This is a genomic window from Rhizobium sp. 05N49, assembly GCF_056396805.1.
In genome coordinates this window covers 229694-287364 of record NZ_JBFTME010000005.1, presented here as the reverse complement: position 1 = coordinate 287364, position 57671 = coordinate 229694, and the positions used below count along the sequence as shown (strand labels likewise).

51 protein-coding genes and 1 pseudogene (2 of these 52 running past the window's edge) are annotated in these 57671 nt (G+C 61.0%); 24 read left to right on the top strand and 28 right to left on the bottom strand.

Features of this window, described 5'->3' with window-relative positions; genetic code table 11:
• Positions 1 to 293 carry the 3' portion of a YbaK/EbsC family protein gene (locus tag AC1DF8_RS13220; protein WP_113017036.1) on the top strand. It extends 166 nt beyond the left edge of the window, so the window shows 293 of its 459 coding nt (coding positions 167–459); the start codon falls outside the window, past its left edge; its stop codon occupies positions 291 to 293.
• A gap of 80 nt (positions 294 to 373) precedes the next feature.
• A complete protein-coding gene (locus AC1DF8_RS13215; RefSeq protein WP_478153850.1) occupies positions 374 to 1384 on the top strand; it encodes a Tim44 domain-containing protein in 1011 nt (336 codons plus the stop codon).
• Here AC1DF8_RS13215 and AC1DF8_RS13210 read toward each other — a convergent pair.
• Positions 1381 to 2412 (bottom strand): hydroxyacid dehydrogenase, encoded by a 1032-nt coding sequence (locus AC1DF8_RS13210; protein ID WP_113206653.1) that lies wholly within the window; start codon positions 2410 to 2412, stop codon positions 1381 to 1383. The two genes, AC1DF8_RS13215 and AC1DF8_RS13210, sit on opposite strands and share 4 nt — an antisense overlap.
• Before the next feature lie 244 nt (positions 2413 to 2656).
• Between AC1DF8_RS13210 and AC1DF8_RS13205 the strand changes: the two genes are divergently transcribed.
• The 7 genes from AC1DF8_RS13205 to cydX all read left to right on the top strand — a co-directional run bounded on the left by AC1DF8_RS13205 (position 2657) and on the right by cydX (position 10410).
• Positions 2657 to 3256, top strand: a complete 600-nt coding sequence (locus AC1DF8_RS13205) for a HupE/UreJ family protein (RefSeq protein WP_113017039.1) — start codon at positions 2657 to 2659, stop codon at positions 3254 to 3256.
• Positions 3257 to 3511: 255 nt separating this feature from the next.
• Positions 3512 to 4087: a GbsR/MarR family transcriptional regulator gene (locus AC1DF8_RS13200; RefSeq protein ID WP_113017040.1), complete on the top strand. Its 576-nt coding sequence runs from the start codon at positions 3512 to 3514 to the stop codon at positions 4085 to 4087.
• A gap of 4 nt (positions 4088 to 4091) precedes the next feature.
• Positions 4092 to 5768: a thiol reductant ABC exporter subunit CydD gene (gene cydD, locus AC1DF8_RS13195; protein WP_478153849.1), complete on the top strand. Its 1677-nt coding sequence runs from the start codon at positions 4092 to 4094 to the stop codon at positions 5766 to 5768.
• Complete coding sequence (locus tag AC1DF8_RS13190) at positions 5765 to 7456, top strand: amino acid ABC transporter ATP-binding/permease protein (RefSeq protein ID WP_478153848.1); 1692 nt, start codon at positions 5765 to 5767, stop codon at positions 7454 to 7456. Before cydD ends, AC1DF8_RS13190 begins: the two co-directional genes overlap by 4 nt.
• Before the next feature lie 77 nt (positions 7457 to 7533).
• Complete coding sequence (locus AC1DF8_RS13185) at positions 7534 to 9114, top strand: cytochrome ubiquinol oxidase subunit I (RefSeq protein WP_113203770.1); 1581 nt, start codon at positions 7534 to 7536, stop codon at positions 9112 to 9114.
• A 6-nt stretch (positions 9115 to 9120) separates the two neighbouring features.
• Positions 9121 to 10275, top strand: coding sequence for a cytochrome d ubiquinol oxidase subunit II (cydB, locus tag AC1DF8_RS13180; RefSeq protein WP_478153847.1), 1155 nt, complete (start codon positions 9121 to 9123; stop codon positions 10273 to 10275).
• A 12-nt stretch (positions 10276 to 10287) separates the two neighbouring features.
• Entirely contained in the window at positions 10288 to 10410 is a 123-nt protein-coding gene (cydX, locus tag AC1DF8_RS13175) for a cytochrome bd-I oxidase subunit CydX (protein WP_112542487.1), read from the top strand.
• A 59-nt stretch (positions 10411 to 10469) separates the two neighbouring features.
• On the opposite strand, the gene AC1DF8_RS13170 is transcribed toward cydX, so the two are convergent.
• The 3 genes from AC1DF8_RS13170 to AC1DF8_RS13160 are packed head-to-tail and all read right to left on the bottom strand — an operon-like array spanning position 10470 to position 13009.
• Complete coding sequence (locus tag AC1DF8_RS13170) at positions 10470 to 10880, bottom strand: VOC family protein (RefSeq protein WP_112972389.1); 411 nt, start codon at positions 10878 to 10880, stop codon at positions 10470 to 10472.
• A 10-nt stretch (positions 10881 to 10890) separates the two neighbouring features.
• Positions 10891 to 11988, bottom strand: a complete 1098-nt coding sequence (locus AC1DF8_RS13165) for a Gfo/Idh/MocA family protein (RefSeq protein ID WP_478153846.1) — start codon at positions 11986 to 11988, stop codon at positions 10891 to 10893.
• A gap of 10 nt (positions 11989 to 11998) precedes the next feature.
• Positions 11999 to 13009: a Gfo/Idh/MocA family protein gene (locus tag AC1DF8_RS13160; RefSeq protein ID WP_113212291.1), complete on the bottom strand. Its 1011-nt coding sequence runs from the start codon at positions 13007 to 13009 to the stop codon at positions 11999 to 12001.
• 356 nt (positions 13010 to 13365) lie between these two features.
• Between AC1DF8_RS13160 and AC1DF8_RS13155 the strand changes: the two genes are divergently transcribed.
• Complete coding sequence (locus AC1DF8_RS13155) at positions 13366 to 14526, top strand: fumarylacetoacetate hydrolase family protein (RefSeq protein ID WP_478153845.1); 1161 nt, start codon at positions 13366 to 13368, stop codon at positions 14524 to 14526.
• Between the two features lies 1 nt (position 14527).
• Here AC1DF8_RS13155 and scpA read toward each other — a convergent pair whose 3' ends face one another.
• The 4 genes from scpA to tauA form a co-directional block, all read right to left on the bottom strand.
• On the bottom strand, positions 14528 to 16663 hold the full coding sequence (scpA, locus tag AC1DF8_RS13150; RefSeq protein ID WP_478153844.1) for a methylmalonyl-CoA mutase: 2136 nt from the start codon (positions 16661 to 16663) through the stop codon (positions 14528 to 14530).
• A 100-nt stretch (positions 16664 to 16763) separates the two neighbouring features.
• Positions 16764 to 17594, bottom strand: coding sequence for an ABC transporter permease subunit (locus tag AC1DF8_RS13145; protein ID WP_478153843.1), 831 nt, complete (start codon positions 17592 to 17594; stop codon positions 16764 to 16766).
• Positions 17591 to 18385, bottom strand: coding sequence for a taurine ABC transporter ATP-binding protein (locus AC1DF8_RS13140; RefSeq protein WP_478153842.1), 795 nt, complete (start codon positions 18383 to 18385; stop codon positions 17591 to 17593). Before AC1DF8_RS13140 ends, AC1DF8_RS13145 begins: the two co-directional genes overlap by 4 nt.
• 61 nt (positions 18386 to 18446) lie before the next feature.
• On the bottom strand, positions 18447 to 19451 hold the full coding sequence (gene tauA, locus AC1DF8_RS13135) for a taurine ABC transporter substrate-binding protein (RefSeq protein WP_478153841.1): 1005 nt from the start codon (positions 19449 to 19451) through the stop codon (positions 18447 to 18449).
• 206 nt (positions 19452 to 19657) lie between these two features.
• On the opposite strand from tauA, the gene AC1DF8_RS13130 reads away from it, so the two are divergent.
• Entirely contained in the window at positions 19658 to 21013 is a 1356-nt protein-coding gene (locus tag AC1DF8_RS13130; protein WP_478153840.1) for an LLM class flavin-dependent oxidoreductase, read from the top strand.
• A 77-nt stretch (positions 21014 to 21090) separates the two neighbouring features.
• Here AC1DF8_RS13130 and AC1DF8_RS13125 read toward each other — a convergent pair whose 3' ends face one another.
• From AC1DF8_RS13125 to AC1DF8_RS13060, 14 genes and pseudogenes are all read right to left on the bottom strand, one after another.
• Positions 21091 to 21744: a methionine ABC transporter permease gene (locus AC1DF8_RS13125; protein ID WP_112542496.1), complete on the bottom strand. Its 654-nt coding sequence runs from the start codon at positions 21742 to 21744 to the stop codon at positions 21091 to 21093.
• Entirely contained in the window at positions 21725 to 22807 is a 1083-nt protein-coding gene (locus AC1DF8_RS13120; protein WP_478153839.1) for a methionine ABC transporter ATP-binding protein, read from the bottom strand. Before AC1DF8_RS13120 ends, AC1DF8_RS13125 begins: the two co-directional genes overlap by 20 nt.
• An 84-nt stretch (positions 22808 to 22891) precedes the next feature.
• Positions 22892 to 23728: a MetQ/NlpA family lipoprotein gene (locus tag AC1DF8_RS13115; protein ID WP_112542497.1), complete on the bottom strand. Its 837-nt coding sequence runs from the start codon at positions 23726 to 23728 to the stop codon at positions 22892 to 22894.
• A gap of 241 nt (positions 23729 to 23969) precedes the next feature.
• Positions 23970 to 24530 (bottom strand): FMN reductase, encoded by a 561-nt coding sequence (gene msuE / locus AC1DF8_RS13110; protein WP_112542498.1) that lies wholly within the window; start codon positions 24528 to 24530, stop codon positions 23970 to 23972.
• A 206-nt stretch (positions 24531 to 24736) separates the two neighbouring features.
• Positions 24737 to 25939, bottom strand: a complete 1203-nt coding sequence (locus AC1DF8_RS13105; protein WP_112542499.1) for an MFS transporter — start codon at positions 25937 to 25939, stop codon at positions 24737 to 24739.
• Between the two features lie 289 nt (positions 25940 to 26228).
• A complete protein-coding gene (gene panB / locus AC1DF8_RS13100) occupies positions 26229 to 27050 on the bottom strand; it encodes a 3-methyl-2-oxobutanoate hydroxymethyltransferase (protein WP_478153838.1) in 822 nt (273 codons plus the stop codon).
• Complete coding sequence (panC, locus tag AC1DF8_RS13095) at positions 27047 to 27922, bottom strand: pantoate--beta-alanine ligase (RefSeq protein WP_478153837.1); 876 nt, start codon at positions 27920 to 27922, stop codon at positions 27047 to 27049. Before panC ends, panB begins: the two co-directional genes overlap by 4 nt.
• Before the next feature lie 249 nt (positions 27923 to 28171).
• Complete coding sequence (locus AC1DF8_RS13090; RefSeq protein ID WP_112542502.1) at positions 28172 to 28759, bottom strand: transglutaminase-like cysteine peptidase; 588 nt, start codon at positions 28757 to 28759, stop codon at positions 28172 to 28174.
• Between the two features lie 698 nt (positions 28760 to 29457).
• Positions 29458 to 29790 carry a hypothetical protein gene (locus tag AC1DF8_RS13085; RefSeq protein WP_112972402.1) on the bottom strand — a complete coding sequence of 111 codons (333 nt, stop codon included), beginning with the start codon at positions 29788 to 29790 and terminating at the stop codon, positions 29458 to 29460.
• A gap of 457 nt (positions 29791 to 30247) precedes the next feature.
• Positions 30248 to 31249 carry a GlxA family transcriptional regulator gene (locus AC1DF8_RS13080; RefSeq protein ID WP_478153836.1) on the bottom strand — a complete coding sequence of 334 codons (1002 nt, stop codon included), beginning with the start codon at positions 31247 to 31249 and terminating at the stop codon, positions 30248 to 30250.
• Entirely contained in the window at positions 31249 to 31812 is a 564-nt protein-coding gene (locus AC1DF8_RS13075) for an isochorismatase family protein (protein WP_478153835.1), read from the bottom strand. Before AC1DF8_RS13075 ends, AC1DF8_RS13080 begins: the two co-directional genes overlap by 1 nt.
• 122 nt (positions 31813 to 31934) lie before the next feature.
• Positions 31935 to 32140, bottom strand: a pseudogene (locus tag AC1DF8_RS13070) (amino acid permease); the annotation flags it as partial.
• 45 nt (positions 32141 to 32185) lie between these two features.
• Complete coding sequence (locus tag AC1DF8_RS13065; RefSeq protein ID WP_478153834.1) at positions 32186 to 34228, bottom strand: oxidoreductase; 2043 nt, start codon at positions 34226 to 34228, stop codon at positions 32186 to 32188.
• An 89-nt stretch (positions 34229 to 34317) separates the two neighbouring features.
• Positions 34318 to 35223, bottom strand: coding sequence for a DMT family transporter (locus AC1DF8_RS13060; RefSeq protein WP_478153833.1), 906 nt, complete (start codon positions 35221 to 35223; stop codon positions 34318 to 34320).
• Positions 35224 to 35337: 114 nt separating this feature from the next.
• On the opposite strand from AC1DF8_RS13060, the gene AC1DF8_RS13055 reads away from it, so the two are divergent.
• Positions 35338 to 36213 (top strand): LysR family transcriptional regulator, encoded by an 876-nt coding sequence (locus tag AC1DF8_RS13055; protein ID WP_007822164.1) that lies wholly within the window; start codon positions 35338 to 35340, stop codon positions 36211 to 36213.
• Here the strand turns inward: AC1DF8_RS13055 and AC1DF8_RS13050 are convergent.
• Positions 36188 to 37237 (bottom strand): GlxA family transcriptional regulator, encoded by a 1050-nt coding sequence (locus AC1DF8_RS13050; RefSeq protein ID WP_478153912.1) that lies wholly within the window; start codon positions 37235 to 37237, stop codon positions 36188 to 36190. The genes AC1DF8_RS13055 and AC1DF8_RS13050 overlap by 26 nt on opposite strands.
• 41 nt (positions 37238 to 37278) lie before the next feature.
• Here AC1DF8_RS13050 and bcoG point away from each other — a divergent pair, with 41 nt between their 5' ends.
• The 10 genes from bcoG (at position 37279) to AC1DF8_RS13000 (ending at position 51011) form a co-directional block, all read left to right on the top strand.
• Complete coding sequence (gene bcoG / locus AC1DF8_RS13045; protein WP_112972408.1) at positions 37279 to 38181, top strand: 3-dehydrocarnitine:acetyl-CoA trimethylamine transferase BcoG; 903 nt, start codon at positions 37279 to 37281, stop codon at positions 38179 to 38181.
• A 7-nt stretch (positions 38182 to 38188) separates the two neighbouring features.
• Positions 38189 to 39679, top strand: a complete 1491-nt coding sequence (locus AC1DF8_RS13040) for a carnitine 3-dehydrogenase (RefSeq protein ID WP_478153832.1) — start codon at positions 38189 to 38191, stop codon at positions 39677 to 39679.
• 10 nt (positions 39680 to 39689) lie between these two features.
• The gene (locus AC1DF8_RS13035; RefSeq protein WP_478153831.1) at positions 39690 to 40850 is read left to right on the top strand and encodes an acyl-CoA dehydrogenase family protein; all 1161 of its coding nucleotides are present in this window, start codon (positions 39690 to 39692) and stop codon (positions 40848 to 40850) included.
• A gap of 3 nt (positions 40851 to 40853) precedes the next feature.
• A complete protein-coding gene (locus tag AC1DF8_RS13030) occupies positions 40854 to 42908 on the top strand; it encodes an acetate--CoA ligase family protein (protein WP_478153830.1) in 2055 nt (684 codons plus the stop codon).
• A 6-nt stretch (positions 42909 to 42914) separates the two neighbouring features.
• Complete coding sequence (locus AC1DF8_RS13025; RefSeq protein ID WP_113116474.1) at positions 42915 to 43697, top strand: carnitinyl-CoA dehydratase; 783 nt, start codon at positions 42915 to 42917, stop codon at positions 43695 to 43697.
• Between the two features lie 120 nt (positions 43698 to 43817).
• On the top strand, positions 43818 to 45407 hold the full coding sequence (locus AC1DF8_RS13020; RefSeq protein WP_478153829.1) for an ABC transporter substrate-binding protein: 1590 nt from the start codon (positions 43818 to 43820) through the stop codon (positions 45405 to 45407).
• Between the two features lie 88 nt (positions 45408 to 45495).
• Positions 45496 to 46503 (top strand): ABC transporter permease, encoded by a 1008-nt coding sequence (locus AC1DF8_RS13015; RefSeq protein ID WP_112972413.1) that lies wholly within the window; start codon positions 45496 to 45498, stop codon positions 46501 to 46503.
• Positions 46500 to 47327, top strand: coding sequence for an ABC transporter permease (locus tag AC1DF8_RS13010; RefSeq protein ID WP_113147789.1), 828 nt, complete (start codon positions 46500 to 46502; stop codon positions 47325 to 47327). The genes AC1DF8_RS13015 and AC1DF8_RS13010 overlap by 4 nt, the downstream gene beginning before the upstream one ends.
• Positions 47320 to 48951, top strand: coding sequence for an ABC transporter ATP-binding protein (locus tag AC1DF8_RS13005; RefSeq protein WP_478153828.1), 1632 nt, complete (start codon positions 47320 to 47322; stop codon positions 48949 to 48951). Before AC1DF8_RS13010 ends, AC1DF8_RS13005 begins: the two co-directional genes overlap by 8 nt.
• Positions 48952 to 49007: 56 nt before the next feature.
• The gene (locus AC1DF8_RS13000) at positions 49008 to 51011 is read left to right on the top strand and encodes a CocE/NonD family hydrolase (protein ID WP_478153827.1); all 2004 of its coding nucleotides are present in this window, start codon (positions 49008 to 49010) and stop codon (positions 51009 to 51011) included.
• A 3-nt stretch (positions 51012 to 51014) separates the two neighbouring features.
• Here the strand turns inward: AC1DF8_RS13000 and AC1DF8_RS12995 are convergent, their stop codons facing one another.
• Positions 51015 to 51929 (bottom strand): alpha/beta hydrolase, encoded by a 915-nt coding sequence (locus AC1DF8_RS12995; RefSeq protein WP_478153826.1) that lies wholly within the window; start codon positions 51927 to 51929, stop codon positions 51015 to 51017.
• 416 nt (positions 51930 to 52345) lie between these two features.
• Between AC1DF8_RS12995 and betC the strand changes: the two genes are divergently transcribed.
• The gene (betC, locus tag AC1DF8_RS12990; RefSeq protein WP_478153825.1) at positions 52346 to 53860 is read left to right on the top strand and encodes a choline-sulfatase; all 1515 of its coding nucleotides are present in this window, start codon (positions 52346 to 52348) and stop codon (positions 53858 to 53860) included.
• Between the two features lie 114 nt (positions 53861 to 53974).
• On the opposite strand, the gene AC1DF8_RS12985 is transcribed toward betC, so the two are convergent.
• From AC1DF8_RS12985 to AC1DF8_RS12975, 3 genes are read right to left on the bottom strand one after another with little or no spacing between them, the layout of a single operon-like run.
• On the bottom strand, positions 53975 to 55225 hold the full coding sequence (locus AC1DF8_RS12985) for a Zn-dependent hydrolase (RefSeq protein ID WP_478153824.1): 1251 nt from the start codon (positions 55223 to 55225) through the stop codon (positions 53975 to 53977).
• Positions 55226 to 55236: 11 nt separating this feature from the next.
• Positions 55237 to 55878, bottom strand: a complete 642-nt coding sequence (locus tag AC1DF8_RS12980) for a TenA family protein (protein ID WP_478153823.1) — start codon at positions 55876 to 55878, stop codon at positions 55237 to 55239.
• A 5-nt stretch (positions 55879 to 55883) separates the two neighbouring features.
• Positions 55884 to 56726: a BtpA/SgcQ family protein gene (locus AC1DF8_RS12975; RefSeq protein WP_478153822.1), complete on the bottom strand. Its 843-nt coding sequence runs from the start codon at positions 56724 to 56726 to the stop codon at positions 55884 to 55886.
• 26 nt (positions 56727 to 56752) lie between these two features.
• On the opposite strand from AC1DF8_RS12975, the gene AC1DF8_RS12970 reads away from it, so the two are divergent.
• Positions 56753 to 57655 (top strand): PfkB family carbohydrate kinase, encoded by a 903-nt coding sequence (locus AC1DF8_RS12970; protein ID WP_478153821.1) that lies wholly within the window; start codon positions 56753 to 56755, stop codon positions 57653 to 57655.
• 2 nt (positions 57656 to 57657) lie between these two features.
• On the opposite strand, the gene AC1DF8_RS12965 is transcribed toward AC1DF8_RS12970, so the two are convergent.
• Positions 57658 to 57671, bottom strand: the 3' end of a protein-coding gene (locus tag AC1DF8_RS12965) for a glutamine amidotransferase (protein WP_113206619.1). 757 nt of this gene lie beyond the right edge of the window; the window shows 14 of its 771 coding nt (coding positions 758–771); the start codon falls outside the window, past its right edge — the gene reads right to left on this strand; the stop codon is at positions 57658 to 57660.

Sequence of the window (57671 nt, the reverse complement as noted above, 5' to 3'; positions counted from 1 at the left end):
TGCTGATCGTGGCAAGCGGTACCGCGCGTCTCGACAACAGGAAGTTCAAGGACACGTTCGGTGGAAAAGGGCGCATGCTCGATGCCGAAGAGGTGCTGGCAGTGACGAGCCACCCGGTCGGCGGTGTCTGCCCCTTTGGCCTGCCTGCACCGCTGCCGATCTATTGCGACGTATCGCTGAAGCAGTTCGGCGAGGTCGTTCCGGCCGCCGGTTCGACCAATTCCGCCGTGCATATTCCGACCGAACGATTGGTGGAAATCACCCGCGCGGAATGGGTCGACGTCTGCCAGTAGCATCCCACAACTTCACAGGGCAGAAAGAATACCTATATTATCTCCGAACATGCCATTCAGCGCATGATAGGAGATGAAGAATGCCCAGTGCCGTTTCGCGTTTTGCCAGGATTGCGGCTATCGCTGTACTTGCGAGCGCCACCGTCTTTGCTTCGATCGGAGACGCCGATGCGCGCCGCGCCGGCGGCTTTGGCGGATTCGGAAGCCGTGGCACGCGCACCTTCAACGCGCCTCCGATCACACAGACTGCCCCGGCCCCGGCCGCGCCCATCGAACGCTCGATGACGCCGCGCCCGCAGACGACTGCGCCTTACGGCACCCAGCAGCCCGGTTTTGCTCAGCAGCGCCCCGGCCTCTTCAACGGCTTCGGTCGTTCGATGATCGGTGGCCTGATTGCCGGCGGCCTTCTCGGCATGCTGCTCGGCCATGGTTTCGGTGGCGGCTTCGGTTTCCTTGGCATGCTCTTGCAGATCGCGCTGATCTTCGGAGCGACTACACTCGCCATGCGTTTCTTCGCCAATCGCCGCCAACCCTCGTATGGAACAGGCGGCCAGAGCTATGGTGGACCGCAGGCCCATAACATGACGCCGGCCAATGCCGGTTCGTCCTTCCATATTCCGGCGATCGGCTCGGGTTCCGGCAGCCAGCAGCGCAATGCCCGCCCGAGCGATGAGATCGGCCTTGCCCAGGCGGACCTCGACCAGTTCGAGGAATTGCTGACAAAGGTTCAGACCGCTTATGGCGCAGAAGACTACGCCGCGCTGCGCCGCCTGACGACACCGGAAGCCATGTCCTACCTTGCCGAAGAGCTTGGCGAGAACGCCACCAATGGCGTGCGCAACCAGGTCTCCGACGTGAAGCTTCTGCAGGGCGATATTGCCGAAGCCTGGCGTGAGAACGGTCAGGAATATGCAACACTCGCGATGCGTTATTCCTCGATCGACGCCATGGTCGAGCGCGCGAGCGGCCGTGTCGTTTCGGGTGACGATCGCCGCCCGAGCGAAAGCACAGAGGTCTGGACCTTCGTGCGCAAGCCCGGCGCCGATTGGAAGCTTGCCGCTATCCAGGGCACCGGCCAGCGCGCAGCCTAATTGACCGACACGGGTTTGGAGCGCATTCGGGACACCGTTTCGCGCTCCGCCCGCTTGCAGCGCATCGGCGGCAGGCCGCGATCCATCAGATCCATGTCTTCGAGCACCATGTCGCCCATCCTCTTGAAGGCGATATCGAGCGCACCTGCCCGATGGGCCGAGCGGAGGAAGCCTTTGAGGCTGCGGACGGGATGGTCGAGCGGCAGCGGTTCCTGAGGATAGACATCGCTTGCCGCCACGATATGGCCTGACGCGACGGCCGCCATCAGCGCTTCGAAATCCACGACATCGGCACGGCTGAGCAAGATGAAGGCCGCACCCTTGCGCATGCTGGCGAAAGCATCCGCGCCGAGGAAGCCCCTGTTTTCGCTGGTGACGGAGGCAACGACGAAGACGAAATCGCTCTGTGTCAGCACGTCGTTCAGGCTCGCTGGCTCGACGCCATTTTCTTCCAGGATCGAACGAGGCATCCAGGGATCGAAAACCCTGATTCTGGCGCGAAAGCCTGAAAGGACGCGGCGCAACGCCTTGCCGAGATCGCCGAAACCGACAATCCCAATCTCCGAACCCGCGATCAGCCGCGCGCTCGTATTGCCCTCGCCGCCCCAGAGTTCCTTGCCCTCCCGGAACGCAACATCGGCGTCGACGATGCCACGGGCAAGGCTCAACGCAAAGCCGAGGCCGATCTCCGCCACGGGCTCTGCAAAGACCTGTCCGGTCGTCACCACGTGGATGCCGCGCTGGAAGAGGATCTCATAGGGCATGTTATTGAGGAGGTTGCTCTCGACGTTGAGGATCGAGCGAAGCTGCGGCATGCGGCCGAGTGTTTCCGCCGAAAGCGGCGGTTGGCCGATGATGTAGCGCGCCTTGCCCAGAATATCCTCTCCGAGGCCGGCGATGTTTTCGGCATCGGCCTCGACAATCTCATATTTGGCATTGAGTTCGACACGCGCCTTGTCGCTGAAGATCAGGTCGAGCGTGCGCGGTTCCGGCGCACTGATTGCCAGCGGCTTTTCGGTATTCGTCATGGAATCCTCCTCAAGATGCGACGGCTCTCACCGCCGCAACGTGATTGATAGTACCGTTGGCGGGCGCTTGTGAAGACGCCTTTCAAAACGGCAATTGCCTACGATATAAGCACTTGAAATTCCTACCTATTCTTTTGCTTTCCGTTGACGATGAAATTTCGCTGGATTAGCTTGTGGAAGCGACTTGCAACCGGGACTGAGCGATCGGCGGCCGCAGGATCTATAAAACAGAGGGAATTCCATCATGAAATCAGTCTTCAAGAGCGGCGTCCTTGCGCTTGCTGCCGCAGCGCTTCCGGCAGCTGCCTATGCCCATACCGGCGTCGGCGAGACGGCAGGCCTTGTCCATGGTTTCAGCCATCCGGTGTCCGGCCTCGATCACATCCTGGCCATGGTCATGGTCGGCGCGCTCGCCTTCCAGCTTGGCGGCCGCGCCGTCTGGGCCGTGCCAGCGACCTTCGTGCTTGTCATGGCCTTCGGCGGCGCGCTCGGCATGGCCGGTATCAACGTGCCTTTCGTTGAAACCGGCATCGCGCTTTCCGTCATCGTGCTCGGTGCTGTCGTCGCTCTGAACATGCGCGCCTCCACGGCGGCCGCAATGGCTGTTGTCGGCCTGTTTGCAGTCTTCCACGGCCATGCGCATGGGGTCGAAATGCCTGAAAATGCGGGTGGTGCCGCCTATGCCGCAGGCTTCATGTTCGCAACGGCCCTGCTGCATGCAGTCGGGCTCGGCGTTGGTTTCCTTATCGCTCGCTTCGGCGAACGGCGGGGTGTCTTTGTCATGCGTACGACAGGCGGCCTTGCAGCTATTGCCGGCGTCGGCCTCCTGACTGGCCTCATCTGAGGCTTACGCCTCACCGGCAAGTTCAAATTCAAACAGCATCTGGCGCCCGGCAGACACCAGTCTGCCGGGCGTTTTATGTTTGCAGGATTTGATTCAAGTCAATTCCGGGCGCTCAGCGCCGGTCTATGAAGAAGCAGATCACCGAAGAATGCTTCCAAATTGACGCAGGTCAAGCTCACCAATTGCGGCACAAACGCGAAAGTCTGTATAGTGATTTCAGAAATTTCTGAAATAACAGACGCAACGGAAATGACAATGAACCTTCCGCCTCTCGTTCAGTCCTTCGTCCTGCACTTCGGTGAAATGGGTTCCCGCTGGGGAATCAACCGTACGGTCGGCCAGATCTATGCTCTGCTCTACGTCTCGCCAGCGCCGCTCTGCGCAGAGGAAATCGTCGATGCCCTCGGTATATCGCGCTCGAATGTTTCCATGAGCCTTCGCGAGCTGCAGGCCTGGAACCTGGTGCTGCTACGCCACAAGCCGGATGACCGGCGCGACTTTTTCACGACGCCCGACGACGTCTGGGTCATCCTCAGAACACTTGCCGAAGAGCGAAAGAAGCGTGAGGTCGATCCGACGCTTTCCGTGCTGCGCGAGATTCTCATGCAGCGCCCGGCAAGCGAGGCCGAACGCCATGCGCAGGAGCGCATGAGCGAGATGCACACGCTGATCGAGCAGCTGACGCATTGGTACGAAGACGTAAAGCAACTTGAAACAGAGAGACTTGCAACGTTGCTCTCCTTAGGCGCGAAAGTGACCAAATTGCTGGAGGCCAAGGACAGGGTCGTTTCGCTTGGCCGCCGCCGTCCCAATCCTGCGAACAAGAGTTAGCGCCATGACCCGTGCTTTCTTCGACGCGAGAAACCGGCGAGAGGCGGGAACACGCAAGCCCGCCGCAAACAGACGCCGTTTGCGCAGCGCCGCTATGCTCCAGGCCTTCGCGGCCGCGCTCTGGATTCCGCAGGCGGGCCTGCTTGCCTGGTCTGTCGGCAGGCTTGCCGATGGCGGCGGATTTAATGATGTCCTATGGCCGGCTGTCTCTGTCCTGCTGCTCGGCATCGTCAAAAGCGGTCTTGATGCAGTCGGCACCCGCCTCGCCTTTCGCGCGGCCCGCGCTGAACTCAGCGAAAAGCGGGCGACAGCCGTCCGCCTGCTCGCACGGCTCTCGCCCGTCGATATCGGCCGTCCAGCTTCCGGCGAAGCAGCGAGCATTCTCGGCGAACAGGCTGAGCTGATCGTACCCTTTCTCTCCCGGTTCCAGCCGACGCGGATGAAGGCAAGCCTTGTGCCGTTCATCATTCTCGCCTGCATTTTCCCCATCTCCTGGATTGCAGCACTCGTGCTGCTGTTCGCTGCGCCGCTCATTCCGATCTTCATGGCGCTGATTGGCTGGCGCGCGCAGGCTGCAAGCGAAAAACAGCTTATCGCAACGGGTGGCCTCAACGCTTTCCTGCTCGACCGTCTGCGCGGTCTTGCAACGATCCGCTCTCTCGGCGCCGTCGATGCCACTGCGCACCGGCTCCGCGCGGAAGCAGAATCGCTCCGCACGCGCACTATGGCAGTGCTGAAGATCGCTTTTCTGTCTTCGGCTGTGCTCGAACTCTTTTCGGCACTCGGCGTGGCGATGACCGCCGTCTATATCGGATTCAGCCTGCTCGGTGAAATCCGCTTCGGCGCATGGTCGGCCGGCCTCAGCCTCTCTGAGGGCCTGTTCATCCTGCTGCTGGCACCGGCCTTCTTCGAGCCACTGCGTGAACTCTCCGCTGTCTGGCATGACCGTGCCTCGGGCGAAGCCGCGCTGAAGGCACTGGATGGATTAGCTGCCGGAGGCATGACGCTTCCCGAACGGGAGAATGTCGCCGCCGCCAGGGCCTGCGACATCCGTCTGGTAAACGTCGGCTTTCGCTACCGGCCCGATCTGGAGCCGGTGCTTGACGGCTTCAAACTCGATATCGCCGCTGGCGAACATCTGGCGCTGCTCGGCGCGAGCGGCAGCGGCAAATCGACCATACTATCGCTGATCGCCGGCCTGGCACCTTGCGGAGAAGGTCAGGTTCTGATCGGAGGCGTGCCGGCAAGACGCGGCGGGATGGCCTGGATCGGCCAGAAGCCGCACATCTTTGCCGGTACGATATCGGGCAATATCGCGCTCGGCAGGCCCGGAATGACAAGAGACAAGGTCGCCGATGCACTCGAACTGGCAAGGCTTGCCGGCGTCGCGCAAGCCTACGGCCATCGCCCGCTCGGCGAAGGCGGCATCGGCCTTTCCGGTGGCGAGGCGCTGCGGCTGGCGATCGCACGGGCGGCCTGCGATCCCGATGTCCGCATCATCCTTGCCGACGAGCCGACCGCCCATCTCGATGCCGAGACTGCCGCTGAGATCACCGCCAGCCTACTCGCCCTCGCCGAGGATCGCACGCTGATCGTGGCCACGCATGACCCGCTGCTGGCCGCGCGCATGCAACGCACCATCCGCCTTGACAGCGAAACCCTTCGGGAGGCAGCCGAATGACCTTTTCCCTCAAGGATATCAAACCGGTCCTGCATCTCTTCCTCGAGACACGCCGTAGGGAACTGCTGCTCGGCGCGGTGCTGTCGGCCGCGACTGTCATCGCCGGCATTGCTCTGCTCGGCCTGTCGGGTTGGTTCATCACGGCGACCGCGCTTGCCGGGCTTTCGATCACGGTTGCCGCGACTTTCGATGTGTTTGCGCCATCGGCAAGCATTCGCTTCCTCGCCATTCTGCGTACAGCAGCCCGCTATGGCGAACGGCTGACAACTCATAATGCCACGCTTGCCGTCTTGGCTGCCCTGCGCGAGCGGCTGTTCCGAGGCTGGGCATCGGCGGGTGCTGCGCGCACGCTTCTCAACCGACCGGCTCGACTGCTCTTCCGGCTGACAGCAGATATCGACGCGCTGGATTCGCTTTACCTGCGTGTTCTCGTGCCGGCGACCGTGGCGATCGGTGCAGCACTCGTCGCCAGCGTCACGCTCGGGCTGATGCATCCGCTGTTTGGGCTGCTCTTCGGCCTTTGCCTTATACTGGTTGGACTTGGCCTGCCGCTCGCTGCGGGTCAGGCAGCCCGCAAATTTGCACGGCGGCGCGCTTATGGCATCGAGACACTACGGTCGCGGACGATCGATCTCGTTGCCGGACAGGCCGATCTTCTGATGGCAAATCGGCTTGCCGCCCAGGAGCACGCGATATCAGCCGCAGACGCCTATGTGGCAAACGCCGACGACCGGTTGAACCGGATAGAGACCGGCGTGGCCTTCGGCTTCGGGCTCTTTTCGACCGCCCTGCTGGTCGCGGCACTGCTCTCCGTAGCGGCGCTGATGCAGGCAGGGGCGATCAGCGCTCCTGTCGCAGCACTGGGCGTGCTCGTTGCCTTTGCCGCCGCAGAACCCTTCGCAGTATTGCGCCGGGGTGCCCTGGAATTCGGACGGACGCTGCTTGCCGCCGGACGCATCGCACCGCGCCTTTCCGCAGTCGAGGCGGATTTCGCGCCCGAGGCGCCTGCCCACCAACTCGCCTTCGCACTGCAGAACGTGACCGTTATCCACGATGGCGCGGCTCTGCCGGCCTTACGGAATGTGACCCTGGAAGTAAGCCGCGGAGAACATATCGCCGTGATCGGCTCGAGCGGAGCCGGCAAATCGACCCTGCTATCGCTGCTTGCAGGCGAATTGCCACCGGCCTCCGGCATGGCCGCCGCACTCGACGGCACGCTGCTGACCCAGCGGACGGAACTTTTCCAGGATACGCTGCGCGGCAACCTCGTGCTCGCAGCGCCAGATGCCGATGACGACCGGTTGCGCGATGCGCTTGCCGCTGCCGGCCTGATTGCCGATGTCGATGCGTTGCCATCGGGCCTCGATACACTGCTCGGCGAAGGCGGCATGGGGCTTTCCGGCGGCCAGTCGCGTCGGCTGGCGCTCGCCCGTCTCTTTCTGCGTGACACGCCGCTCTGGCTTCTCGACGAACCGACCGAAGGTCTCGATGGGCGCACGGCGCGCGACGTACTGCATCGGCTCGCAGTCGAAGCGGAAGGCCGGGCACTGCTCATCGCAACCCATATTCGCCGCGAAGCGGCGCTCGCAGACCGCATCGTCGTCGTCGACGGCGGCCGCATCACAGAAGTTTCGCGCCGTGGAGAGGCGGCGTTCGAAAAGGCGCTCGATCGGCTTCGGCCGGATTGAGCGAACAGGCCTACCCCGCGTGGCCGGCCGGCCACGCGGAAACTCTTGATACCGCGTGGGACCGTGGGAGAAAGATAATGGAACTAGACATCGTAGCGCTATCGCGCTTCCAATTTGCGCTGACAGCGCTTTATCACTTTCTGTTCGTACCCCTGACGCTCGGCCTTTCCGTGCTGCTTGCCATCATGGAGACGACCTACGTCATGACCGGTCGCCAAATCTGGCGGCAGATGACGAAATTCTGGGGCACTCTGTTCGGCATCAATTTTGTGCTGGGCGTCGCCACCGGTATCGTCATGGAATTCCAGTTCGGCATGAACTGGAGCTATTACAGCTATTACGTCGGCGATATTTTCGGTGCGCCGCTGGCGATCGAAGGCCTGATGGCCTTCTTCCTCGAAGCGACCTTCGTCGGCCTCTTCTTCTTCGGCTGGGACAAGCTGTCGAAGGTCGGCCATCTGGTCGCAACCTGGGCGGTGGCGCTCGGCTCGAATTTCTCCGCGCTCTGGATTCTCATCGCCAACGGCTGGATGCAGAACCCGGTCGGTTCCGCGCTCAATCCGCAGACGATGCGTATGGAGATCGTGAGCTTCTTCGACGTGGTCTTCAATCCCGTCGCGCAGGCAAAGTTCGTCCATACGGTCTCGGCCGGCTACGTCTGTGCCTCGATCTTCGTGCTCGGCGTCTCGGCCTGGTACATGCTGAAGGGCCGGCATATCGAGCTTGCAAAGCGCTCGATGACCGTTGCCGCATCCTTCGGCCTCGCCTCGGCACTCTCGGTCGTCGTGCTTGGTGACGAAAGCGGCTATCTCGCTACTGAAAACCAGAAGATGAAGCTCGCCGCAATCGAGGCCATGTGGAAGACGGAGCCGGCTCCGGCTGCCTTTACCGCCTTCGGCTTCCCCGATCAGGAGGCACGCGAAACCCATTTTGCCGTCCATATCCCCTGGGTCATGGGGCTCATCGGCACGCGTTCGCTGACGACGGAAATACCCGGCATCGACAAGCTCGAACAGCAGGCCGAGGCCCGCATCCGCGACGGCATCAAGGCCTATGATGCGCTGATGCAGATCCGCTCCGCGCCGACGCAGGATCAGGTTGCCCAGGAGGTGCGCTCCTCGTTTGAGGATCTAGGCCACGACCTCGGCTATGCCCTGCTCCTGAAGCGCTATGTCGATGATCCACGTCAGGCGAGCGACGAGCAAATCGCCCAGGCCGCGCGTGACACGATCCCGCACGTGCCGACGCTCTTCTGGTCGTTCCGCATCATGGTTGGTCTCGGCATGTTCTTCATCGTGCTGACGGCAACCTTTTTCTGGCTGTCGGCTCGCCGGCATCTCGACAAGTACCCGCTGCTATTGCGCATCGCGGTCTTTGCCATCCCGCTGCCCTGGATTGCCATCGAGGCAGGCTGGGTGGTTGCCGAAATCGGCCGTCAGCCCTGGGTGATCGAAGGCGTACTGCCGACGGCGGTCGCCGTTTCCAACCACGGCGCCTGGACGGTGCTGCTCACCATCATCGGCTTTGCCGCGCTCTATACGACGCTGATCATCATCGAGATGAGCCTGATGCTGAAGGCGATCCGTCAGGGGCCGGAACCGGACCACGAGCCGGAAGCAAAGCTGATCTCCGAAACCCTCGTTCCAGCCGCGGAGTGACCTGTCATGATCCTGTACGAACTCATCGACTATCAAACCTTGCGCCTCATCTGGTGGGTCCTGCTCGGCGTGCTCCTGATCGCCTTTGCCGCGACCGACGGCTTCGACCTCGGCGTCGGCACACTGCTGCCCTTCGTCGCAAAGACCGATGCGGAACGCCGTATCGCCATCAATACGATCGGCGCCACCTGGGAAGGCAACCAGGTCTGGTTGATCCTCGCCGGCGGCGCCATCTTCGCCGCCTGGCCGCCGCTCTACGCGGTCTCCTTCTCGGGCTTTTACCTGGCGATGTTTGCGATCCTCTTTGCGCTCATCCTGCGCCCTGTCGGATTCAAGTATCGTTCCAAGCGGGACAGCGCCAACTGGCGCAATGGTTGGGACTGGGCGCTCTTCATCGGCGGCTTCGTACCGTCGCTGATCTTCGGCGTTGCCGTCGGCAATGTGCTACAGGGCGTGCCCTTCCGCTTCGCGGATGACATGCGCATCTTCTATGAAGGCTCGTTCTTCGCGCTTCTGAACCCCTATGCCCTTCTCTGCGGCCTGCTCTCCGTCGCCATGCTCATCATGCACGGAAGCGCTTGGCTGGTGCTCAAGGCAACGGGGCCAGTCGCCGATCGCGCCCGCCGCTTCGGCAGCATCGCAGCGCTTGTGGTCATCGTGCTCTTTGCGCTTGGCGGCCTGTGGCTCTGGGCCGGCGTCAGCGGCTATCGCATCACCAGCGATATCAGCCCGGTCGGCCCGTCAAATCCGCTTCTGAAATCGGTGTCGCAGGAAGGCGGGGCCTGGCTTGCCAACTACGGCACCTATCCCTGGATGATCGTTGCTCCGATCCTCGGCTTCCTCGGTGCTGCGGCTGCCTTCATCGCGATGCAGGCCCGGCGTGAGGTCATGACTCTGCTCTTCAGCAAGCTCTCGATCCTGGGCATCATCTCGACGGTCGGACTGTCGATGTTCCCATTCATCCTGCCCTCCTCGCTCGATCCGAAGTCGAGCCTGACGGTCTGGGATGCATCGTCGAGCCACCAGACCCTTTTCATCATGCTGGTGGTCACGGTCATCTTCCTGCCGATCATCATTGCCTACACCGCCTGGGTCTACAAAGTTCTGTGGGGCAAAGTCGACGAGAAGAGCGTCACAGACAAGAACAGCCACGCCTATTGAGGAGACGAAACGATGTGGTATTTCGCATGGATACTCGGTCTGCCGCTGGCAGCCGCCTTCGCCGTCCTCAACGCCATGTGGTACGAGCTCACGGATGACGAAGCCAAGAAGAAGACTTCGGGCGAACGCCGATAAATTCGAAGGGCGCGGTTCACACCGCGCCCTTTTTCTTTCGACCGGGCGCGTGGCAGCTGTCAGCCAAGCCGGTTCTGTGAGCGCTCCGCAAGCTCGACGATGATACCGTCGGGATCGCGAACAAAGGCGATCTTGTTCAGCATCTCGGAATGGACGGCAAAGCGCGGACGTTCCTTGATTTCGACGCCCGCCGCTTCCAGCCGCGCGAAGGTTTCTTCGACATTCTCGAAATGGAAGGTGATGTGCTTGACGCCGGCCGTTCCCTCCGGGAGATCGACCGCCCTCGCAGCACCGCCGGGTGGTCCGAAAACCTCCAGCATGCCGCCGCCGGCATCGAGAAAGGCGACCTGCATGCCGTCAGGCATCTGCTTGCGCAGATGCAGCTTCAACCCCAGCAGTCCGCAATAGAATTCGATGGCACGATCCATATTGCCGACCGTCATGCCGATATGCTCGAATGATTTCAGCACCGGCTTTTCCTCAGACGCTGGCGGCTGGGCGCCGTTCTTCTTCCGGCAGCCAGGAACCGTATAGGGGATGGTCGGCCGTAATCGGCATCGGCGTCGGCCGGCCGGTGCGCTGCGAATAATAGGCGGCCGTTACCAGCTCAAGCGAATTGCGGGCATCCTGCAGGGTAACCGGCGGATCGCGGTCATCCATGATTGCCTGATGGAAAAGCTGGAATTGGCGCGTATACCCGTCCTCCCCGGCTTCGTAGCCGGCAAGGGCCACATCGATGCGCGCCTGATGCTGTTCGCTTCCGGCGATGAAAGTCCAGGGATCGCGGCCCATCGTATATGGTTCCAGAATGCTTTCTGCGACGAGATCGCTGAAGCAGAAGCGCAGCCTGGAGATTTCCTTGCGAGAGCCGAGGGTCATGGAAAGCGTCGCAAGGGATCCGTTCTGCATCTTCACCGACAGTGACGCGGTATCCTCGACCTCGATCGGATTGACGAGCGTCGCACCATAGGAAAACACCTCAGCACAGGGGCCGTGGACATAATTCAGCATGTCATGAGCATGGATGGCATGACCGAGCAGGCCGCCGCCGAGTTCCGTCGCCCACTTGCCACGCCAAGGCACCGCATAATAATCGGGGCCGCGCCACCAATGCGTTTCGATCGTGGTCAGGAAGGGCTTGCCGGCCAGGCCGCGCTCGATCAGCAATTTCAGCTTCTGCAGGCCGCTGCCATAGCGATACTGGAAGATCGGCATCAGCTTGCGCCCGTTCGAACTCGCAAGGATCTCTGCCATCTCATCGACTTCGGCAATCGAACCGAACAGCGGCTTTTCGCAGATCACATGCTTGCCGCTCTCGATCGCCTTCTTGCACAGTTCGAAATGCGAGCTCGGCGGCGTGGCGATATCGATGATATCGAGATCGTCGCGCGTGAAGAGCGAATTCGTATCCTGCGTATATTCGGGGATCTTGTGCTCCTCGCAGAGCGGCTGGCCGCGATCGGCATCGAGAGAGCAGAGAACGGGAATTTCGAAGAGATCGCTGTTCCAGGCGAAACCTGTCAGGTGCCGCTCAGCGATGCCTGCACCGATGACGCCGACGCGCAGTTTCCGTGTCATGGTGTCTTCCTCAGCGATTACCGATACGGGTGGCTTTCGACTGCGCTTCAAGCGACAGACGGCAAACCTCGTACACATGGTTATGCGTCATCGCCGTTTCGCTGCGGTCACGCACGTCGGCGACAAAGGCGTCGAAATAATCAAGCTTCTCGCCGCTGCAATCGATATGCGTCATCTCCTTGCCATTGACGAGGAAGAGATGATCCTTGCCGGGACGGCCGGCGATATCGATATATTTGCGCAGCTCGATATAACCCTCGGTGCCGAGAATGGTCAGTCGACCGTCGCCCCAGGTGGGCAACGCTTCCGGCGTGAACCAGTCGACCCGGATATAACCGCTCGCCTTGTCGGAACGCAGCAGCACTTCGCCGAAATCCTGGAAGGCCGGTTTTTCCGGCATGCCGAAATTACCAACAGAGCTTGCAACCACCTCACCCGTCGTCGAGCCTGTATAGAACAGGAACTGGTCGACCTGATGCGAGGCGATATCGACGATGATGCCGCCGAAGGCTTCCGGATCGAAGAACCAGTCCGGCCGTGTCGGCAGCTGCAGCCGGTGCGGCCCCATGCCCAGCGTCTGGATCACCTTGCCGATCGCCCCTTCCTTCACCAGCTTGCCGGCCTTGACGGCAGAGCGCACACAATGGCGCTCGGAAAAGCAGATGGAGAAGATCTTGCCGGTCTCGGCAACGGTACGTTTGACCTCTTCCAGCTGGGCGAAGGTCGTCACGCCGGGCTTGTCAGTCATCACATCCTTGCCGGCTTTCATCGCGCGGATGGCAAGGCCGGCACGGTCACGTGGGATCGCGGCAATGCAGATGATGTCGATGGAGGGATCAGCAAAGATCTTTTCACGGTCGATCTGCGGCGCGTCCGGATAGGTTTTCTCGAACATTTCGCGGATCGCCGGCACTGATGTCTGCGGGCAATAGCCGACGAATTCGGCGCCGGCGGCCAACAATCCCTTCACATGATCGAAAGTGTGCCCATGATCGATTCCGACGACGGCAAATCTTAACATCGCAATATTATCCTCCCGGGGAATTATCCGGGCCGGCTTACGCCGACCCTCCTTCGTGGTGCAAACCAGACAGCGAAAGCAAAGGCCTGTCAAGGCGGGATTGATGGCAAAACTCTTTTGCCTCTTTTGTAAATATATGAAATAGAAAGATTATTTTGTATCTAAATAGTTATAAGTTAAGATGAAATGCCTCTTGACCGCGCCATCGTGCTGCACCGCTACGAACCGCTCCAGCCCTTTGAGGCTTGCTCTTGGCCAATGAATATGCTCGATTTTGAAGGCCGTCGGGTAGGAGGACGGCAACTATCCCATTCTGCAGGAGCGCTCCCCGCTCCGCCCTGTGACGGAAGATCACCATGTCCCAATCCCCCCTCGACGGTGCCGCTTCGGGCGGTCTCTTTGTCGGCCGTGCCTGGAACCCCGATGTTGCCGGGCCGAGCATCGTAACGCTGCGCGATGGCAGCCTCGTCGATATCACCTCCGCTGAAGCGCCGACGCTGAGCGCTCTGCTGGAGCGAGCCGATGCGGCAGACTTCGTCCGTACCGCCAGCGGCAAGGCGCTTGGCACCCTTGAGGCGATTGCCGCCAACAGCACTGGCAAACCAGATACGAGCAAAGCCTATCTGCTGGCACCGGCCGACCTGCAGGCAATCAAAGCCTGCGGCGTGACCTTCGCCCAGTCGATGATCGAACGCGTCATCGAGGAGAAAGCCGCCGGCAATCCGGATCGGGCAGCGTCCATTCGCGAGCGCGTCAGCACGCTGATTGGCGGCAGCCTGACCAACATCAAGGCCGGCTCGCCGGAAGCCGCCGAGGTCAAGAAGGCGCTGATCGAGGAAGGCATCTGGTCGCAATATCTCGAAGTCGGCATCGGCCCGGATGCAGAAGTCTTCACCAAGTCGCCGGTGCTTTCATCGGTCGGCTGGGGTTCGGATGTCGGCCTCCACCCGATCTCGACCTGGAACAATCCGGAGCCGGAAATCGTGCTGGCCGTCAACAGCCGTGGCGAGATCAAGGGCGCCACGCTCGGCAATGACGTGAACCTGCGCGATGTCGAAGGCCGCTCGGCGCTGCTGCTCGGCAAGGCGAAGGACAACAACGCCTCCTGCTCGATCGGCCCCTTCATCCGCCTCTTCGATCAGAGCTACAGCCTTGACGACGTCCGCAAGGCCGAACTCGATCTCAAGGTCACCGGCCAGGACGGTTTCGTGCTGCACGGCAAGAGTTCCATGTCGCAGATCAGCCGCGACCCGACCGATCTCGTCAAGCAGACCGTCGGCAGTCACCATCAGTATCCCGATGGCTTCATGCTCTTCCTCGGCACGCTCTTTGCGCCGACGCAGGACCGCGATGCGAAGAACCAAGGCTTTACCCACAAGGTCGGCGATGTCGTGGAAATCTCGTCCGCCGGCCTCGGCGCACTGGTCAATACCGTCCGGCTGTCGACGGAATGCCCGCCCTGGACCTTCGGCATCTCGGCGCTGATGAGCAGCCTCGCAAAGCGCGGATTGCTCTAAGCTACTGGTTTCGCCTGATCCCCTGCAGGAGGTCGAGAACGGAATTCGCGGCCTCCAGCACATTGGTACCCGGGCCGAACACGGCGGCGACGCCGTGTTCGTGCAGGAATTCATAGTCCTGCCGCGGGATGACGCCGCCGCAGACGACGATGATGTCACCGCCACCCTGTTCCTTGAGCCGGTCGATCAACTGCGGCAGCAGCGTCCGGTGGCCGGCCGCCAGCGACGAAACACCAATCACATTGACCCTCTCGCCGAGCGCCATGCCGGCCGCCTCATCCGGCGTCTGGAATAGCGGGCCGGCGAGCACGTCGAAACCGACATCGCCGAAAGCCGAGGCGATGACCTTGGCGCCGCGGTCATGCCCATCCTGGCCGAGTTTGGCGACCATGATCTTCGGCTTGCGGCCCATCGCCTCGGTTACCTCGGCCATGCGGGCTTTCAGAACATCCAGTTCCGGTTCGTCGCGATAGGCGGTTCCATAGACGCCGCGGATGACCTTGGGTGTGGCGAAATGATCGCCGAAGACCTCACGCATCGCATCGGAAATCTCGCCGACGGTCGCTCGCGCACGCGCCGCTTCGACAGCGGCTGCGAGCAGATTGCCGTTGCCGCTGCGGGCAATGTCCGAAAGCGCGGCTAGCGCCTCCTTCACCTTCATGCCGTCGCGGCGACGCTTGGTTTCCTCGATCCGGCGGATCTGCGCTGCGCGCACCGCGCTGTTGTCGATCTCGAGAATGTCGATCGGCTGCTCGGTCTCCAGCCGGTACTTGTTAACGCCGACGATGACCTCGTCGCCCTTGTCGACCGCGGCCTGGCGACGGGCGGCGGCCTCCTCGATCAGCCGCTTCGGCAAGCCTTCATTGACGGCCTTCGTCATGCCACCGAGCGCCTCGACCTCTTCGATCAGCGTCCAGGCCTTGTCGGCAAGTTCCTTCGTCAGGCTCTCGACGTAGTAGGAGCCGGCAAGCGGGTCAACCACCTTGGTAACGCCGGTCTCGTGCTGCAGAATGAGTTGGGTGTTGCGGGCGATACGGGCCGAAAATTCCGTCGGCAGGGCGATCGCCTCGTCGAAGGAATTGGTGTGCAGCGACTGCGTGCCGCCGAGCACGGCCGACATCGCCTCGAAAGCCGTGCGGATGATGTTGTTGTAGGGATCCTGCTCCTGCAGCGACACACCCGATGTCTGGCAATGAGTTCGCAGCATCAGCGAAGACGCTTTCTTCGGCTCGAACTCCTCCATGATACGGGTCCAGAGGAGGCGGGCGGCGCGAAGCTTTGCGGCTTCCATGAAGAAATTCATGCCGATCGCGAAGAAGAAGGAGAGCCGCCCGGCGAAATCATCGACATCAAGGCCCTTGGCGATAGCCGCACGCACATATTCGCGCCCGTCGGCAAGCGTGAAGGCAAGCTCCTGCACCAGCGTCGCGCCCGCCTCCTGCATGTGATAGCCGGAGATCGAGATCGAATTGAATTTCGGCATCTCCTTTGCCGTATATTCGATGATATCGGCAACGATGCGCATCGAGGGTTCCGGCGGGTAGATGTAGGTGTTGCGGACCATGAACTCCTTGAGGATGTCGTTCTGAATGGTGCCTGAAAGCTCCGACTTCGAAACACCCTGCTCTTCGCCGGCGACAATGAAATTCGCCAGAATTGGGATGACGGCGCCATTCATGGTCATGGAGACGGACATGTCCTGCAACGGAATGCCGTCGAAGAGGATCTTCATGTCCTCGACGCTGTCGATGGCTACCCCCGCCTTGCCGACATCGCCGACGACCCGTGGGTGATCGCTGTCATAGCCGCGATGGGTAGCGAGGTCGAAGGCCACGGAGAGGCCCTTCTGACCCGCGGCGAGATTGCGGCGATAGAAGGCGTTGGATTCCTCGGCGGTCGAGAAGCCGGCATATTGCCGGATCGTCCAGGGCCGGCCGGCATACATGGTGGCGCGTGGACCGCGGGTGAAGGGCGCAAATCCCGGCAGGCTGTCCACGTCAGTGCTGTCGAGATCGGCTGCTGTATAAAGCGGTTTGACGTCTATGCCTTCGGGTGTTTGCCAGGTCAGCGTCTCCGGTGCTGCGCGCAGCTCCTTCTCCGCCAGCGCCTCCCAGTCCGACAGCGTCTTCTTCGTCATATCATCCTCCGGCATTATCTGCGCCCCACGCTACCATCATGCGGTCGCGCGGCGCGATACAGCCTTAGGATAATTTGATCGGCAAGGCGATGATAGACGTTCAGCGATGAGCAGCCCAAGGCACGAGGACCCGTTCGATCAGCCGCGCCAGTATCTCCAGCAGGAAGGCGATGGCAGCGATCACGATGATTCCACCGATGACGGTATCGGTCACCAGGAACTGCGCCGCAGACTGGATCATGAAGCCAAGGCCCTGGCTTGCCGCCACCAGCTCGGCAGCGACCAGCGTCGACCAGCCGGCGCCGAGCGCGATGCGTGTGCCTGTCAAAATCGACGGAATGGCGCCTGGAAGAATGACATGCAGCAGCACCTGCAATCGGCTCGCGCCAAAGGAGCGGGCGGCGTTGACGAAATCGGCCGGAGCGGATTTGACGCCTGATGCCGTCGACAGGATGATTGGGGGCAGCATGGCGAGCGAGATGACCGTAACCTTCGACGCCTCGCCGATGCCGACCCAGATGATGATCAGCGGCAGATACGCAAGCGGTGGCAGAGGACGCAGGAATTCGACGATCGGATCGAGGATGCCCTTGCCGATGCGGCTGGTGGCGATGACAAGACCAGCGGGCACACCGATGAGGAGCGAGACGGCGAGCGCTGCGAAGATGCGCAGCAGACTTGCCAACGTATGCTCGGCGAGCGTGGAATCGACGAAGCCGTTGACCGCGACATTGGCAAGCGATTTCGCCACGACAAACGGCGACGGCAGGAAGACCGGTGAGACGGCGCCATAGGCGGAAGCAAGGCCCCAGCCGGCGATGATAACGGCAATGGTTGCGAGCGAGATCGGTAGCGTACCGCGGCGTTTCGGCCGCGCCTCTACCGGGTGATCCGAGACTGCGGTCGTGAGTGCTTCTGCCTCGACGCTCATGCGGCAATCTCCTCTTCATCGGCGTGGATGAGCGCGGTCAGCTCGTCATTCAAGTGCTTGAATGCCGTCAGCGCCTTGATATCCTTTATACTTTTTCCTTCGAGCACCGCCTTGCCGAACTCCGTCTTGATATCGGCAACGATGCGACCCGGGTTGGGCGCAAGCACGATGACGCGCGTGGCAAGCAGCAAAGCCTCGTCGATGCTGTGGGTAATCAGCAACGCGCCGGTCTTGCTCTCGGCCCAGACGTCGAGCAGGAATTTTTGCATACGGCTGCGCGTCAAAGCATCGAGCGCGCCGAGCGGCTCATCGAGCAACAGGAAGCGCGGCCCGGAGGCAAGCGCGCGGGCAATGCCGACGCGCTGACGCATGCCACCGGAGAGTTCCCAGATATTCTTCTTGCCTGCGCCATCGAGGCCGACCTTCACGAGCAGGTCTTCCGCGCGGCGCTGCCTTTCGCCTTTCGGGATGCCCTGAAGCTTCAGCGGAAAGGCGACGTTGCCGGCGGCCGTCAGCCATGGATAGAGCGCGTCGTCCTGAAACACGACAGCCCGGTCTACGTCAGGTCCGTCGATCTCCTTGCCGTCGACCAGCACGCGTCCCTCGCTCGGCTCGGTAAAACCGGCCGCGATATTGAGAAGGCTCGTCTTGCCGGAACCCGAACGGCCGATGACCACCACGAATTCGTCGGAGGCGATATGCAGGTTGACGCCATCGAGCACACGTCTCTTCCGGCGAGTGCCTGCCTCGGCATAATCGAGCGACAAGGACTGTAATGAAAGTATGCTCATGGGCATCACCTGTTTGAGAAAAACCGGCGCAGCCGAAGCCGCGCCGGGACCCTTGGGAGGATCAAAGACCTGCCTTGGCTGCTTCCTTGACCCAGCGGTCGGAAACATAGGGGCTGTAGTCCTTCAGAACGGCGGGGATCTTGCCCTGCTCGAGGAGGAAGGCCGAAGTTTCAGCGACGGCCTTGACTGTGCCGCCGCCGAGGAGATCGGCGCTGGCCTGTTCCTTCAGGCTCGGGAAAGTGTAGCCCTTGAGAAGAGCCGGCACTTCATCGGTCTTGGCACCGGTCAGCTTGGCGATCTTTTCGGCTTCCGGTGATTTCGCATTCCAGCTATCCGGATTGGCGAGGTAGGAGGCATAAGCCGCACCTGTGACCTTCACGAAGCCGGTGACGACTTCCGGATGGGCCTCGGCAAATTTCTTGCTGACGATCCAGGCATCGAAGGTCGGGCCGCCCCACTCGGCGACATCGGCGGAGCTGGCAAGCACGCTGCCGCTCTTTTTCAACTGCGCCAGGACGGGATCCCAGACATAGGCGCCGTCGATGTCACCGCGCTCCCAGGCAGCAGCGATTTCCGGCGGACGCAGATTGAGGATCTGCACCGACTTCGGATCGACCTTCCAGTGCTTCAGCGCCGTCAGCAGGCTGTAATGCGCTGTCGAAACGAAGGGCGTGGCGATCTTCTTGCCCTTCAAGTCTTCTGGCTTGGTGATGTTCTTGACCGCAAGCGCTTCAGCGTCGCTGATGAGGCCGACGACATAGATCGTCTCGATGGGCAGTTCGCGGCTGGCGGCCGCGGCAAGCGGCGACGAGCCGACATAACCGATATCGATGGAACCGGAGGCGATGGCAGCGATGACATCGGCGCCGCCATCGAATTTCTGCCAGTTGATCTTGGCCTTGGTCTCCTTTTCATAGGTGCCATCGGCCTGCGGCACGCGCGACGGCTCGACGATCGGCTGGTAGCCGATATTGAGCGTGACGTCGGCAGCGTGGGCTGCATAGGTGGTCAAGGTGAGGACAGCGGCAGCGGCCGCGCCCAGCAGGTTGCGTCGGTTGATTTTCATATCCCTCTCCAGCAATGTTAAAAATCATTCCGCCTCGGGAATGTCGATAGATCATTGTAAAATTCATAGATTTTATAGAGATAGAAAATTTCTGGAATCAGCGGTGAGGGACAATTTGCTTCTAATTTGAAGGGAAGAAGCGGTGGTTTCCCGACCCGCTCGACAATTCCGGCCACGTGGCCGACGAAATCTCAGGACAATATTCGATGAAGAAAATGCAGATCTATGCCTTCGACATGAACTGCGTCGGGCACATAAACCACGGCATGTGGACGCATCCACGCGATCGCTCGGTCAATTACACCGATGTTGACTACTGGGTCGATTTTGCGCGCACGGCCGAACGCGGTAGGCTCGACGGCATTTTTCTGGCCGACATCGTCGGTGTCTATGATGTCTACAAAAACAGCCCAGCCCCGGTCATCGAGACGGGTGCGCAGATCCCGGTCAACGATCCGCTGATGCCGATTTCGGCCATGGCTTATGTCACGAAGCATCTGGGTTTCGGCGTCACCGTCAATACGACCTATGAACCGCCCTTCCTGCTGGCGCGGCGCATGTCGACGCTCGATCACCTGACCAAGGGCCGCATCGGCTGGAACATCGTGACGGGCTATCTTGACAGTGCTGCCCACAGTATGGGTTTCGAGAAGCTGCCGGAGCATGATGCCCGTTACGACGCCGCCGAAGAATATCTCGAAATCCTCTACAAACTCTGGGAAGGCAGTTGGGACGATGATGCGGTGCTACGTGACCGCGAGCGCGGCATCTTCGCCGATGCCTCAAAGGTGCGCGCAGTCAGCCACCAGGGCCAGTATTACAAGATGGAGGGCATTCATCTCGCCGAACCGTCGCCGCAGCGCACGCCCCTGCTCTTCCAGGCCGGCGCATCGGCCCGCGGCCAGGATTTCGCCGCCCGCCATGCCGAATGCGTCTTCATTGCCGGCCCTACGCCGCAGTCGGCGCGTCCGACTGTCGACGCGCTTCGCGCCAAGACGCTGGCGAACGGCCGCGGTGAGGACGCGATCAAGATCCTGAGCCTGATCACCGTTGTCGTCGGCAGGACCGAAAACGAAGCACAGGAGAAGCTTGAGGACTATCGCCGGCGTGCAAGCGTCGAGGCGTCGCTCGCACATTATTCAGCCTCTGTCGGCGTTGATTTTTCAAAATACGAGCTCGATGACGTAATTGACCAGAGTTCGACCAACGCCAATCAGTCGGCACTGGCGGCAATCACCAAGCAGGCGGCAAAACCTGTCACCAAGCGGCAGATCATCGACCAGATGGTGCTCGGCAGCCGCATGAAGCCGATCGTCGGCTCCCCGGAGCAGGTCGCCGACACGCTGCAGCGCTGGATCGAGGAAGGCGGCATCGACGGCTTCAATCTGGCGCGCACCGTAACACCTGAGAGCCTCAACGATTTCGTCGATCTCGTTGTGCCCGTGCTGCAGGAGCGCGGCCTGTTCAAGGCCGATTACGCGGAAGGACCGCTGCGCCAGAAATTGTTCGGCGGCAATGGCCGGCTATCGGCCAGCCATCCCGCTGCGCAGTTCAGGCGGTAGAGTCTTTTCGCTTTCTTCGAAATACGAAAATGCTCTACCTCGTCGTGTTCGCGCGGCAAACTTACGCTGGAATTGCTCTAGCGATGATCGAGGCGGGCGACCAGCCGGTCGCCCAGCCACTGGATGCCGCAGACGAGAACGATGAGCACGACGACGACCGCGATCATCACATTGGTCTCGAAACGCTGGTAGCCATAGCGGATGGCGAGGTCGCCGAGACCGCCGGCACCGATGGCTCCGGCCATCGCCGATGCGCCGATCAGCGTTACGAGTGTGACAGTGAAACCGGCAACGATTCCCGGCAGGGCTTCCGGTACCAGAACCTCGCGAATGATCGTCCAGCGGTTGCCACCCATGGCACGCACGGCGTCGATCAACCCACGATCGACCTCGCGCAGCGAGACCTCTGCAATACGGGCATAGTAGGGCGTGGCCGCGATAGCGAGCGGAACGATGGCCGCCCAAGTGCCGATCGCCGTGCCGACGATCAGGCGGGTCAGTGGGATCAGCGCCACCAGGAGGATGATGAAAGGCACGGAGCGGAAGCCGTTGATGACACCGCCGAGAACGCGGTTGACCCAGGCATTTTCCGCAATGCCGCCTCGGTTCGTCAGCACCAGTGCCAGTCCGAGCGGCAGTCCGGCAATGAGCGAGATCACGCCGGACGCCGCCGTCATCAACACCGTCTCCCAGAGGGAGCGCAAAAGCAGATTAATCATGATCGGTGACATAACCAAGCACCTCCACCCGGGCGGACCGGGCCTTCAGAAATTGTTCGACCTTTCCGGCAAGCGCCGAATCGCGCGCCGGGACGGCAATGAAGAACCGCGCCACGGGCTGGTTCTGGATGTGATCGATGCCGCCATGGACGAGGCGGAAGGAATGCGGCAATGCCGCCGAAAGGTCGGCAAAGAGCGCGCCCTGGGCTTCCGGACCGGAGAGATCGACACTGACGATCGCTTCAGTGCCACCTGTCTGCGACAGGCGAGCGGCAATATGTTCGGGTAGTTGCGGACGGATGCCGCCGAGCAGGCTCTTGGTGATCGCCGTCTGCGGATTGCCGAAGATCGACCAGACCTGTCCCTCTTCCACGATCCTGCCAGCATCGATGACGGCGACGCGATCGGCAATGCCACGCACCACCTCCATCTCATGGGTGATCAACAGGATAGTAAGTCCGAGCTTACGATTGATATCCTTCAGCAGAACGAGGATCGAGCGCGTCGTTTCCGGATCGAGTGCTGAGGTCGCCTCGTCGGAAAGTAGCAGGGCCGGGCGTGCGGCAAGTGCGCGGGCGATACCGACACGCTGCTTCTGGCCGCCTGAAAGGGAAGATGGATAAGCCTTAGCCTTGTCGGAAAGGCCGACGAGATCCAGAAGCTCATGCGCCCGCTTCAGTCGCTCGGCCTTGCCGATACCTTCGATCTTCAATGGCAGCGCGACGTTCTCTTCGACCGTCTTGGCCGAAAGCAGATTGAAGTGCTGAAAAATCATCCCGATGCGGCGGCGCAACGGCTGCAGGTCCTTCTCGGCAAGGCCTGTAATGTTACGGCCCTCGATGACGATCTCGCCGCTGTCAGCGCGCTCAAGACCGTTCAGGCAGCGGATCAGCGTCGACTTTCCGGCGCCACTGCGTCCGATAATGCCGAGAACCTCGCCCTTCTTCACACTCAACGAGATGCCGTCAAGCGCCGGTGTAGCACCGAATTTACGCCTGACATCCGTCAGCCGGACGACCTCTTCGGCGTCAGCGGGGCGCGTCTCGATCCCTGAAGCGGAGACAATTGAATTCATGCTCATTCCTTCACAAAAGCCGAAGGCGGCCCCGGCAAAGGCCCGGGCCGCCTCGGTCATTGGCGCCCTAGGAAGGGCGGCTGATCAGTAGGCGCTGAGGCCCGTACCCTTATAAACCTTGTCGAACTCGGCCTTCACGGTATCGTTCTGATAGGAAGATACCAGGGTCTTCACCCAATCGGCATCCTTGTTTTCTTCCTTTACGGCAATGAAGTTGCGGTAGGGGTTGTCGGCGATCGGCTCCTGCGCGACGCGCTCTGCCGGCGAAAGGCCGCTCTTCAACGCCCAGTCGGTGTTGACGACACCGGCGTCGAGGTCATCGATCGAACGGCCGACAATGCCGGCATCCAGTTCCTTGATCTCGATATTCTTCGGATTTTCAGCGACGTCGGCGATCGTCGCAAGAATGCCCGTGCCGTCCTTCAGCTTGATCAGGCCTTCACTCTGCAGAACGCGCAGCGCACGACCTTCGTTGGACGGATCGTTCGGCACGCCGATCACGGCGCCTTCCGGCAGCTCGGCGACGGACTTGTGCTTCTTGCTGTAGAGGCCGATCGGCCACACGCCGGTATAGCCGACACGGACGATGTGGTAGCCGTTCTGCTTGATCTGATTGTCGAGATAGGGCTGGTGCTGGAAGGCGTTCGCGTCGATTTCGCCGCGCTCCAGGGCTTCGTTCGGCTGGGTATAATCGTTGAAGGTGATCGTCTCGATCTTAAGGCCCTTCTTGGCGGCTTCGGTGGTCACGACACGCCAGACATCCTCGTCCTCGCCGCTCATGATGCCGACCTTGATCGACTTGTCTTCCGCAAAGGAAGGAGCCGGCGCAGCAAAGGCGATGAGCGCAGCCGCAGAGGCGGCAACAGTGAGCGCCGCGCGGCGCGAAATCGAAATGGTGCCGATATTCTTGTTCTTGGTCATTTTTTATCCCGTCTGACTGAATGAGGCCGAGCCCCGAGCAGGCGGATAATTGCAAATGCGGTCATTACGAGCGAAGCAAGAACGTCCGATGTCTTGTTAATGCCAGAAAAACTCTTGCCTCCTTGTCGATGCCGGCAGGATAAAATTCTATCAAATTTATGGATTAATGTCAGCGCAAAAATGGCCGTCAAACGAAAACGGCGCCCAATGGGCGCCGCGAAAGTCAGTCTTGGGATAAGATTCATTCCGCCGCGATCAGCGCGGAACTTCTGGCCGGAAAGAAAGCGGAAAGCTCGCCGATGACCTCCCCGATACGCTTGGAAAGCTGTTCGGAGGAGACGCGATAGTCAGTGAAATCGCGATCTGAGGCGTAGACGGCCGTCGGCAAGGTATGGGCCATGAAGAAGCCGAAGAGCGGGCGAAGCTGATGTTCGACCATGAGCGCGTGGCGATCGCCGCCGCCCGTCGCCGTGATGACAATCGGCTTTGCGCGCAATTCATGCGGATCGATGAGATCGACCAGGTGCTTGAAAAGGCCCGGATAGCTGCCCTTATAGGTCGGCGCGCCGATGACGATAGCATCCGCAGAAACGATATCGGCGATGACTTCCTTGGCGCGATTGTCGAGGTCGTCGCGGCGCAACGCCTGACCAAGCGAGGGGCCAACATCCGTCAGGTCGTAAATCGTATTGCGGAAGCCATATTTTTCCGCGGCGAGGCCGGCGATATTCTCGACCAGCGCAAAGGTCTTCGAGGGACGATTGAAGCTGCCGGCAAGACCGACCAGTTTGGGTGCAGACATATCATTTCCTTCCACTATCGCGCCGTCGATGGCTCCATCATCAGGCAGATATTATCCATCAAAATAGTAGATTAAAGAAATGACGATCCGTCTTCGCTGAAGGCCGGGGAAAAAATGTTCGTTTCACCGCGACGCCGCGCCGTGCGCTTGCCGGGATACCAAAGAGGCACCGAAAGCATTTCGGTGCCTCTTTCCGAGTGCGAAACTTAAACCGCTCGATGTTTTGGGATGCGCGGCAGGAAGATGGTGAACAGGCCGAGGAGCGGCAGGTAGGAGCAGATACGATATACGAAGGCGATACCGTGCGAATCGGCAAAACCGCCGAGCAAGGCCGCACCGAGACCGCCCGCACCGAAGGCGAAGCCGAAGAAAACGCCGGCGATCAAGCCGACGCGACCTGGCACCAGTTCCTGCGCGAAGACGACGATGGCTGAAAAGGCGGAGGCGAAGATCAGGCCGATGACAACGCTGAGCACGCCCGTCCAGAACAGGTTCGCATAGGGCAGCAGCAGCGCGAAGGGGATCACGCCGAGGATCGAGAACCAGATGACGAAACGGGCACCAAAACGATCCCCGATCGGGCCGCCGAGGAAGGTACCGGTCGCAACGGACCCCAGGAACAGGAAGAGCATGAGCTGCGCCTGCTGCACATCGAGCTGGAAACGATCGATGACATAGAAGGTAAAGTAGCTCGAGACGCTTGCCATGTAGACATTCTTCGTCGCCGTCAGCAGCACGAGGATGAGCAGCGCCGTGACGACCTTGCTCTGAGGCAGCGGCAGCGTGCGACTCGGGGCCGCCTTGCTGGCGTTCTGACGACGGTGGCTCACGTACCAGCTGCCGACCCAGCTCAGGACCACAATGCCAACCATGGCGATGCCGGAAAGCCAGGACACGCTGTGCTGACCGTTCGGCAACACGATGAAGGCGGCCAGCAGCGGACCGATCGCCTGGCCTGCATTGCCGCCGACCTGAAAGAAGGACTGGGCAAAGCCGTGGCGGCCGCCGGAAGCAAGACGCGCGACGCGCGAGGATTCCGGATGGAAGACGGCCGAGCCGAAGCCAATCAGGCTGGCGGCGACCAGGAGCAACTCAAAGCTGCCGGCATTGCCGAGCAGGATCAGACCGCAGAATGTGCTCGCCATGCCGATCGGCAGCGAATAGGGCATCGGCCAACGGTCGGTGACGATGCCGACGAGCGGCTGAAGCAGCGAGGCCGTAACCTGGAAGGTCATCGTTAGAAGGCCGATCTGCACGAAATCGAGGTTGTAGTTCGCCTTGAAGAGCGGATAGAGCGAGGCAAGCAGCGACTGCATGATGTCGTTGAGCATGTGGCAGAAGCTGACTGCCACCAGAATGGACATTGCGGTCTTTTCAAAGCGGGGGGCGCTCTCGGCAACGGATGCCATGGATCTTCCTCCTGAGCGGCCGGAATCATATCGGGCCGTCGTCGGTTTTCGTGCGGGCTGTTTATGAGGCGATCGGGGCTTGGGAAGTGAATTGTCAGCGGCGGTCGCTGAAAAAGCATTTATCGTATGGAGGGCGACGATTACAGCCCAGTTTTGCGCGGATCGGTACGCAGTTTTAAGATTTTTGCTCCCGATTCTGCAATTCGGCCTCTGATGGAGCCAATTCTGCACTGGTGATCAAAAGAGCGATGCGGTTCATCACCGGCTCCCAATCGAAAGGGCCTCACAATCAAGACCGACGTTTGAATGTATGTTTGTCGGTGGGGAATGCGCGGGAACGCACATCGTCTGCATAGGCTGCAATCGCCACCGCTGCCCTTTTTCCAAGTTCATCGTAACGTTTGACGAAGCGCGGCGTGAAGTCGTTGAATAGTCCAAGCATGTCGTCCGAGACGAGGATCTGGCCGTCGCACGCAACCGAAGCTCCAATCCCGATGGTCGGAACAGGAATTGCCGTTGTCACCTCACGCGCAAATGTCTCCACCGTACCCTCGATGACGACGGCAAAGGCCCCGGAATTGCCGATCGCGTCGGCGTCACGCCGGATCTTCGCAACCTCCTCCTCGGAATGACCGACAGATCGGTAGCCGCCGGCGGTATGAACCTGCTGCGGCATGAGCCCGATATGGCCGAGCACCGGAATGCCGCGCGCAGCGAGGAAGGAAATTGTCTCGGCCATCTCCTGGCCGCCTTCGAGCTTGACCGCGTCACACCCGGTTTCCTGCAGAACGCGCACGGCATTGCGGTAGGCAAGCTCCTTCGACTCCTGGTAGCTGCCGAAGGGCATATCGACGACCACGCAGGCTCTCGCGACACCACGCATCACCGCCTTGCCATGCGCGATCATCATGTCGAGCGTCACCGCCACGGTGCTGTCCATGCCATAGAGAACCATGCCGAGCGAATCTCCAACAAGCAGGAGATCACAGTGTTCGTCCAAGAGCCGCGCCATCGGCGTCGTGTAGGCCGTCAGACACACGATCGGCGTGCCGCCCTTCATCGCCCGGATCCGTGATGGCGTCAGGCGCTTTGCGGAACCGACAGCGCTCATGATCTCTCTCCCGTTCCAGACGAACCTTTTTTCGCAATCACCCGGTTGTCCAGAAGCTTGGTCGTGCCAATCCGCACGAACAGTGCGACAACCACTGGATCGTCGATTTTCGCGACGTGCTTCAACGTCGAGGCATCCCTTACAGCGACGACCTCAGGCTTTGCCAACGATTCATGCCCGATGAAGTCGACGAGCTTTGCTTCAAGAAGCTGCGGGTCAGTCAGGCCTTGGTTGACAAGGCGCTCCGCCTCGTCCAGCGCGCGAGGGACGATGACTGCAGCGCGTCGCTGCTCTTCGCTGAGGTAGACATTGCGAGAAGAGAGAGCGAGACCATCGGCATCCCGCACCGTCGGCACGGAAACGATGCGCACGGGCAGCGCCAGATCGTCTGCCATCCGTTTGATGATGGCAACCTGCTGGTAATCCTTCTCGCCGAAATAGGCGTTGTCTGGCTGTACGATGTTAAAAAGCTTGCTGACGACAGTAGTCACGCCGGCAAAATGCCCTGGTCGAACGGCACCTTCCAGCTCGCAGCCAAGCTCGGGCACATCAACGACGGTTTTCATCGGGTGCGGATACATATCCTCGACGCCGGGCGCAAAGAGAATATCGACGCCGGCCTCGTCCAGCATCGCCTGGTCACGTTCCAGATCGCGCGGATACCGACTGAGGTCCTCCGTCGGCCCGAACTGGAGCGGATTGACGAAGATCGAGGCAACGACGATCCGGTTCTGAGCGCGGGCTTGCGCGACAAGTTCCATATGTCCTGCATGAAGATAGCCCATCGTAGGCACGAAACCGACGTCTCCGCCGTTTGCCTTTGCTGATGCCAGTGCTACGCGCATCGCCTTAATGCTCGATAGGACTTGCATTATGCCCTCCTGCCAGCCTTCCTCATGTGGGGGCGGATAGAAGATGCAAGCAGGGCGTCAGGTCAATGGATTCTTTTCGATAAGATCGATTAGATGACGAAGGTTCCATCAACGCGTGTTCAATGGTGCCGATCGCAACCGAGGCGGCGGATTTCGGCGCGGACATTCTGCGGGCTCAGAACGCCGCCTTCCCTGCCATCGACATTCGGTCGCCGCATATGGGTTCGAACCCGCAACATGTCTGCATATCTAGAGTTCGTACCATATCTTCGGATCATCGCCTGACTGGATCATCAGCCAGCGAAGATCCGTATCCTTCCAGCCCTTGATCGCATTCGTGCGGTTGTCGAGCACCAGATCGCCGCGATCGGTCTTGACGACCAGAACCGCGTGACCTTTACCGGCAGGCGTCTTGGTCACGGCGATCCGCAGTGCTTTCGACGACCAGCCCATGGCGATGAGGTGGTCGCGTTTCGTCAACGCGAAATCCTCACAATCGCCTGCCTTGACGTTCACCTGCCAGACATCGCCCTGCCGTTCGTCCGTCGGACGGATCGAGCGGTTGACCGACGCGTTGATATCGCCAAGTTGCTTCTCCGCAAGGGGGCTCAAGGGAACTTCGGAAACATCGCCGCGAACCGTACATTCATCCGGATTTCGAGCGCAAAACATCACATGCGCGAAAGGTGCTGCAGTTCGGCGCTTTTCAGAAATATAGCTGAACACGGGCGCCGTCTTCAGCCCACGGGCTGCACCGGCAGGACCGTCCGCGCGGGCAGCCTGAACCGTAAACAGGGATACAAGCGTCGCTACGACAACCACTTCACGCTTCCACATCGTCTACCTCTCCGTGTGGTAATTCATCGAACAATGGTGAGGCACGACCAGCGGTGATGAAGCCCTTTTAGGCATGTCATTCGACGGCTGGGCTCTCGGTCGCAGTCCATATTTCCAGGATGTTTCCGGAGAGGTTCATTTCTCAGAATACAATAATTTAGGGGTTTTTCAGGCATTTCCGGTCCCTCAGTCGGAGCAGAGCTGGCGGCATGCGTATCACGACCAGACGCATCGACGCCAACGTCTTAACAATTTAAACTAGCGTAACGATACTCCTTTTCAATCGATGCGATAGGTATTAATTTAAAAAAATCATGCGCTCGGCGACAGGAGAGATCGCGCTATAGGCGAGCGATGACGAAACGAGATCTTATCTCCCGTCGCGGGCTGCATGCTGTTGCAAAAATGGGATCGCGCTTTTAGGGATTCTGACAATCAGGCGCGACTTCACGGCCTGGAGGAATTTCCTTCCAGGTCTTCAACCGATATGTCCGGGCTCGCCCTGAACATCGGATATCAGTAGCCGACCGGGACACCGGCCAGCGACGTGCGCGACCGTTCTAGGGGATGCGGATTCCGGTATACATCATTCGATGCAGGCTTTCGCAGTCGCGCTATCCCCTTGGGGGCACAAAAGAGATACTACCCTTCTCTGCGTTCTGACTTCGCATCTTTCGAAACCAGCCGCTTCGGGACTGCTATCTTTCCCCAATTGGGAACAACAAAAGCATCATTGCGACCAGACCTAGCCCCGCGCCTAGCATCTGTGACGGAGCAAGCCGCTCGTCAAAAACAAAATATGCAATCACGTTGATGAGCAACAGCTGAGCAACGGCGGAAACCGATATTGCAAGCCCCATTCCGCCCTCTCTCATGAGCCGCACCATGATGAGATTACCCACGCAATAAAGGGCGAGCGACAGGATCAACACAAGAATGCTGTTGGTCGCGATATAGGTGCGCGAAGCGGTCGCCGCGCCCAGAAATGTTGCCATCGCGCCAGCGAGCCAAAGCAGAAATTCTATTCTCATCGGTGACCTTCGTTCGTCTTCCGCAAGCTGCATACAGCTGTCGGCCAAGGATCGCCAGCATTGGATTCCACTTTACGGACTGGCTGCCCGCCCCCCGTCGGACGGTTCCCGAGCATCGCGCCAAGAGCGCAACCGTCATTCGCGATGCGCAGCGGCAGCCACTCGCCGACAATGTCTTTCGATATTCGGCGGCTGATTGCAGGACTCCAGGGGCGCCTGCGGTAGAATTTGTCAAAGAGCGCCTCGTTTTGAGTGCCTTATACTTCGCATGAGCAACGACCTTCGGTCATCATCGCGACAGTTGGCGATCCACGGCGGTCCATTCCTCCCGGCCCGCTACGTCAGCTGTTCCCCTCTGGAGGTTTTTTGACCTTCACACCTAAAGGCCCGGCCCTACGCTCGCGGCCTCTTTTTTGTTCATCAGACGACAGCCCCCGTTAAGGTTTGATCAAGCCTGTCAGCTTCTGGTCGGCCCTCGAACGTGGCCCGGCGGCGTATCATGAAGTCGTCTCCAGGCCCGTCGAAACTGGCGAGCTGACGAAAAGCCGATGCGTTCAGCGACGTTTTCCATATCGAGCCTCGAGCCGGTGATGAGTTCTCTTGCGAGTGCAATTCGCATGCGGTTGACATAGTCGGTCACACTCATGCCGGTGTGCTCGTTGAAAAGCCGTGACAGATTGCGCGGGCTCGTCGCGGCGATCTTGGCGAGCGTCTCAACGGACCAGTTTTGCGAGGGGTCGGCGCCGACGGCATCCTGGGCTCTGTGGATTGCCGGATGGAGATGATTTCGCCCTTCCAGCCACGGCGACAACTGAGGATCACCGCCAGCCCGGCGGAGATAGATGACCAGAGTGCGTGCCACGGCAAGCGACACAGCATGACCGACCTCTTTTGCGACCACCGCAAGCATGAGATCGATCCCCGCGGTGACGCCCGCACTGGTCAGCCGCTCACCATCCTCGACATAGAGCCGGTTCTCGCGGACGCGGGCGGTCGGAGCAAGTCGGACGAGTTCCTGGAGCATGGAATGGTGGGTCGTGCATTCATAGCCCTCGAGCAGTCCCGCCCGCGCCGCAAGCAAGGCACCCGAACAGATCGTCGCGAGGCGGATGTCAGGCCGAACGGTCCCCCTTAGCCATTCAACGATCTCTGCCTCAAGGGCCGCATCTCCCGGTCCGCTTTCGACCGATCCGGCAAGCGGTTCATCCACCGCACCGGAAACAATAAGAAGCGCGTCGTCGGGCAAACGTACCGGAAGCGGAGAAATCTTGGCGAGGTCGAGGCCGGTCGAACTTCGCACCTCAGCGGCAGGTCCGATGTAGCTCGGCACGAACTCTGTCGATCCCTGCTCGAGGTTGGCTCTGCGCAAGACTTCCATGGGACCTGCGATATCGAGCAGGAGCGCCCGCGGCGGCACGACCACGAAAACCGGGATGATGCGCCGGGGGCCATCCACCATTACGCGGCCGCTGGTGCTGAAAGTCCGTTGAGCACCTGCTCTACAGTAACGATACGGGCAAAACGATCGGCAAGGACCAACTCCGTGCGCGCCCTGATCTCGGCGGCACTCCATTCGCGACCCGACCTATCGGTCATCGGAAAGGTCAATGTCGCCTCGCCGACATAGTCGACCTCATAACCGAGATCGGAGGCGTGCCTTGCCGTCGTCTCACAGCACTGCTCGGTGCGGATGCCGGAGATAATGACGCGCCGGATATGGTTTTCAGTCAGCCAGACGTCCAGGCCACTGCCGACGAGCGCGCTGTGGCGGCGCTTGCGAAACACCGCATCAGCCTCAATCCGAAGCGGCGCCAGCGGGCGGACGAAGCCCGAACCTTCAGAGAAAACGCCTGCCTCCTCGACGTGAAATATCTGGACGACCGGAAGAGCGGCCCTTTTCGCGCCATCGATCAGCGTTTGCTGGGACGCGATATAAACCCCAACCTCATCTTCACGAAAATAGGGTCGATGACGGAAGGATTCCTGGGCGTCGATGACTAGGAGTACGGTATCTGCGGACATTTGGTTATCTCCAAGGATGGGCATGAAGACATTCTATCGAGAGGAACATACTGCGAAATGCCGATTGCGGACAGATAGGGGACAGATCACGCCAACATGATGCATGCCCTGATCGCTCGATCCATCGCTGTCATGATGGCGAGGAACAGCACCATGATCATCAGCACGACGAGCAGCTGGGTGACGATGCGGCCGGCGCCGATCAGGCCGCCGAGTGCTTCGGCGACATCGGTGCCGTCGACAATCCCGGGCGCCAGCATGCCCGATGACCAAGCACGCCCTGGAAGGCGAAGGGAACGAGGAAGAAGAACAGGCAGCAGCGCAAACCCTGAGGCCAGGTAGATTCACAAAAGCCAGGCCCACGGTTAAGAGCTTAAAACAACGAACATAACCTTAGAGCATCATAGATGGCCGCATGGATGTTGCGGCTGGAAACCGCATCGCCGATCCGCACGAGGTCAAAATGCCCCTCGCTGTTGCGTTGCGGCAGCGGTGGCCGACGATTGATCAGGGCGGAATAATCCACGGCACCAACATTTCGCGAAATCGGCTTCAGTTCGAGATAGAGCCCGTCATTGGCAAGCGTGCCATGTTCGACAACGACCTGGGAGACACGCCGCTCCCACTGTGCGCCGTCTGCGAAATCCGATCCGAGCATGGCGACAAGGGCATTGCCGTCGCGGCGAACGGATTTGAGCCGCGTGTTGATGGTAACTCTCACGTTGCGTTCGGCGAAGGCACGGGCATAAGGCACATGATTCATGCCGCCCATATCAGGCGCGAAGAAGCGTTCGGGGGAGACCAGCTCGAGTTCGGCACCGCTTCTCGCAATCACCTCAGCCGCCGACATTCCCGGATGTCCGCCATTGTCATCGAAGAGCAGTACCGTGTCGGCGATCCTGGCGCCGCCGGCGAGTATTTCCCAGGAAGAAGTCACCAGCTCGTCGCCGGCATCCAGTTCGGGTTGCTGCGCAATGCCACCGGTCGCGATGACAATGAGATCGGGTCCAAGAGCAAGGATATCACCTGCCTCGGCGTAGACGTTATAGTGCATGCGAACACCCAGCCGCTCGAGTTCCGCCAGCCGCCAGTCGATGATGCCTATCATCTCCTTGCGCCGGGGATTTCGGATGAGCAAGTTGACCTGTCCGCCGGCCTTTCCCGTCGCTTCCAGAACATCCACCTGATGACCACGCTCCGCAAGCACGCGAGCGGCCTCGAGGCCGGCCGGCCCCGCACCGACCACGACGGCCTTGCGGCGGATCTCCGCCTTGGGGATCTCGTGCGGGATTTCCCCTTCACGACCGGTCGCGGCATTGTGGATACAGAGTGCCTCCCCGCCTTCATAGATCCGGTCGAGACAGTAGGTAGCGCCGACGCAGGGCCGGATGCGTGCCTCCTCGCCGCTCTCGATCCTTCGCACTATATGCGGGTCGGCGATATGGGCGCGCGTCATGCCGACCATGTCGAGCTTCCCCTCGGCGATCGCATGACGGGCGGTTGCTACGTCACCGATGCGCGCGGCGTGGAAGACCGGAAATTTGGTTATCGCCCTCACCTCGCCGGCAAAATCGAGATGCGGGGCAGACGCCATACCCTGGATCGGGATGACCTCGTTGAGCGCGACATCGCTGTCGATATGACCGCGAATGATGTTGAGGAAATCGATGTCGCCGGATCGGGCAAATCGCGATGCGATCTCCAGGCCTTCCTCCCGCGATAGTCCCTTCTCCCAGTCCTCGTCCGCGACGAGACGCATGCCGACGATGAAATCCGGCCCGACCGCCTCGCGCACCGCCTGCGTGACCATGACAGAAAAACGCATGCGGTTGTCGAGCGATCCGCCGAATTCATCTTCACGCCGGTTGGTTGCCGGCGACCAGAAACCATCGAGCAGATGGCCGTAAGCTTCGATCTCGATACCATCGAGGCCGGCTTCCTGCATGCGCTGCGCGGCGCTTGCATAATCGACCACGATACGCTCGATGTCCCAGTCTTCCACCTCTTTCGGGAAGGCGCGGTGCGCCGGCTCGCGGATCGGCGAGGCCGCCAGCACGGGCAGCCAGTCGCCCTTGTTCCAACTTGTACGGCGGCCGAGATGCGTGAGTTGGATCATGACTGCCGCACCGAACTCGTGACAGTCGTCGGCAAGTCCCTTCAACCAGGGCACGATCTCGTCGCGATAGGCGTGGAGATTGCCGAAGGACGGCGGGGAGTCAGGCGAGACGACCGCCGATCCCGCCGTCATGGTCAGTGCAATGCCGCCTCTTGCCTTTTCCCTGTGATAGAGCCGATAGCGATCCGTCGGCATGCCGTTTTCCGAATAAGCCGGCTCGTGAGCGGTCGACATGACGCGRTTTTTCAGCGTCAGGTGCTTGAGTTGAAACGGCTGCAGCAGGGGGTCTTTGGAGGACATGTCCGCACTCGTTGCTTGGGTGGGAGTGGCAATCGAACCGCTATTCTGACCCATGCCGCCTGAAATGACGATCCGATCGGCGTCGCTTTCTAGCCGGCCTGCGCCCGCCGGCCGCGGCTGAGGTCGACGGCGGTATGCCAGAGAACGGCTGCGAAGATGATGGCGCCGCCGAAGAAGGTGGCGACAGGCGGTTGCTCGGAGAACAAAAGCCAGACCCAGAACGGGGTCAGCACGATCTCCATCGTCCCGATCAGCGCAGCTTCGGCCGGCGGCATTCGCCTGGCCCCGGCCAGGAAGAGCACAAGCGCCAGCGAAAAATTGGTCGCACCGAAAGCGGCAAGCACGATCCAGTTGTGAAGATCAAGCGAGCCGACTGAGCCGAAGGGCGCGAAGATGACAAGGGTCAGGAAGGCGCTGACAACAGTCGGCGGCAGGCTCGGCACGTCGGGATTGATACGCGGGATGATGATGACGAGCGCGAAGGAGACCGTCATGCCAAGCGCCAACAGGTCGCCGACCCCGGTGCCACCGCCGATCGACGAGGCGACGATAACCACAACACCCAGAAGAGAAATGCCCCCGGCAATCAGCGTGCGCCTTCCGACACCTTCTTTCAGGATGATCCATCCAAACAGGGCGGCGATAAAGGGTGCGGTCGAATAGATCATCGTCACGTTCGCAACGCTGGTCATATAGAGCGCGCCGATGAAGCAGCCCTGGCTGACTGTCTGGCAGACAATCATCGCCAGGCCGGACGGATGCAGGACCGAACGCCATTGCTTTCGTGATATCCCGCCTTCGAGGAACAGGCAGGGGATCAGCAGGAACAACCCGCCGAACAGCGAACGCCAGGCGATCGCCGTCCAGACGTCTGTCGTCAGAAGCCGCGAGTAGACCCCGCTGGCACTCCAGGCAAGCGTCGCCCCGATGACGAGAAGGATGCCCTTCTCGCGCTCGCCGGCACCGAGGTGCCTGGCCGGATGGTCAATGGTCACGCAAGTTAGTCTCGAAGGAGGAAAAGTCGAACGCACCTCCTTTCTGCACCCGTAATTGACATCAGACAAACGAATAGTAGAGATGGATGTCATCGATTTTTTCTATGGCTGTCCATGCGCGAGCCCATCGAGAGTGATCTTCTCCGGACCTTCCTCGTCGTCGTCGAGACCACCAATTTCTCTGCGGCCGCACAGCGCGTCGGCAGAACACAATCTGCGATCAGCGCGGCGATCAAGAAGCTGGAAGACACGATCGGCGAAGCACTGTTCGAACGCGGCGCCCGAGGGGTGGTGCTGACACGTCAGGGCGTCCAGCTCGTCCCCTATGCCCGCCGCGTCATCGATCTCCTGAGCGAGGCCGCGGCGACAATCCGCAGCAAACCGCTTGGCGGACCGGTTCGCATCGGCATTCCCGAGGAATATAGCCAGACCGTACTGCCCGCAGCACTTGCGGCCTTCGCCGTGCGTCATCCGGCTGTCGAGGTCACGATCTCCTGCGACTATACTGTCCGCAACATCGCCGCCCTGGAACGCGACGAGCTCGATCTCGCCGTCGTCTTCGACTGGAGCGATCAGATGAGTGGCGAGGTGCTCTGCATCGATCCGACTGTCTGGGTGACCTCGATCGTCCACCGGCTTCACGACATCGACCCGCTGCCGATCGCAACCTACAGAGACTCGAGCTGGTGTCGCGATTTTGCTTTGAAGTCGCTGCACCAGCTCGGTCGCAACTACCGGGTCGCCTTCATTGCCGATACCAGCTCCGGACTGAAGAACGCCGTGACTGCCGGTCTTGCCGTCACCACGCTGTCGCGCAGCAACATCCCGCCCGGCTGCCGGGAGCTGACGACCGAGGACGGCTTCCCGCCGGTCGATTCCTCAAGGGTCGTGCTTCGTCGCAATACCTTCCGGTCCAGCGAAGCGGTTCGCGAGCTGGCCGAGATGGTACGCGATGCCTTCCAGCCTATGGCCGGACCTCCGATGGCCTGACCGGACGCCGCAGCCGTCGCCGCGTTTCCGAGGGGCTTTCGGAATAGCTTGCCCGATAGCTTCGCGCGAAGGCAGAGGCCGAATTGAAGCCGGTTGCGGCGGCAATGTCGGCGAAGGACGCCGTCGTCTCTATCACCTTGCGCCGCGCCGCGTTCAATCTCAGGGCAAGATAGTGGATATGAGGGGGCGCACCGATCGAGGCCTGGAAGAGATCCTGCAGGTGTCGGGCGCTGATCCCGACCCTGCGGGCAAGGCGCGCCAGCACGATCGGCTGCTCGATATTGTCCTCCATAAGCCGCACGGCGTGGGCCACCCGCGGATCATCCACGCGCAAGCCTGCCGACAGCGCCTCGTTGGCATGAAAGGATGGCTGCTCGTAGCGGAACAGCCGGCTGACCTCGAGTGCCAGCGAATAGCTCTGGCGCCGCCGGATGATCTCCAGCATCAGGTCCACGGTCGGCAGCGAGCCTGATGTCGTCAGCCGCTTGCCGTCGATGACGAACCGGTCCTTGACGGCCGATACCTGCGGATAGGCGAGCGCGAAATCCTCGTAATCCTCCCAATGCACCGTCGCCGACAAACCGTCGAGCAGGCAGGCTTCCGCGAGCAGCCAGGTGCCGGATTCGATGCCGGCCATTATGGTCCGGTGGCGTGCCGCCTGCGATAGCTGCATTTTTAGGCCCGCTGTCGCGCTTTGCCGCCAGTTGTAGCTCGCCAGCACGAAGAGCGGTGTATCCGATGCCGTGGTCTGGAACGTTCCCTGCGTCGGTATGGCAATGTGGCTGGTTGTCGGCACAGCTTCTCCATCTGGCGTGAAGATGCGCCAGCGGTAGAGCTCGCTGCCGGAAATGCGGTTTGCCCCGCGCAGCGGTTCGATGACGGAGGCAATGAGGATGAGATTGGTGTCCGGCAGGACGAGAAGATCGATGTCGAGCCGTTCGGTCGATCGCTCCAGCAAACTCCCCTCCTTGGTGTTCCGATAATGTATCGATCGATTCCGAAAATGCAAAGCATCCTCTCCCATCCTGGCGCGTAATGCCCTCAAGACGAGGGAGAACAACAAACATGCCTCTTGCGATGAACCGCGATGTTTTCATCACCTGCGCCGTCACCGGTGCCGGCGATACGGTTTCGAAATCCAGCCACGTTCCCATTACTCCCAAGCAGATCGCGGATTCCGCGATCGACGCCGCCAAGGCTGGGGCGGCAGTCGTTCACTGTCATGTCCGCGATCCGGATACCGGTGCCGCAAGCCGTCGCAACGACCTCTACAGGGAGGTCACCGACCGCATCCGTTCGGCCGACGTCGACGTGGTGCTGAACCTGACGGCCGGCATGGGCGGAGACCTGATTTTCGGCGATGTCGAAAGTCCCCTTCCCCTGAAAACTGCGGGAACGGATATGGCGGGGGCAACCGAGCGCGTCAGCCATGTCGCCGAATGCCTGCCAGAAATCTGCACGCTCGACTGCGGAACGATGAACTTCAATCTCGGCGACTATGTCATGACCAACACGCCCGCCATGCTGCGGGCAATGGCGAAGAAAATGACCGATCTCGGCGTGCGCCCCGAGATCGAGGCCTTCGACACTGGCCATCTCTGGTTTGCAAAGCAGCTCGCCGAAGAAGGCCTGATCGAAGATCCGGTGCTCATCCAGCTCTGCATGGGCATTCCCTGGGGTGCCCCTGACGATCTCAACACCTTCATGGCCATGGTCAACAACGTGCCCGATAGCTGGACCTTCTCGGCCTTTTCGATCGGTCGCAACGCCATGGCCTATCCGGCTGCCGCGGTTCTGGCGGGCGGCAATGTCCGCGTTGGACTGGAGGACAATCTCTATATCGGCAAGGGCGCGCTCGCCACCAATGCGCAGCTCGTCGAAAAGGCCGTGCAGGTGGTTGAAGGCATGGGTGCCAGGATCATCGGTCCTGAGGACGTCCGCAAGAAACTGAAGCTGACGAAGCGCTGAGGACGACATGACAGGGATTACCAAAGCGGCCTGTATCGGCGGCGGCGTCATCGGCGGCGGATGGATTGCACGTTTTCTGCTTGCCGGCATTGATGTCAGCGTCTTCGATCCTCATCCGGAAGCAAGCCGCATCGTCGGCGAGGTCATTGCCAATGCGGAAAAAGCCTATGCCATGCTGACCGGGGCACCGCTGCCGCCGCGCGGCCGGCTTACCTTCGAAAAGTCGCTGCAAGAGGCCGTCTCCGGTGCGGATTGGATCCAGGAAAGCGTACCGGAACGGCTCGACCTCAAGCGCCGCGTATTGACGGAAATCGWTGCTGCGGCACGACCGGACGCGCTGATCGGCTCGTCCACATCAGGCCTGCTGCCGAGCGACCTGCAGCGCGACATGAAACATCCCGAGCGCCTCTTCGTCGCCCATCCCTACAACCCCGTCTACCTGCTGCCACTAGTCGAAATCGTCGGCGGCGAGAAGACCTCGAAAGCGACCATCGAGGCAGCGATGGAGCGGCTCGCTCCAATCGGCATGAAGAGCGTTCATATAGCCAAGGAGATCGAGGCCTTCGTCGGCGACCGGCTGCTCGAAGCGCTCTGGCGCGAGGCGCTCTGGCTTATCCATGACGATATCTGCACCGTCGAGACGCTCGACGACGTCATCCGCTATTCTTTCGGACTGCGCTGGGCGCAGATGGGTCTGTTCCAGACCTATCGCATTGCCGGCGGCGAGGCCGGAATGCGCCATTTCCTCGCGCAGTTCGGACCCTGCCTAGCCTGGCCCTGGACGAAACTGACCGACGTCGTCGACCTCGACGACGCGTTGATCGAAAAGATCGGAAAACAGTCGGACGAACAGGCCGCCGGCCTTTCGATCCGTGCACTGGAGCGCATCCGCGACGAAAATCTCGTCGGCATCCTGCAGGCGCTGAAGGCCGGAAACGATGGCAAGGGCTGGGGCGCCGGCCAATTGCTGAAGGATTTCGAACGGTCCCTGTGGGCAGCAGGCGGCGGGAAAACCACTACTGCTAATCCTTCTGGCCCCCTCAAGCTCGTCGAGACCAAGGTGAGCCCCGCCTGGGTCGACTATAACGGCCATATGACGGAGCATCGCTACCTGCAGGTTTTCGGCGATACGTCCGACGCGCTTCTCCGGCTGATCGGGGTCGATCTTGCCTATGTCGAGGCCGGGCAGAGCTACTATACGGTCGAAACCCATATCCGCCATCTTGGCGAGGCCAAGCTCGGGCACGCGATCCATTCGACCTGCCAGATCCTCGCAATTGACGAGAAGCGGCTGCACCTCTTCCACACGATCCACGACACGGAGAGCGGTGCGGTGCTCGCCACTGCCGAGCAGATGTTGCTGCATGTCGATACCGAAGCCGGCAAGGCGACACCGGCGCCAATCGCAGTCCTCGACAAGGCAAATCTGATCGCCGCTGCCCATGCAAAGCTGCCTCCCCCCGATGGGGTTGGCCGCCATATCGGCCAGAAACGATAGGGAGATCGACATGGATTTCGGCCTCGGCGAAGAACAGGAAATGATCGTCAAGACGGTCCGCGGCTTCGTCGAAACCGAAATCTATCCGCATGAGAACGAAGTCGAGCGCACGGGTTTCGTCCCACCGGATCTAGCAGCTGAGATCCGGCGCAAATGCATCGACCTCGGCTTCTACGCCTGCAATTTCCCCGAAGAGGCGGGCGGCGCCGGCCTCGATCATGTCACCTTCACGCTTGTCGAGCGGGAACTCGGCCGGGGCTCCATGGCCCTGACGGTCTTTTTCGGCCGTCCCTCCGGCATCCTGATGGCCTGCGAGGGCGAGCAGCGTGAACGGTATTTGCTTCCTGCCGTCCGCGGAGAAAAGATCGACGCGCTGGCGATCACCGAGCCCGATGCCGGTTCCGACATGCGCGGCATGAAATGCACCGCTCGCAGCAACGGCAGCGATTTCGTGCTCAATGGCACCAAGCACTTCATCTCGCATGCCGATGTCGCCGATTTCATCATCGTCTTTGCCGCGACCGGCGAGGAGGAAACACCGAGAGGTCTCAAGAAGAAGATCACCGCGTTTCTGGTCGATCGCGGCACGCCAGGCTTCGAAATCCTCAAGGGCTACGATTCCGTCTCCCATCGCGGTTATCACAATTGCACCTTAAGCTTTGCCGATTGCCGGATTCCGGCCTCCCAAGTGCTGGGCGAGGTGCATCGCGGTTTCGAACTTGCCAACCAATGGCTCTACGGCACGCGGCTGACGGTCGCTGCCACCTGTGTCGGTCGGGCGCGGCGCGTCTTCGACATGGCGCTTTCCTATGCTGCCGTGCGCAAGCAGTTCGGCAGGCCGATCGGCGCCAACCAGGGGGTTTCCTTCAAGCTTGCCGACATGATTACCGAGATCGACGCAGCCGACTGGCTGACACTTTCGGCGGCATGGCGACTGGATGCAGGTCTATCTTCCGATCGCGAAATCGCTTCGGCCAAGCTCTACGCCTCCGAAATGCTTGCCCGCGTCACCGATGAGGCGATCCAGATCTACGGCGGCATGGGTCTGATGGACGATCTGCCGCTTTCCCGCTTCTGGCGGGATGCGCGCGTCGAACGTATCTGGGACGGCACATCGGAAATCCAGCGCCACATCATCAGCCGCGATCTTCTGCGGCCTCTGGGAGCGTAGCCGATGACATCACGCGCGCTCGACCGCCTGTTCAGACCGCAAACGATCGCCGTCTTCGGCGGCCGCGAAGCGCGTCGGGTGATCGAGCAGTGCGACCGGATGGGGTTTGCGGGCGAGCTCTGGCCCGTTCACCCGACGCTCGACAAGGTCCTCGGACGGCGTTGCTACAGAAGCGTTTCCGACCTGCCGTCGCCGCCCGACGCGGCTTTCGTCGGGGTCAACAGGATATCGACCATCGAGATCGTGCGCAGCTTGTCGGCAGCGGGTGCCGGCGGTGCGGTCTGTTATGCCTCGGGCTTCAGCGAGGCCGTGGCGGAGCTTGCCGATGGCAGCGACCTGCAACAGGCATTGGTTGGCGCCGCGGGTGACATGCCGATCCTCGGACCAAACTGCTACGGCTTCATCAACGGCCTCGACGGCGCGCTTCTCTGGCCCGATCAGCATGGCATGACGCGCTTCGAACGCGGCGTGGCGATCCTGACCCAATCGTCGAATATAGCGCTCAACCTGACCATGCAGACACGCGGCCTGCCGATCGCCTATGTCGTGACGTCGGGCAACCAGGCGCAAACCTCGCTCTGCGACCTCGCCTGCGGCCTGCTTGCCGACCCGCGCGTGACGGCGCTTGGCCTCCATGTCGAAGGCTTTGGAGACAAGGCCGCGCTCGAGCGCCTTGCCGCCACAGCCCGCCTGACGAAAAAGCCCGTTATTGTTTTGAAAGTCGGCAAGTCTGAACAGGCGAGACAGGCAACGCTCTCTCATACCGCATCCCTTGCCGGCGGCGATGCGGTGGCCGATGCAGTGCTTGCCCGCCTCGGCCTCGGCCGCGTCGAAACGCTGCCGGCGCTGCTTGAAACGCTGAAACTCGTGCATGTCGCAGGCCCGCTGCAAGGTGCCTCAATCTCCTCGATGAGCTGCTCGGGTGGCGAAGCCTCGCTGATGTCGGATGCTGCGATCGGACGCGCTGTCACGTTCCGAGATCTCGAACCAGAGCAACTGCCGCGCCTGAGAGGCATCCTCGGCGACATGGTGACGCTCTCCAATCCGCTCGATTACCACACATTCGTGTGGGGCGATCTCGCGCGTCAGACAGAAGCTTTCACCGCCATGTTCGAAGGTGGCTATGACCTCAATCTCGTCGTCCTCGATTTTCCCCGCGCCGATCGATGCGAGGCGGCGGACTGGGTGACGACGGCCGACGCGGTCACCGCTGCGGCATCTGCGACAGGCGCGCTTGCCGGGATCCTAGCGACGCTGCCCGAAAACATGCCGGAGGCTGTCGCCGACCGACTGATCGCCGAAGGCGTCGTTCCCTTCTGCGGTATTGATGAAACCCTGATCGCCGCGGAAGTCGCGGCCGGCATCGGCCATGCCTGGCGCAAACCGCCTTCCCTGCCGCTTCTCGATGTGGCGTCCGTCGAAGGCGCAATCGAAACGCTGACGGAGGCCGATGCGAAGACCGAACTCGATCTCGCCGGCCTTCGGACCCCCAAAGGCCAGGTTGCAAGTTCGCCGCTTCAGGCGGCGGATTGTGCTGAGCGGCTCGGCTTTCCTGTTGTCCTGAAAGCTCTTGGCGTCGCGCACAAGACCGAAGCAGGCGCCGTCGCACTCAACCTGAAGGATGCCAAGGCCGTATCGGAAGCCGCATCAAAGATGGCCGCGACAGCCGGCTTTCTGGTCGAGAAGATGATCGACCGGCCTGTCGCCGAGCTGATCGTCGGCGCTTCCCGCGACCCGGTCTTCGGATTATCGCTAACGCTCGGCGCCGGCGGAATTTTCGTCGAATTGCTGGAGGATTCCGTTATTTTGCCGTTGCCGACGACGAGATCGGAAATTTCCGAGGCAATTTCGCGCCTGAAGATCGCAAAACTGATCGAGGGATATCGCGGGCGCCCGAAGGGAGACCTCGAAGCGACAGTGACGGCTGTCGCGCGGGCGGCAGATTATGTCGTAATGAATGCGGCACGGCTGGAGGAACTGGACATTAATCCGTTGATGGTTCTTCCCGAAGGTCACGGCGTGGCCGCAGTCGATGCCCTGATCCGGCGGAGGAGGTAGCATAGGTTGAGCAACCCCATTCGCACCCGACAGGTCGGCGCAGTGCTGGAAGTCATCATCGTCCGGCCGAAGGCGAACGCCATCGACCTTGCCACAAGCCGCACCATGGGACTGATATTCCGTGATTTCCGCGACGATCCATCGCTGCGCGTGGCAATCATCTCCGGCGCAGGCGAGAAATTCTTCTGTGCCGGATGGGACCTGAAGGCCGCCGCGGCAGGCGACGCGGTCGACGGAGATTATGGTGTCGGCGGTTTCGGCGGGCTGCAGGAACTGCGCGATCTCAACAAGCCTGTCATCTGCGCCGTCAACGGCATCTGTTGCGGAGGCGGGCTGGAGATCGCACTCTCCGCCGACCTGATCCTCGCAGCAGAACATGCAACTTTCGCTCTTCCGGAAATCCGCTCCGGCACGGTTGCCGATGCCGCCTCGGTGAAGCTGCCGAAGCGCATCCCCTATCATATCGCCATGGACATGCTTTTGACCGGCCGCTGGCTTGACGTCCAGGAGGCGCATCGCTGGGGTTTCGTCAACGAAATCCTGGCAGCAGACAAGCTGATGGAGCGGGCCTGGGATCTCGCCCGCCTGCTCGAAAGCGGGCCGCCGCTCGTCTACGCGGCAATCAAGGAAATCGTGCGTGAATCGGAGGGCTCCACCTTCCAGACTGCCATGAACAAAATCACCAAACGGCAGTTTGCTACAGTGGACCGGCTTTATTCGAGCGAGGACCAATTGGAAGGCGCACGGGCTTTCGCCGAAAAACGAAGCCCTGACTGGAAAGGACGGTAACAAGGCGGCGGCAACCGCTCATCTTCCCGCAAGCGTGCGGGCATCACGAACGGAAGAGGAAACCGTTCGGGAATCATGCCCAAAAATCGAAGTCAACGCACCATAAGAAGGAGAAGGGGAATGAACGACTACACGAAATATCTCGCAAGCCGGGTAACCGCCGGTGGCCTCAGCCGCCGCGAATTCCTGGGGCGCGCCATGGCAGCCGGCCTGACGCTTGCCGTTGCCGACAAGCTCTTTACCGAAAGTGCCGAAGCCGCCGAACCGAAACGCGGCGGTCATCTGAAGCTTGGCCTGGAGGGCGGGGCTGCGACCGACTCCAAAGACCCGGCGAAATTTCTCTCGCAATTCATGTTCTGCGTCGGCCGCTGCTGGGGCGACATGCTGGTAGAATCCGATCCGCTCACCGGTGCCGCGGTACCGGCGCTCGCCGAATCCTGGGAACCGTCGAAGGATGCGGCAACCTGGACCTTCAAGATCCGCAAGGGCGTCAAGTTCCACAACGGCAAGGAACTGACGATCGATGACGTGATCGCCACACTCAAGCGTCATACCGACAAGGCGTCGGAATCCGGCGCACTCGGCGTTCTCGGCTCGATTAAGGAAATCAAGGCGGACGGCGGCAACCTCGTCCTGACGCTTTCGGAAGGCAACGCCGATATGCCGTTGCTGTTGACCGACTATCATCTGGTCATTCAGCCGAATGGTGGTGTGGACGATCCGCTCGCCTCGATCGGCACGGGGCCCTATAAGTTGACGAACTTCGAGGCGGGCGTGCGCGCCACCTTTGAAAAGAACAAGGACGACTGGCGCACTGATCGCGGCTATGTCGATTCCATCGAAATCATCGGCATGAACGACGCCACGGCGCGCATCGCCGCGCTCTCGTCCGGCCAGGTGCATTACATCAACCGTGTCGATCCGAAGACCGTCAACCTCCTGAAGCGTGCTCCGAATGTCGAGATCCTTTCGACTGCCGGGCGCGGCCACTATGTCTTCATCATGCATTGTGACAAGGCGCCGTTCGACAATAACGACCTGCGCCTGGCGCTCAAATACGCCATGGACCGCGAGACTATGGTGGAGAAGATCCTCGGCGGTTACGGCAAGGTCGGCAACGATTTCCCGATCAACAGCACCTATGCGCTGTTTCCCGAGGGCATCGAACAGCGCACCTATGATCCGGACAAGGCGGCCTTCCACTACAAGAAATCAGGCCATAGCGGCTCGGTCCTGCTGCGCACTTCCGAAGTCGCTTTCCCCGGCGGTGTCGACGCGGCCGTCCTCTATCAGGAAAGCTGCAAGAAGGCCGGCATCGAGATAGAGGTCAAGCGCGAGCCGGGCGACGGCTACTGGACCAACGTCTGGAACGTCCAGCCCTTCTCGACTTCCTATTGGGGCGGGCGTCCGACACAGGACCAGATGTACTCCACCGCCTATCTGTCGACGGCGGACTGGAACGACACCCGCTTCAAGCGTCCGGATTTCGACAAGCTGTTGCTTCAGGCCCGTTCCGAACTCGACGAGGGCAAGCGCAAGGAGCTCTATCGCGCCATGGCGATGATGGTCCGCGATGAAGGCGGCGTCATCCTGCCGATGTTCAACGACTTCGTGAACGCCTCCACCAAGCAGGTGAAGGGCTACGTCCACGACATCGGCAACGACATGTCGAACGGCTACGTCGCAACCCGCGTCTGGCTGGAGGCCTGACGCCGGTCTTCTGTCCGATCTCCACCGAAGCCGGGACCGTGGGACAAAACCCGCGGTCCTCCTGACGTTTCAGCGCGAGGCCATCACCATGTCCAGTCCGACCTCCGGCAATATCCTGCCCGGTCTCAGGTTCCGGCAGCGTTTTCCGCTGCTTGCCCTTGTTCTCGAGCGCTTCGTGCTCAGCATCATCCTGCTCTTTGCCGTCTCAATCCTGATTTTCGGCGGCCTGGAAGCTCTCCCCGGCGATTTCGCCACGACTTATCTCGGCCAGTCGGCAACGCCGCAGGCGGTTGCCAATATCCGCAAGGATCTCGGCCTCGACCGGCCGGTGACGACGCGATATGTCGAGTGGCTCGGTAATGCCGTGCAAGGCGATTTCGGCACATCCTGGGCCAGCAAGAACTCCGTCAGCGAGCAGATCGGCAAGCGGCTCGGCAATTCACTATTTCTGGCGGGCTTTGCCGCACTGATCTCGGTGCCGCTTGCCGTCGGGCTCGGCATGGTTTCGGTGCATTTTCGGGGCCGCCTGCCCGACAAGATCATCAACATCATTTCGCTGGCTGCGATTTCGTTGCCGGAGTTCTTCATCGGCTACCTGCTGATTATGTTTTTCGCGGTGAAGTTCGGCGTCGCCACCTTTCCCGCAACTGTCTATGAGAGCATGGGCTTTGCCGACCGCCTGAAGGCGATCGCCCTGCCGACGGCGACCCTCGTACTCGTCGTGCTGGCCCACATGATGCGTATGACGCGTGCTGCAATCCTCTCGGTCATGTCGTCGGCCTATATGGAAACGGCAGAGCTGAAGGGCCTTTCGGCGTTTCGCTCGATCGTCAAGCATGCCGCACCGAACGCGCTTGCGCCTATCATCAACGTCGTGGCGCTGAACCTCGCCTATCTGGTGGTCGGAGTGGTCGTCGTCGAGGTGGTCTTCGTCTATCCCGGCATGGGCCAGTACATGGTCGATGCCGTGACGGTGCGCGACATGCCGGTGGTGCAGGCCTGCGGCCTGATCTTTGCCGCCGTCTATATCTTCCTCAATATGCTGGCCGACATTCTCGCCATCATTGCCAACCCGCGGCTGAGGCATCCAAGATGAGATTGAGAGATATCCCCATCACCGCTTGGATCGGCATGATCGGCATCGCCGTCGCCTTCATCTTCGCGTTCTTTGCGCCTCTGATCGCCCCATACGGCGAGACCCAGGTCGTCGGCAGCGTCTGGCAGATGCCGGACGCACAATATGTCTTCGGCCTCGACAATCTCGGCCGCGACATCCTCTCGCGGCTGATCTACGGCGCGCGCACGACGCTTTTCGTGGCGCTTGCAGCGACCGTCATCTCCTTTTCGCTCGGCGTCATCCTGAGCTTTACGGCAGCCGTCTCGCGCGGGCTGATCGACATGGTCTTCTCGCGCTTCAACGATCTGATGATGTCGATCCCGACACTGATCTTCGCACTCGTGGTTCTGGCCGTCCTGCCACAAAACATCATCGTGCTGATCCTCGTCATGGCGATCCTCGATTCCACCCGCGTCTATCGTCTTGGCCGCGCCGTGGCACTCGATGTCGCCGTCATGGAATTCGTCGAGGCGGCCAAACTTCGCGGCGAAGGAAAACTCTGGATCATCTTCAGGGAGATCCTGCCGAACACCCTGACTCCGCTGCTTGCCGAATTCGGCCTGCGGTTTGCCTTCTCGATCCTGTTCCTCTCGACATTGTCCTTCCTCGGCCTCGGCATCCAGCCGCCATCGGCTGACTGGGGCGGCATGGTCAAGGACAACAAGGACGGCATCATTTTCGGCATTTCGGCAGCCCTCGTGCCCGGTAGCGCGATCGCCATACTTGCCGTCTGCGTCAATCTGGTCGTCGACTGGCTTTTGAAACGAACATCGAGCCTCAAGGGAGGGCGTGGCGATGCCTGATCTTCTTTCCGTCCGCAATCTCAAGATCGAAGCCACCAGCTATCCGCCGGGTGAAGCACCGAAACGCGTGACCATCGTCGACGGCGTTTCCTTTGATTTGCAGAAAGGCCGGGTACTCGGGCTGATCGGTGAATCCGGGGCCGGCAAGTCGACGATCGGATTATCGGCACTTGCCTATGGCCGAGGCGGTGCCGAGATCACCGGCGGAGAGGTGCGGCTCGACGGCGACAATATCCTTGCCCTTGGCAAGAAGGGCATCAGACAGATCCGCGGCGCCCGTGTCTGCTATGTCGCCCAGTCGGCCGCGGCTGCCTTCAATCCTGCCCACCGGCTCGGCGACCAGGTGATCGAGGCTTCCGTCAAGCACGGGCTCATGAGCAAGCAGGAGGCGAAGAACAGAGCGCTCTACCTGTTTCAGGTGCTTGGCCTTCCCCATCCCGAAGGTTTCGGCGAGCGTTTCCCGCACCAGGTCTCGGGCGGCCAGCTGCAGCGTGCCATGACGGCCATGGCGCTCTGCTCTAACCCCGAACTGATCGTCTTCGACGAACCGACGACGGCACTTGACGTCACCACCCAGATCGACGTGCTGGCTGCAATCAAGCATGCGATCGAAGCAACCCATACGGCGGCCCTTTACATCACTCATGATCTCGCCGTCGTCGCCCAGATCTCCGACGACATCATGGTGCTGCGCCATGGAAAGACAGTGGAATACGGCAGCGTACGGCAGATCATCGAAGAGCCACGGGAGGACTATACCCGCGCGCTCGTCAACGTCCGGCAGACGCTCAGGGACGAGGCTGTCGACCAGTCCGATGCGCTGCTGAAGATCGAAAACGTCAGTGCAGAATATTCCAACGGCTTCAAGGTCCTGAACGATGTCAGTCTGCATGTGCCGAAGGGACAGACATTGGCGATCGTCGGTGAATCGGGCTCGGGAAAATCGACGCTCGCCCGCGTCGTCACCGGGCTCTTGTCACCCAGCGCCGGGTCGATCTCTTTTGCCGGCAAACCATTGACGCCCGACGTCCGACGCAGGCCACGCGACGATCTCCGCCGCATCCAGCTCATCTACCAGATGGCCGACACGGCGATGAACCCGCGTCAGACCGTGCGCGACATCATCGGCCGGCCGCTCACCTTCTATTACGGCCTCAGGGGAGCCTCAAAGACCGACCGTGTGAAGGAATTGCTCGACCAGATCGAGATGGGTAACGGCTTCCTGAACCGCTACCCGGCAGAGCTCTCGGGCGGCCAGAAGCAGCGTGTGGCGATTGCGCGCGCGCTCGCCGCAAAACCGGAACTCATCCTCTGCGACGAGCCAACCTCGGCTCTCGATCCTCTGGTGGCTGAAGGCATCCTGAAGCTGCTGCTGCGCCTGCAGGAAGAGGAAAAGCTCTCCTACATCTTCATCACCCATGACATCGCCATCGTCAGGGCCATTGCCGACAGCGTCGCGGTCATGCATCGCGGCAGGCTCGTGCGCTTCGGCCCGAAATCGAAGGCGCTCTCTCCGCCCTTCGACGACTATACCGACCTGCTCCTGAAATCCGTCCCGGAGATGGAGATCGGCTGGCTGGAAAAGGTGTTGACCACCCGGCGGATGGAAAGCGCCGGCAACTGAACGTCAAATCGGCCGGCCGCTCTTGGCCGGCTCAATGATTGCTTCCAGGGAAAACCATGAGCCAACGCTCCTTCACGACGATCGAAAACCAGTGGATCACGCTCGCCGACGGAACGCGACTTGCCGCGCGGATCTGGATGCCTGATGGTACGGATGCCGATCCGGTGCCGGCCGTCTTCGAATTCCTGCCCTACCGCAAGCGCGATGGAACGAGCCTGCGTGATGAATCGACCTATCCGGTCTTTGCCGCCGCCGGCATTGCGGGTGTGCGTGTCGATATCCGCGGCTCGGGCGAATCCGACGGGGTGATCGACGGCGAATATACCGAACTCGAGCTTGCCAATGCCTGCGAACTGATCGCCTGGATCGCCGACCAGCCCTGGTGCAATGGCTCGGTGGGCATGATGGGCATTTCCTGGGGCGGCTTCAACAGCCTGCAGGTCGCGGCCTTGCGTCCGCCGGCATTGAGGGCCGTTATCTCGATCGCATCGACCGTCGACCGTTACAATGACGACATCCACTATAAGAACGGCTGTCACCTTTCCGCCCAGCTCTCCTGGGCCGCAACGATGCTCGGCTACCAGTCTCGCCCGCCCGATCCCGCTATCACCGGCGATCGCTGGAAGGATATGTGGCTGGAGCGGCTGGAAAACGAACCGTTCTTCATGGAGGAATGGCTTACCCACCAGCGACGCGACACCTTCTGGGAACATGGTTCGATCTGCGAGGATTTTGCACGCGTCGAGATCCCTGCGATGGTGATTGCCGGCTGGGCGGACGGCTATCGCAACACACCGCTGAAGGCGATCGCCGGGCTTGGCACAGAGGCTAAGGCGCTGATTGGCCCCTGGGTTCACAAATATCCGCATTTCGCCTTTCCAAAGCCGCGCGCCGATTTCCATGGCGAAGCGATCGCCTGGTGGAACCGCTGGCTGCGCGGCGAAGAGAATGGTGCGGAAAATACGCCCCAGCTTCGCGCCTATATTCTCGACGCCGTGCGCCCTGCCCCGCGCCGCGATGCCGATCCCGGTTTTTGGGTCGCCATGGACGCATGGCGCGAACCGGCAATGCAGTTTTTCCATGTCGGATCGTCCAGCCGGCTCGAGGAAGGAGCGGCCGAGCCTCAGACATCAGCGCAAGAGGTCTATGTGCGCTCGCCCCTCGATACCGGCACGGCATCGGGGGAATATTTCACGCTGAAACCGGATGCTGAAATGGCCATCGACCAGCGCGGGGACGATGCCGGTTCGCTCATATTCGAGACCCCGCCACTTGTCGAAGATCACGAATATCTCGGCCAGCCTATTGTTACTCTGCCGCTACGCTGCGAGGCAGAGACCGCAAATCTCTGCGCGCGGCTCGTCGACGTGCATGAGGACGGCACGGCCACACGCGTTTCCTTCGGCGTTCTCAATCTTGCTCATCGTGATGGCAATGCCGATCCCAAACCCATGAAGGGCGGAGAGTGGACGACGGTGCGCCTGCTGCTTGATGCCTGCGGCTATCGCTTCCGCACCGGCCATCGCATTCGCCTTTCGCTTTCGACGGCCTATTGGCCGATGATCCTGCCGCCGCCGACGGATGCCGGCCTCGTCATCGATACGGCCTCGATCGAACTTGCGCTGCCGATACTTGCCGATCACCGCCTCGTCGCCGTGAAGGAGCCGGATAATCCCGATCCGCTGCCGAAATATATCGAGCATGCGCCGGCTGAGACCAGAAGGCAGGTCATCAGGCAGCTTTCCGCCGATCGAACCGAATACTGTATTTACGAGGATACTGGGCTTTTCGAGCATCCCGACACCGGGCTCAGCACCCGTCAGGTACGCGATGAAATATGGTCGATTAGGCCGGGCGATCCACTCTCGATGACGGGGCGGTCCACCTGGACCTGCGACATGCAGCGTCCCGGCTGGTCCGTGACGACGGTTGCGACCGCATCGATCGCCTGCACGGCAACGCACTGGATCATCACCGCCACGGTCATTGCCCATGAGGGCGGGATAAAAATCTTCGAGAAGGATTTTGCCGAGACGGCAATCGCCCGCGATCTGATGTAGCCGTTAGCGCGAAGCGAAGAGCCGCACCGCCTCGCATACCGCCTTGAAGCCTGCCCGCGCACCCTCGCTCATGTGGCGCGCGCGCAGCCACGCATGCACCATTTGCGGTTCCTCCCGGAACCAGACTTCCACGCCGGCCCCCGCAAGCCGGGCAGCGTAGGCTCGACCGTCGTCTCGCAACGGATCGAACCGCGCAACCGTGATGAAGGCAGGTGCAAGCCCTTCGACTGATGCCGCGTGAAGCGGCGCGGCGACAGGATGGCGCAGCGGTGCCTGCAGAACGTTGCGATAGTAGGCGACATCGGCCGTGCTCAGGCCTGGCGCATTTGCCATTTCAACATAGGAGCCCTTCTGCAGGTCGCCGCCCAGCGCCGGATAGACGAGAACCTGACCGGCGATACCCGGTAAGGCCTCCCCCAGCGCCCTGATGGCGAGCCCTGCCGCCAGATTGGCACCGGCACTATCGCCGATGATGACGACCTTGCTTCCGGTGGACGACAGCAGATGCTTCAGGACAAGGAAACAATCCTCGCTCTGCGCCGGCCAGCGGTACTCGGGCGCCAGCCGGTAGTCGACGGAAACAAGTTCGGCGCCGGCAAAATCGGCGATTTCAGCGCAGATCGAGTGATGGCTTTCGAGCGAGCCGACAACAAAGCCTCCGCCGTGGAGATAGAGGAGAACGGTTGATGTGGTTATTGTCCGCGGCCGATACCGGCGGATCGGTATCCGCAGCACCATGCCATCCGCATAGACCATCCCCTGCGGCAGGGCGTGGTCAAATCGCGCGCAGAGTGCGTCATACCATTGACGTTGCTGCTCGATCGATGCCTCGACTGCGTCCGATGGATAAAAGCCTTCGCAGACATCAAGGAATTCCAGAATGCTCTCTTCGGTGGGCATCGGTCGGTCGATCGACATGAAGATCCTTCCGCGTGCTTGCAAGATGCTGTCAGACAGCCAGCTAACCGATACTGCATCATGCACGCGCTCGGCCACGACGCCTGTCTTGCTGCGACCCCCGGTGTCGCCGGCAAGTTCGCCCCCTGTAAAACAGGCAGGCGCGAGCGCCCGGAACACCGGATGTCGGCAAGGCGATAGTGTRCAATCATCAAGTTGGTTATCGTGAAATGACAACTGCGACCCACGCCGCCGAGAGGACCACTCATGCGACGACCAGTGCCGCTTCTGAAGAGGATAACGGACCTGATCGGCGCTCGCCGATCGAGACCGGTACCCGCCGGCGACAGCCGGTTCCGTCAGGCGAACTGGTGGCTGACGCATCCGTAGACCCCTTCCCCCGAAAAGCCCCTGAATGTGAGCAGCGTCGATATACAATGGCCCGTCCCAATATTCTCATCATCATGGTCGACCAACTGAACGGCACGCTGTTTCCGGACGGGCCGGCCGATTTCCTGCATGCGCCGCATCTCAAGGCACTGGCGGCCCGTTCGGTCCGTTTTGCCAACAGCTACACGGCAAGCCCCCTCTGCGCGCCGGCGCGCGCCTCCTTCATGTCGGGCCAGTTGCCGAGCCGAACGCGCGTCTACGACAATGCAGCCGAATTTGCCTCCGACATTCCGACCTATGCGCACCATCTCCGGGCCGCCGGCTATCACACCAGCCTGTCGGGCAAGATGCATTTCGTCGGGCCCGACCAGTTGCACGGCTTCGAGGAGCGCCTGACGACGGATATCTATCCGGCAGATTTCGGCTGGACGCCCGATTACCGCAAGCCTGGCGAGCGGATCGACTGGTGGTATCACAATCTCGGATCCGTGACGGGCGCGGGGGTCGCTGAGATCACCAACCAGCTCGAGTATGATGACGAAGTCGCCTACAATGCCACTCGAAAGCTCTACGATCTCTCGCGCCGTCAAAACGAGCGTCCCTGGTGCCTGACCGTCAGCTTCACCCATCCGCACGATCCCTATGTCGCCAGGCGCAAATTCTGGGATCTCTACGAGGACTGCCCGGCACTTGACCCGACGGTTCCACCACTGCCCTTTGACGAGATCGACGCGCATTCGAAGCGCCTGCTCGAGGCCTGCGACTACAAGGCCTTCGATATCACTGCCGAACAGATCCGCAGGGCGAGGCGAGGCTACTTTGCGAATATCTCCTATGTCGACGAGAAGATCGGAGAGATCCTCGACGTGCTGGAGCGTACACGTATGCAGGACGACACTGTCATCCTGTTTGTCTCCGACCATGGCGACATGTTGGGTGAACGCGGCCTATGGTTCAAGATGTGCTTCTTCGACGGTTCTTCACGCGTGCCGCTGATGATATCGGCACCGGATTGGCAGCCCGCCCTGGTCGATCAGCCGGTCTCCACTCTCGATGTCACACCGACGCTTGCCGGCCTCGCCGGCCTCGATATTTCGGCAATCGCCAATTGGACGGATGGCGAGGACCTGACACAGCTGGTGAATGGCACGAAAACCCGCAGTCCGGTTTTGATGGAATATGCGGCCGAAGGATCGATCGCGCCGCTCGTGGGCATTCGCTCCGGGCGCTTCAAGCTGACAGTCTGCGAGAAGGATCCGCCGCTGCTCTTTGACCTTCAGGCCGATCCCCGCGAGCTCATCAATCTGGCCGGCGATCCGGCCCATGCGAATACGCTTGCCACGCTTCTCGATCAGGCAAAGCTTCGCTGGAACCTTGCAGCGTTTGACGCGGCAGTTCGAGAAAGCCAGGCACGGCGCTGGGTCGTCTATCCGGCATTGCGCGAAGGAGCCTACTACCCCTGGGACTATCAACCTCTGCAGAAAGCCGCCGAGCGCTACATGCGCAATCATATGGATCTGAATGTGCTCGAAGAGAACCAGCGGTTTCCCCGGGGCGAATAATCTTCGGGCATCATTGAGCACGACAAATATCCGCAGGCATGACTCACGAGCGCAGCGATCTTCGCGACGGGCCGGCCCGACAGCACTACGATCATCAATTCCGAGCTATAGGCTTCAAAGCGCGGCTTCCAGAATTTCGATTGTCGACAGCAGCAGCATGCGTGCGCCGGAGACAACATGATCCGGTGCGGTATATTCGGCTTCATTATGGCTGAGGCCATCGCGACAAGGCACGAAGATCATTGCCGCGGGTGCGACCCGGTTGACGAACAATGCGTCATGGAAGGCACCTGACAGCATTTTCCTGGTTGCCAGCCCGCCTTTTATCGCGGCCCGGTCCAATGCTTCCAGCACCGTTCGAGGAAAGTTGGCCGGAGGCATATCGAAGGCTTGCCTGATCGCCACCTGACATTGTTCCGCCCCCGCGCGGTCGCTGAAGACTTGCTCGATGGTCGCGCTCAAACGATCGATCTCCGATGAATCCGGATGACGGATGTCGATGGTGCATCGCGCCGTCTGCGGGATGGCATTGATGGCACCGGGTTCTACGGCGATACGTCCGACGGTAAATCGGGCACGCTCGTCCTGAGGCATGATACTGGCGTAAAGCCCGTTGAGGGCCGCGATCATCGCGCGAAGCGGATCCCGACGATAGTTGAGCGCAGTGGTCCCGGCATGGGCGGTCTGGCCCGACACCGTCACTTCCAGCCACCGCGTCCCCTGGATGCCGGTGACGATACCAATGGGGATGTCCTCTTTCTCGAGAGACGGCCCCTGCTCTATGTGCAGTTCGAGATATGCGTAAGCAGGAAAGCCGAGATCGCGGATCGCGGCCTGCGGAAGACTGGCAATGGTTGCCTTCAGCTCGTCGCCAAACCGTGCACCGTCGGTTGCGACCAGATCGGACCAGGCAAGCGGAATTTCACCAGCCGAGAAAGCCGAAGATCCCATGCAGCCCGGTGCGAAGCGACATCCCTCCTCGTTCGTCCAGGCAACCACTTCGATCGGCCTTTGAGTTTCAGTGCCCGCATCCTCAAGACTTTCCAGGACTTCGAAGGCCGACAGTGTCCCGAGCGCACCGTCAAAGCGCCCTCCGGACGGCTGGCTGTCGAGGTGGCTGCCAATCAGGAGCGGCGGCGCCCCCTCGTCTCTGCCCGGCCGGCGGATGAAAAGATTGGCGGCGCGATCCTGGAAGACACCGAAACCGCGCGCCTCTGCCAACTCTGCCAGCAGCAACCGGGCTTTTCGGTCCAACTCCGTCAGGGCCTGACGATTGACACCGCCGCCCGCGGTCGCGCCGATCCCGGCAAATCGGTCCAGTCGTTCCAGCAGGCGTTCTCCATTGATCTCGGGATTGCCGGTCATTGTCCAGGCTCTCAGGAATAGGCTGCTTCGTGGAAATCGATCTCAAGGCGTTGAGCACGGCCGAAAATGGCGCTCAATCGTTTGCGTTCGGCAGGATCCATCGTCTCACCGGCCTCGTCCAGCACCGCCTTCAACCAGCGCGCCTGCGCTTCGAACTCCGGTTCGGCATGAAGCTTGACCCATGCCTTGAGAAGCGGATCGCTGATATCAATCCGGTCGGCCTCGGTCGACCAGGTCCAGTACATCCATTCGGCCGCAAACATCGCAGCAATCGTGTCGAGAAAGCCGCCGTCACGGGCAATCGCCAGCATTCCCTCGCGGAAGGCAGCGACATCGGCCCGGCCGGTGTCATAGCGGGCGGGATCGATGGCGCGGGCTGCGAAGGTCTTCTCAAAATAGGCGATCTGCTGGTTTGCAAGCGCGTCCAGCACGCCGATCAGCCAGCGCTTCTGCTCGATGGTCCCGGCCTTTGCAGTGGCATAGGAGAATATCCCAATCGCCGTTTCAACGAAGGCGCCCTCGAAGACGAGATATCGTTCGAAGGCCTTCTTCGGGAGGCGGTCAGCCTTGATATCTTCGACGAAGCGGTGGTGCACCATGGCTTCGAAGACGTCGCGGTTCTCGTCGAGCATCTGTTCGGAGAGAGATACCATGGTCGTCACGACTCCAGACCCGGTTTTGCAGCTTCGACGAAGGCTGCGACGCGAGCCGGCTCGACAGGGTTCCACCAGACGCCACCCTCTTTCAGCGACGAGGCGACGATGACGCCGTTGGTGCGCTTGAGGATCTCGACGATATTATCCTTGGTCACGCCCGAGCCGACGAGCAATGGAAGATGGGTCGCAGCACCGATTTCCTCGATCTCCTCCATTGTCGCGCTGTTGCCCGTTCGCTGGCCGGTGGCGATCACCACATCGGCATCGAAGAACGCCAGGTCACGGGTCAGTTCGTCGATCGTCCGGTCGGCGGTGATGGCGTGTGCGCCATGCTTGACATGGCTGTCGGCAAACACCTTGATATGTTCGGCACGCAGAGCCGAGCGATAGCGCATGGCCTCGGCTGCGCGGCCTTCCATGAAGCCTTCGTTGGCGACATAGGCGTTGGCCCATTGGTTGACACGGATGAAGCGCGCCCCACCGGCTGCCGCGATCGCGAAAGCGGGGATGGGCGCATTGGCAAGCACATTGATGCCAAGCGGTACCCCGACGGCACGAGAGATGCGGTCCGTTACAACCGACATGAAGGCTGCGGTCTCGTGGCCAATATCCTCCGGCTTGGCAAAGGGGATGTCGCCATGATTTTCGACGATCAATCCGTGGATACCGCCTTTCACAAGCGCCTCCGCATCGCGCATGCAGGCGTCATAGATCACATCCATTGCCGCGCTGCGGTAGCGTGGAGCCCCCGGGAAAGGCGGGCAATGGATCATGCCAATCAGCGCCTTGTCAGTGCCGAATATTTCCCGTATGGCGCTTGTGGCCTTATCCGATATCTGCTGCATTTTTCTTTCCCTTCTGAAAGCCAGCCATGCGTGCCTATGTCATCGGTAACGTCGCCGTCGACGAAACCATTTCCGTAATGTCCATGCCCGAAGCCGGCGCCTCGATCCTCGGTCGGGAGGAAACCCGCGACCTCGGTGGCAAGGGTGCCAATCAGGCCGTCGTGATGGGCCGCACAGGCCTTCCCACGACGCTTGTCACGGCCGTGGGCGAGGATTTTCGCGCCCAGACGATCCGCGACCAGCTCGCTGGTGAAGCGCTGGACGCCCGATTGCTGGGCAGTCCTCATCGCTCCAGCGATTTCTCCATCATCTTCACGACGCCCGACGGCGAAAACGCCATCGTCACGACGACCGACTCGGCCGAAGCCTTGACCCTGTCCGAGGCGCTTGCCCCGCTCGACGATGCAGCGGTCGGCGACCTCGTCGTGCTCCAGGGCAACCTCAGCGAAAACGTGACCCGCGGCATTCTGGCCGAAGCCAGACGCCGCGGCCTGACGACCGCCTTCAATCCCTCGCCGCTCAGGCCCTATTTTGCCGAGCTCTGGCCACTTATCGACATCGCCTTCCTCAACAGGGGCGAGGCCGAAAGTCTGACCGGATCGTCCGGCGAGACCGCGATCCAGCGCCTCGCCGAAGCCGGCGTGACGCAGACCGTGCTGACCCTCGGCGGCGACGGGGCAATCCTTGCCAGCGGAAATCAGGTACTGGCAACCGTTCCCGCCCGTGTCACAGAGGTCGTCGATACGACCGGCGCCGGCGACACTTTCATGGCGGTCGCCCTTGCCTCTGCGGCCCTCCGATCGACCAGGCTCGATGCGAAGGCGATCCATCACGCAACTGCGGCTGCGGCCATTACCGTCAGCCGCCGCGGGACGCGTTCGGCCTTCCCAACCGGGTTAGAACTCGCCGGCATTCTCGTCGGCGAATGAGGCTATTCTGCCTCCG

Excerpts from the sequence above, each read along its gene's own strand:
- AC1DF8_RS13215 (WP_478153850.1), top strand. The coding sequence starts at position 374 with ATGCCCAGTGCCGTTTCGCGTTTTGCCAGGATTGCGGCTATCGCTGTA.
- AC1DF8_RS13210 (WP_113206653.1), bottom strand. The coding sequence starts at position 2,412 with ATGACGAATACCGAAAAGCCGCTGGCAATCAGTGCGCCGGAACCGCGC.
- AC1DF8_RS13205 (WP_113017039.1), top strand. The coding sequence starts at position 2,657 with ATGAAATCAGTCTTCAAGAGCGGCGTCCTTGCGCTTGCTGCCGCAGCG.
- AC1DF8_RS13200 (WP_113017040.1), top strand. The coding sequence starts at position 3,512 with ATGAACCTTCCGCCTCTCGTTCAGTCCTTCGTCCTGCACTTCGGTGAA.
- cydD (WP_478153849.1), top strand. The coding sequence starts at position 4,092 with ATGACCCGTGCTTTCTTCGACGCGAGAAACCGGCGAGAGGCGGGAACA.
- AC1DF8_RS13190 (WP_478153848.1), top strand. The coding sequence starts at position 5,765 with ATGACCTTTTCCCTCAAGGATATCAAACCGGTCCTGCATCTCTTCCTC.
- AC1DF8_RS13185 (WP_113203770.1), top strand. The coding sequence starts at position 7,534 with ATGGAACTAGACATCGTAGCGCTATCGCGCTTCCAATTTGCGCTGACA.
- cydB (WP_478153847.1), top strand. The coding sequence starts at position 9,121 with ATGATCCTGTACGAACTCATCGACTATCAAACCTTGCGCCTCATCTGG.
- cydX (WP_112542487.1), top strand. The coding sequence starts at position 10,288 with ATGTGGTATTTCGCATGGATACTCGGTCTGCCGCTGGCAGCCGCCTTC.
- AC1DF8_RS13165 (WP_478153846.1), bottom strand. The coding sequence starts at position 11,988 with ATGACACGGAAACTGCGCGTCGGCGTCATCGGTGCAGGCATCGCTGAG.
- AC1DF8_RS13160 (WP_113212291.1), bottom strand. The coding sequence starts at position 13,009 with ATGTTAAGATTTGCCGTCGTCGGAATCGATCATGGGCACACTTTCGAT.
- AC1DF8_RS13155 (WP_478153845.1), top strand. The coding sequence starts at position 13,366 with ATGTCCCAATCCCCCCTCGACGGTGCCGCTTCGGGCGGTCTCTTTGTC.
- scpA (WP_478153844.1), bottom strand. The coding sequence starts at position 16,663 with ATGACGAAGAAGACGCTGTCGGACTGGGAGGCGCTGGCGGAGAAGGAG.
- AC1DF8_RS13145 (WP_478153843.1), bottom strand. The coding sequence starts at position 17,594 with ATGAGCGTCGAGGCAGAAGCACTCACGACCGCAGTCTCGGATCACCCG.
- AC1DF8_RS13140 (WP_478153842.1), bottom strand. The coding sequence starts at position 18,385 with ATGAGCATACTTTCATTACAGTCCTTGTCGCTCGATTATGCCGAGGCA.
- tauA (WP_478153841.1), bottom strand. The coding sequence starts at position 19,451 with ATGAAAATCAACCGACGCAACCTGCTGGGCGCGGCCGCTGCCGCTGTC.
- AC1DF8_RS13130 (WP_478153840.1), top strand. The coding sequence starts at position 19,658 with ATGAAGAAAATGCAGATCTATGCCTTCGACATGAACTGCGTCGGGCAC.
- AC1DF8_RS13125 (WP_112542496.1), bottom strand. The coding sequence starts at position 21,744 with ATGTCACCGATCATGATTAATCTGCTTTTGCGCTCCCTCTGGGAGACG.
- AC1DF8_RS13120 (WP_478153839.1), bottom strand. The coding sequence starts at position 22,807 with ATGAATTCAATTGTCTCCGCTTCAGGGATCGAGACGCGCCCCGCTGAC.
- AC1DF8_RS13115 (WP_112542497.1), bottom strand. The coding sequence starts at position 23,728 with ATGACCAAGAACAAGAATATCGGCACCATTTCGATTTCGCGCCGCGCG.
- msuE (WP_112542498.1), bottom strand. The coding sequence starts at position 24,530 with ATGTCTGCACCCAAACTGGTCGGTCTTGCCGGCAGCTTCAATCGTCCC.
- AC1DF8_RS13105 (WP_112542499.1), bottom strand. The coding sequence starts at position 25,939 with ATGGCATCCGTTGCCGAGAGCGCCCCCCGCTTTGAAAAGACCGCAATG.
- panB (WP_478153838.1), bottom strand. The coding sequence starts at position 27,050 with ATGAGCGCTGTCGGTTCCGCAAAGCGCCTGACGCCATCACGGATCCGG.
- panC (WP_478153837.1), bottom strand. The coding sequence starts at position 27,922 with ATGCAAGTCCTATCGAGCATTAAGGCGATGCGCGTAGCACTGGCATCA.
- AC1DF8_RS13090 (WP_112542502.1), bottom strand. The coding sequence starts at position 28,759 with ATGTGGAAGCGTGAAGTGGTTGTCGTAGCGACGCTTGTATCCCTGTTT.
- AC1DF8_RS13085 (WP_112972402.1), bottom strand. The coding sequence starts at position 29,790 with ATGAGAATAGAATTTCTGCTTTGGCTCGCTGGCGCGATGGCAACATTT.
- AC1DF8_RS13080 (WP_478153836.1), bottom strand. The coding sequence starts at position 31,249 with ATGGTGGATGGCCCCCGGCGCATCATCCCGGTTTTCGTGGTCGTGCCG.
- AC1DF8_RS13075 (WP_478153835.1), bottom strand. The coding sequence starts at position 31,812 with ATGTCCGCAGATACCGTACTCCTAGTCATCGACGCCCAGGAATCCTTC.
- AC1DF8_RS13055 (WP_007822164.1), top strand. The coding sequence starts at position 35,338 with ATGCGCGAGCCCATCGAGAGTGATCTTCTCCGGACCTTCCTCGTCGTC.
- AC1DF8_RS13050 (WP_478153912.1), bottom strand. The coding sequence starts at position 37,237 with ATGGGAGAGGATGCTTTGCATTTTCGGAATCGATCGATACATTATCGG.
- bcoG (WP_112972408.1), top strand. The coding sequence starts at position 37,279 with ATGCCTCTTGCGATGAACCGCGATGTTTTCATCACCTGCGCCGTCACC.
- AC1DF8_RS13035 (WP_478153831.1), top strand. The coding sequence starts at position 39,690 with ATGGATTTCGGCCTCGGCGAAGAACAGGAAATGATCGTCAAGACGGTC.
- AC1DF8_RS13030 (WP_478153830.1), top strand. The coding sequence starts at position 40,854 with ATGACATCACGCGCGCTCGACCGCCTGTTCAGACCGCAAACGATCGCC.
- AC1DF8_RS13020 (WP_478153829.1), top strand. The coding sequence starts at position 43,818 with ATGAACGACTACACGAAATATCTCGCAAGCCGGGTAACCGCCGGTGGC.
- AC1DF8_RS13015 (WP_112972413.1), top strand. The coding sequence starts at position 45,496 with ATGTCCAGTCCGACCTCCGGCAATATCCTGCCCGGTCTCAGGTTCCGG.
- AC1DF8_RS13010 (WP_113147789.1), top strand. The coding sequence starts at position 46,500 with ATGAGATTGAGAGATATCCCCATCACCGCTTGGATCGGCATGATCGGC.
- AC1DF8_RS13005 (WP_478153828.1), top strand. The coding sequence starts at position 47,320 with ATGCCTGATCTTCTTTCCGTCCGCAATCTCAAGATCGAAGCCACCAGC.
- AC1DF8_RS13000 (WP_478153827.1), top strand. The coding sequence starts at position 49,008 with ATGAGCCAACGCTCCTTCACGACGATCGAAAACCAGTGGATCACGCTC.
- AC1DF8_RS12995 (WP_478153826.1), bottom strand. The coding sequence starts at position 51,929 with ATGTCGATCGACCGACCGATGCCCACCGAAGAGAGCATTCTGGAATTC.
- betC (WP_478153825.1), top strand. The coding sequence starts at position 52,346 with ATGGCCCGTCCCAATATTCTCATCATCATGGTCGACCAACTGAACGGC.
- AC1DF8_RS12985 (WP_478153824.1), bottom strand. The coding sequence starts at position 55,225 with ATGACCGGCAATCCCGAGATCAATGGAGAACGCCTGCTGGAACGACTG.
- AC1DF8_RS12980 (WP_478153823.1), bottom strand. The coding sequence starts at position 55,878 with ATGGTATCTCTCTCCGAACAGATGCTCGACGAGAACCGCGACGTCTTC.
- AC1DF8_RS12975 (WP_478153822.1), bottom strand. The coding sequence starts at position 56,726 with ATGCAGCAGATATCGGATAAGGCCACAAGCGCCATACGGGAAATATTC.
- AC1DF8_RS12970 (WP_478153821.1), top strand. The coding sequence starts at position 56,753 with ATGCGTGCCTATGTCATCGGTAACGTCGCCGTCGACGAAACCATTTCC.